This window comes from Agromyces sp. Root81 (assembly GCF_001429165.1).
In the GTDB taxonomy this organism is placed as follows: Bacteria; Actinomycetota; Actinomycetes; order Actinomycetales; family Microbacteriaceae; genus Agromyces.
The window spans coordinates 387,080-444,750 of record NZ_LMIR01000002.1; the positions used below are offsets into that span (position 1 = coordinate 387,080).

General features: G+C 71.3%; 48 protein-coding genes (1 of these 48 cut by a window edge). 22 read left to right on the forward strand and 26 right to left on the reverse strand.

What is annotated here, in order from left to right; translation table 11 throughout:
* Positions 1–106: 106 nt before the first annotated feature.
* Both ASE14_RS06765 and ASE14_RS06770 read right to left on the reverse strand, forming a co-directional pair.
* On the reverse strand, positions 107–1,039 hold the full coding sequence (locus tag ASE14_RS06765) for an aldose 1-epimerase family protein (protein ID WP_056652657.1): 933 nt from the start codon (positions 1,037–1,039) through the stop codon (positions 107–109).
* A complete protein-coding gene (locus tag ASE14_RS06770; RefSeq protein ID WP_056652659.1) occupies positions 1,036–1,881 on the reverse strand; it encodes a DeoR/GlpR family DNA-binding transcription regulator in 846 nt (281 codons plus the stop codon). The genes ASE14_RS06765 and ASE14_RS06770 overlap by 4 nt, the downstream gene beginning before the upstream one ends.
* Before the next feature lie 140 nt (positions 1,882–2,021).
* On the opposite strand from ASE14_RS06770, the gene galT reads away from it, so the two are divergent.
* Positions 2,022–3,128 carry a galactose-1-phosphate uridylyltransferase gene (gene galT / locus ASE14_RS06775; protein WP_056655937.1) on the forward strand — a complete coding sequence of 369 codons (1,107 nt, stop codon included), beginning with the start codon at positions 2,022–2,024 and terminating at the stop codon, positions 3,126–3,128.
* Positions 3,125–4,312 carry a galactokinase gene (galK, locus tag ASE14_RS06780; RefSeq protein ID WP_056652662.1) on the forward strand — a complete coding sequence of 396 codons (1,188 nt, stop codon included), beginning with the start codon at positions 3,125–3,127 and terminating at the stop codon, positions 4,310–4,312. Before galT ends, galK begins: the two co-directional genes overlap by 4 nt.
* A 12-nt stretch (positions 4,313–4,324) precedes the next feature.
* Here galK and ASE14_RS06785 read toward each other — a convergent pair whose 3' ends face one another.
* A complete protein-coding gene (locus ASE14_RS06785; protein WP_056652665.1) occupies positions 4,325–4,816 on the reverse strand; it encodes a YbaK/EbsC family protein in 492 nt (163 codons plus the stop codon).
* Between the two features lie 128 nt (positions 4,817–4,944).
* Here ASE14_RS06785 and ASE14_RS06790 point away from each other — a divergent pair, with 128 nt between their 5' ends.
* The 3 genes from ASE14_RS06790 (at position 4,945) to ASE14_RS06800 (ending at position 7,377) form a co-directional block, all read left to right on the forward strand.
* Positions 4,945–5,448 (forward strand): hypothetical protein, encoded by a 504-nt coding sequence (locus tag ASE14_RS06790; protein ID WP_056652668.1) that lies wholly within the window; start codon positions 4,945–4,947, stop codon positions 5,446–5,448.
* 69 nt (positions 5,449–5,517) lie between these two features.
* Positions 5,518–6,831, forward strand: coding sequence for an APC family permease (locus tag ASE14_RS06795; RefSeq protein ID WP_056652671.1), 1,314 nt, complete (start codon positions 5,518–5,520; stop codon positions 6,829–6,831).
* A 9-nt stretch (positions 6,832–6,840) separates the two neighbouring features.
* Positions 6,841–7,377 carry a gamma carbonic anhydrase family protein gene (locus tag ASE14_RS06800; RefSeq protein ID WP_056652674.1) on the forward strand — a complete coding sequence of 179 codons (537 nt, stop codon included), beginning with the start codon at positions 6,841–6,843 and terminating at the stop codon, positions 7,375–7,377.
* Positions 7,378–7,385: 8 nt separating this feature from the next.
* Here the strand turns inward: ASE14_RS06800 and ASE14_RS06805 are convergent, their stop codons facing one another.
* From ASE14_RS06805 to ASE14_RS06830, 6 genes are all read right to left on the reverse strand, one after another.
* Positions 7,386–8,738, reverse strand: a complete 1,353-nt coding sequence (locus ASE14_RS06805) for a DUF6716 putative glycosyltransferase (protein WP_056652676.1) — start codon at positions 8,736–8,738, stop codon at positions 7,386–7,388.
* Positions 8,735–9,610, reverse strand: a complete 876-nt coding sequence (locus ASE14_RS20915) for an N-acetylneuraminate synthase family protein (protein ID WP_056652679.1) — start codon at positions 9,608–9,610, stop codon at positions 8,735–8,737. Before ASE14_RS20915 ends, ASE14_RS06805 begins: the two co-directional genes overlap by 4 nt.
* 15 nt (positions 9,611–9,625) lie before the next feature.
* Positions 9,626–11,038 (reverse strand): acylneuraminate cytidylyltransferase, encoded by a 1,413-nt coding sequence (locus ASE14_RS20920; protein ID WP_200953288.1) that lies wholly within the window; start codon positions 11,036–11,038, stop codon positions 9,626–9,628.
* A 71-nt stretch (positions 11,039–11,109) separates the two neighbouring features.
* On the reverse strand, positions 11,110–11,994 hold the full coding sequence (locus ASE14_RS06820) for a bifunctional methylenetetrahydrofolate dehydrogenase/methenyltetrahydrofolate cyclohydrolase (RefSeq protein ID WP_056652682.1): 885 nt from the start codon (positions 11,992–11,994) through the stop codon (positions 11,110–11,112).
* Positions 11,995–12,109: 115 nt separating this feature from the next.
* Entirely contained in the window at positions 12,110–13,384 is a 1,275-nt protein-coding gene (gene glyA, locus ASE14_RS06825) for a serine hydroxymethyltransferase (RefSeq protein WP_304439304.1), read from the reverse strand.
* Positions 13,385–13,577: 193 nt separating this feature from the next.
* Positions 13,578–14,780, reverse strand: a complete 1,203-nt coding sequence (locus tag ASE14_RS06830) for a hypothetical protein (RefSeq protein ID WP_056652688.1) — start codon at positions 14,778–14,780, stop codon at positions 13,578–13,580.
* An 82-nt stretch (positions 14,781–14,862) separates the two neighbouring features.
* On the opposite strand from ASE14_RS06830, the gene ASE14_RS06835 reads away from it, so the two are divergent.
* Positions 14,863–16,509: a beta-N-acetylhexosaminidase gene (locus tag ASE14_RS06835; protein ID WP_235511133.1), complete on the forward strand. Its 1,647-nt coding sequence runs from the start codon at positions 14,863–14,865 to the stop codon at positions 16,507–16,509.
* Between the two features lie 98 nt (positions 16,510–16,607).
* Positions 16,608–16,997 (forward strand): VOC family protein, encoded by a 390-nt coding sequence (locus ASE14_RS06840; RefSeq protein WP_056652691.1) that lies wholly within the window; start codon positions 16,608–16,610, stop codon positions 16,995–16,997.
* 214 nt (positions 16,998–17,211) lie between these two features.
* Here ASE14_RS06840 and ASE14_RS06845 read toward each other — a convergent pair whose 3' ends face one another.
* The 3 genes from ASE14_RS06845 to ASE14_RS06855 all read right to left on the reverse strand — a co-directional run bounded on the left by ASE14_RS06845 (position 17,212) and on the right by ASE14_RS06855 (position 20,415).
* Positions 17,212–18,120 (reverse strand): carbohydrate ABC transporter permease, encoded by a 909-nt coding sequence (locus ASE14_RS06845; protein ID WP_235511134.1) that lies wholly within the window; start codon positions 18,118–18,120, stop codon positions 17,212–17,214.
* 2 nt (positions 18,121–18,122) lie between these two features.
* A complete protein-coding gene (locus ASE14_RS06850; protein ID WP_082600279.1) occupies positions 18,123–19,109 on the reverse strand; it encodes a carbohydrate ABC transporter permease in 987 nt (328 codons plus the stop codon).
* Between the two features lie 61 nt (positions 19,110–19,170).
* The gene (locus ASE14_RS06855; RefSeq protein WP_056652694.1) at positions 19,171–20,415 is read right to left on the reverse strand and encodes an extracellular solute-binding protein; all 1,245 of its coding nucleotides are present in this window, start codon (positions 20,413–20,415) and stop codon (positions 19,171–19,173) included.
* Between the two features lie 433 nt (positions 20,416–20,848).
* On the opposite strand from ASE14_RS06855, the gene ASE14_RS06860 reads away from it, so the two are divergent.
* From ASE14_RS06860 to ASE14_RS06900, 9 genes are all read left to right on the forward strand, one after another.
* A complete protein-coding gene (locus ASE14_RS06860; RefSeq protein ID WP_056655951.1) occupies positions 20,849–21,718 on the forward strand; it encodes an SIS domain-containing protein in 870 nt (289 codons plus the stop codon).
* On the forward strand, positions 21,718–22,692 hold the full coding sequence (locus tag ASE14_RS06865; RefSeq protein WP_056652697.1) for an ROK family protein: 975 nt from the start codon (positions 21,718–21,720) through the stop codon (positions 22,690–22,692). Before ASE14_RS06860 ends, ASE14_RS06865 begins: the two co-directional genes overlap by 1 nt.
* A complete protein-coding gene (locus tag ASE14_RS06870) occupies positions 22,689–23,681 on the forward strand; it encodes a hexose kinase (RefSeq protein WP_056652700.1) in 993 nt (330 codons plus the stop codon). Before ASE14_RS06865 ends, ASE14_RS06870 begins: the two co-directional genes overlap by 4 nt.
* Positions 23,678–24,526 carry a class II fructose-bisphosphate aldolase gene (locus tag ASE14_RS06875; protein WP_056652705.1) on the forward strand — a complete coding sequence of 283 codons (849 nt, stop codon included), beginning with the start codon at positions 23,678–23,680 and terminating at the stop codon, positions 24,524–24,526. Before ASE14_RS06870 ends, ASE14_RS06875 begins: the two co-directional genes overlap by 4 nt.
* Positions 24,523–25,308, forward strand: a complete 786-nt coding sequence (locus ASE14_RS06880; RefSeq protein ID WP_056652707.1) for a DeoR/GlpR family DNA-binding transcription regulator — start codon at positions 24,523–24,525, stop codon at positions 25,306–25,308. The genes ASE14_RS06875 and ASE14_RS06880 overlap by 4 nt, the downstream gene beginning before the upstream one ends.
* Positions 25,309–26,469, forward strand: a complete 1,161-nt coding sequence (gene nagA / locus ASE14_RS06885; RefSeq protein WP_056652710.1) for an N-acetylglucosamine-6-phosphate deacetylase — start codon at positions 25,309–25,311, stop codon at positions 26,467–26,469. It begins immediately after the preceding gene.
* A 414-nt stretch (positions 26,470–26,883) separates the two neighbouring features.
* Complete coding sequence (locus ASE14_RS06890) at positions 26,884–28,815, forward strand: sigma-70 family RNA polymerase sigma factor (protein WP_157372857.1); 1,932 nt, start codon at positions 26,884–26,886, stop codon at positions 28,813–28,815.
* Positions 28,812–29,693 carry a formyltetrahydrofolate deformylase gene (purU, locus tag ASE14_RS06895; protein WP_056652713.1) on the forward strand — a complete coding sequence of 294 codons (882 nt, stop codon included), beginning with the start codon at positions 28,812–28,814 and terminating at the stop codon, positions 29,691–29,693. The genes ASE14_RS06890 and purU overlap by 4 nt, the downstream gene beginning before the upstream one ends.
* 23 nt (positions 29,694–29,716) lie before the next feature.
* Positions 29,717–30,085 (forward strand): YrdB family protein, encoded by a 369-nt coding sequence (locus ASE14_RS06900; RefSeq protein WP_056652715.1) that lies wholly within the window; start codon positions 29,717–29,719, stop codon positions 30,083–30,085.
* Positions 30,086–30,107: 22 nt separating this feature from the next.
* On the opposite strand, the gene ASE14_RS06905 is transcribed toward ASE14_RS06900, so the two are convergent.
* Positions 30,108–31,163, reverse strand: a complete 1,056-nt coding sequence (locus ASE14_RS06905) for a hypothetical protein (RefSeq protein ID WP_056652718.1) — start codon at positions 31,161–31,163, stop codon at positions 30,108–30,110.
* 103 nt (positions 31,164–31,266) lie between these two features.
* Here ASE14_RS06905 and ASE14_RS06910 point away from each other — a divergent pair, with 103 nt between their 5' ends.
* Positions 31,267–31,857, forward strand: a complete 591-nt coding sequence (locus ASE14_RS06910) for a TetR/AcrR family transcriptional regulator (RefSeq protein WP_056652721.1) — start codon at positions 31,267–31,269, stop codon at positions 31,855–31,857.
* A 57-nt stretch (positions 31,858–31,914) separates the two neighbouring features.
* Here ASE14_RS06910 and ASE14_RS06915 read toward each other — a convergent pair whose 3' ends face one another.
* The 9 genes from ASE14_RS06915 to ASE14_RS06955 form a co-directional block, all read right to left on the reverse strand.
* The gene (locus ASE14_RS06915) at positions 31,915–32,700 is read right to left on the reverse strand and encodes a glucosamine-6-phosphate deaminase (RefSeq protein ID WP_056652724.1); all 786 of its coding nucleotides are present in this window, start codon (positions 32,698–32,700) and stop codon (positions 31,915–31,917) included.
* Complete coding sequence (locus ASE14_RS06920) at positions 32,679–33,608, reverse strand: ROK family protein (RefSeq protein ID WP_056652727.1); 930 nt, start codon at positions 33,606–33,608, stop codon at positions 32,679–32,681. The genes ASE14_RS06915 and ASE14_RS06920 overlap by 22 nt, the downstream gene beginning before the upstream one ends.
* Positions 33,605–35,140, reverse strand: coding sequence for a glycoside hydrolase family 3 protein (locus tag ASE14_RS06925; protein WP_056652729.1), 1,536 nt, complete (start codon positions 35,138–35,140; stop codon positions 33,605–33,607). The genes ASE14_RS06920 and ASE14_RS06925 overlap by 4 nt, the downstream gene beginning before the upstream one ends.
* Positions 35,137–36,069, reverse strand: coding sequence for a carbohydrate ABC transporter permease (locus ASE14_RS06930; protein ID WP_056652732.1), 933 nt, complete (start codon positions 36,067–36,069; stop codon positions 35,137–35,139). Before ASE14_RS06930 ends, ASE14_RS06925 begins: the two co-directional genes overlap by 4 nt.
* Positions 36,066–37,025 (reverse strand): carbohydrate ABC transporter permease, encoded by a 960-nt coding sequence (locus ASE14_RS06935; RefSeq protein ID WP_235511135.1) that lies wholly within the window; start codon positions 37,023–37,025, stop codon positions 36,066–36,068. The genes ASE14_RS06930 and ASE14_RS06935 overlap by 4 nt, the downstream gene beginning before the upstream one ends.
* Positions 37,026–37,147: 122 nt before the next feature.
* Positions 37,148–38,443 (reverse strand): extracellular solute-binding protein, encoded by a 1,296-nt coding sequence (locus ASE14_RS06940; RefSeq protein WP_056652738.1) that lies wholly within the window; start codon positions 38,441–38,443, stop codon positions 37,148–37,150.
* Positions 38,444–38,520: 77 nt separating this feature from the next.
* Entirely contained in the window at positions 38,521–39,693 is a 1,173-nt protein-coding gene (locus tag ASE14_RS06945) for an ROK family transcriptional regulator (protein ID WP_200953339.1), read from the reverse strand.
* A 218-nt stretch (positions 39,694–39,911) separates the two neighbouring features.
* Positions 39,912–41,798 carry a heavy metal translocating P-type ATPase gene (locus ASE14_RS06950; RefSeq protein ID WP_056652741.1) on the reverse strand — a complete coding sequence of 629 codons (1,887 nt, stop codon included), beginning with the start codon at positions 41,796–41,798 and terminating at the stop codon, positions 39,912–39,914.
* Positions 41,799–41,938: 140 nt separating this feature from the next.
* The gene (locus ASE14_RS06955; RefSeq protein WP_056652744.1) at positions 41,939–43,156 is read right to left on the reverse strand and encodes an NADP-dependent isocitrate dehydrogenase; all 1,218 of its coding nucleotides are present in this window, start codon (positions 43,154–43,156) and stop codon (positions 41,939–41,941) included.
* 216 nt (positions 43,157–43,372) lie between these two features.
* Between ASE14_RS06955 and ASE14_RS06960 the strand changes: the two genes are divergently transcribed.
* Together ASE14_RS06960 and ASE14_RS06965 are read left to right on the forward strand one after the other, a co-directional pair.
* Positions 43,373–43,825, forward strand: coding sequence for a GNAT family N-acetyltransferase (locus tag ASE14_RS06960; RefSeq protein WP_056652747.1), 453 nt, complete (start codon positions 43,373–43,375; stop codon positions 43,823–43,825).
* Between the two features lie 28 nt (positions 43,826–43,853).
* Positions 43,854–44,195: an MGMT family protein gene (locus ASE14_RS06965; protein WP_056652750.1), complete on the forward strand. Its 342-nt coding sequence runs from the start codon at positions 43,854–43,856 to the stop codon at positions 44,193–44,195.
* Between the two features lie 18 nt (positions 44,196–44,213).
* Here the strand turns inward: ASE14_RS06965 and ASE14_RS06970 are convergent, their stop codons facing one another.
* From ASE14_RS06970 to ASE14_RS06985, 4 genes are all read right to left on the reverse strand, one after another.
* Positions 44,214–45,992, reverse strand: coding sequence for a sensor histidine kinase (locus ASE14_RS06970; protein WP_056652753.1), 1,779 nt, complete (start codon positions 45,990–45,992; stop codon positions 44,214–44,216).
* Entirely contained in the window at positions 45,992–46,657 is a 666-nt protein-coding gene (locus ASE14_RS06975; RefSeq protein ID WP_056652755.1) for a response regulator transcription factor, read from the reverse strand. Before ASE14_RS06975 ends, ASE14_RS06970 begins: the two co-directional genes overlap by 1 nt.
* A gap of 202 nt (positions 46,658–46,859) precedes the next feature.
* Positions 46,860–48,665 (reverse strand): ABC transporter ATP-binding protein, encoded by a 1,806-nt coding sequence (locus ASE14_RS06980; protein WP_056652759.1) that lies wholly within the window; start codon positions 48,663–48,665, stop codon positions 46,860–46,862.
* Complete coding sequence (locus tag ASE14_RS06985) at positions 48,662–50,446, reverse strand: ABC transporter ATP-binding protein (protein WP_082600284.1); 1,785 nt, start codon at positions 50,444–50,446, stop codon at positions 48,662–48,664. The genes ASE14_RS06980 and ASE14_RS06985 overlap by 4 nt, the downstream gene beginning before the upstream one ends.
* 573 nt (positions 50,447–51,019) lie before the next feature.
* Here ASE14_RS06985 and ASE14_RS06990 point away from each other — a divergent pair.
* The 3 genes in view from ASE14_RS06990 to ASE14_RS07000 are tightly spaced (each overlapping or abutting the next) and all read left to right on the forward strand, a layout consistent with a single transcriptional unit that may run on beyond the window.
* Positions 51,020–54,067 (forward strand): hypothetical protein, encoded by a 3,048-nt coding sequence (locus ASE14_RS06990; RefSeq protein WP_056652762.1) that lies wholly within the window; start codon positions 51,020–51,022, stop codon positions 54,065–54,067.
* A complete protein-coding gene (locus ASE14_RS06995) occupies positions 54,064–56,811 on the forward strand; it encodes an FtsX-like permease family protein (RefSeq protein ID WP_056652763.1) in 2,748 nt (915 codons plus the stop codon). The genes ASE14_RS06990 and ASE14_RS06995 overlap by 4 nt, the downstream gene beginning before the upstream one ends.
* Positions 56,808–57,671 carry the 5' portion of an ABC transporter ATP-binding protein gene (locus ASE14_RS07000; protein ID WP_082600287.1) on the forward strand. 228 nt of this gene lie beyond the right edge of the window, so 864 of the gene's 1,092 nt are visible here — the first part of the coding sequence; its start codon is at positions 56,808–56,810; its stop codon lies off the right edge, out of view. Before ASE14_RS06995 ends, ASE14_RS07000 begins: the two co-directional genes overlap by 4 nt.

Sequence of the window (57,671 nt, forward strand, 5' to 3'; positions counted from 1 at the left end):
TCCGCCGCGAAGCCCTCGAAGCGGATGATCGCCCTCAGGAGCTCAGCTCTGCTACTCCGCCGCGAAGCCCTCGAAGCGGATGATCGCCCTCRGGAGYTCAGCKCTGCTACTCCGCCGCGAAGCCCTCGAAGCGGATGCCCCATGAGATCTGCCACTCTTCGCCCGGGTCGAGCCAGCGCAGGCCGCGGCCCGAGTTGAACGCCTCGGCCGGTGCGGTCATGGGTTCGATCGCGATCGCGACGTCGCCGTCTTCGCCGGGGAACCGGTGCGAGGTGTAGACCTGCACGTACTCGAACGCGTCGTCGGCCCAGACCGAGACGCTGCGCCCGTCGGGCGCGGTGAGCGTGTGCAGCACCTGGCCGTCTTCGCTCGCGATCTCGCCGAACGCGTCGTCGAGGGAGACGTCGCCGACCCGCCGACCCTCTCGGAAGTCCCATTCGGTGCCGTCGACCGGCACCTCGCCCGTCGGCAGCAGCCGGTCGTCGACCTCGATGTGGCTCGCGGCGTCGAGGCGCAGCTCGAGGTCGGCCGTCGGAACGCCGCCGATCTTCAGGTACGGGTGCGTGCCGATCGCGACCGGGGCCGGGTCGGCGCCGAGGTTCTCGACGTAGTGCGTGACCTTCAGCCCGTCGGAGACGAGCTCGTAGTGCACGGCGGTGCCGAGCAGGAACGGGTAGCCGAGCTGCGGGTACACCGTCGCCGAGAGCGTCACCGAGTCGCGCTCGCGCGCGATCGGCCGGTACTCGGTGTTGCGGAGCAGCCCGTGGATGGCGTTGTTCTTCGCAGGCTCGGAGATGACGAGCTGGTGGTCGACGCCGTCGTGGCTCCACCGGCCGTCGCGGATGCGGTTGGGCCATGGCACGAGCACGATGCCCGCCCCCATCGGCGGCGTCTGGTCTTCGGCGAACGGCGGCACGAGGTCGATGCCGTTGATGCTGAGCGTGCGGATGCCTGCTGCGACGGCGGTGATCGTGGCGCGGATGTCGCCACTCGACGTCGACGTCTCGAGGGCGAACTGCTCGCCCGTGGGAAGGGTCATGGATCCACTCTAGAGTCTCGTGCGACGTGCACTGCGAGCCCGGCGTCGAGGAGTTCGGCGACGATCGGCGGGGGCGCCGCGGCATCCGTGACGAGTCCGTCGAAGGCGTCGATCGGGGCGATGCGGCCGAGGTGCACCTCGCCGAGCTTGGTCGCGTCCGCGACGACGATGGAGCGGGCCGCCGCCCGCATCATGAGCGACTTGACCGATGCCTCCGGGAGGTTGGCATTCGTGACCCCGTGCGCGGCGTCCACCCCGTTGCAGCCGATGAACGCGAGGTCGACGTGCACCTCCTCGAGCATCGAACCGGCGAGCGGATGCACCAGGGAGTGCTGTTTCGGCCGCAGCGTGCCGCCGGTGACGACGACGGTGAAGCGCGGGATCTCTGCTTCGAGTTCGAGGGCGATCGAGAGGCCGTTCGTGAACACCACGAGGTCGTCGAGGTCGGTGCGTGCCCGCAGCGCTCTGGCGACCTGCAGGGTCGTGGTGCCGACGTCGAGGATGATGCTCTGGCCGCTCCGTACGAGCGCTGCCGCCTGCTCGCCGATGAGTCGTTTCGGTTCGACGGATGCCTCGAGCGCCTCTTCGAAGCTCGGTTCGCGTTCGGGGCGCTCGGCGGCGAGCGGAGAGGAGAGCGGCACGGCGCCGCCGTGGACGCGTCGGATGCCGCCCTGCCGCTCGAGGGCGTCGAGGTCGGCGCGCGCCGTGACGGTCGTCACTCCGAATGCCCGCGAGAGTTCGGCGACGCGCACGAACCCGCGCTCGGCGACGAGCGCGAGCGCGAGTTCGCGTCGACGCGGGGCGTCGAGCGGTGCACTCGCGGCTGCGGCGTCGATGGTCATACCGGAATCATCCGCGCTCACCGCCGACTTTGCAATACGAAATGGGTTTGTTTGCAAAACGAAAGGCGCGTATGGTGTGGCGCGTGACCGACTCGAACGACGTCGCCGGCGCGGCATCCGCTGCCCCCGTCGACCCGCGCATCACCGTGACCTCGACCCTGCTGGCCGACGGCCGGGAGCTCATCTACTTCGACGACGCCGACTCGGCGCTGCCCGCCGAGCGTGCGGTCGACGAGCGGGTGCTCGACCCGCGACCGGCGAACGCCGAGATGCGCCAGGACCCGCTGACCGGCGAATGGATCTCGATCGCCGCGGCGCGCCAGAACCGCGTCTTCCTGCCGCCGGCCGACCTCGATCCGCTCGCCCCGCAGCGGCCCGGCAACCCCTCCGAGATCCCGAGCATCTACGACGTGGCCGTCTTCGAGAACCGCTCGCCGTCGTTCGGCCCTGCGCTCGGCGAACCGGATGTCTCGAACGCCGATGCCCTCGCGGCGCTCCGCCGGGTCGGCCTCGAACGCACGCACCCGTCGATCGGCCGGTGCGAGGTCGTGTGCTTCAGCCCCGAGCACGAGGGATCGTTCGGCACCCAGACCGTCTCGCGTGCGCGCACCGTCATCGAGGCGTGGGCGCAGCGCACCGCCGCCCTGTCCGCGATGCCGGGCGTGCAGCAGGTCTTCCCGTTCGAGAACCGGGGCGAGGCGATCGGCGTGACCCTCGGCCACCCGCACGGCCAGATCTACTCCTACCCGTACGTGACGCCCCGCACCGAGCGGTTGCTCGACTCGATCGACGCCTATGGGCCGACGCTCTTCGCCGACCTGCTCGAGCGCGAACGCGGCGGGCCGCGTGTCGTGCTCGCCGGCGAGCACTGGACGGCCTTCGTGCCGTTCGCGGCGCGCTGGCCGATCGAGGTGCACCTGCTCCCCCACCGTCACGTGCCCGACCTCGCCGAGACGACGCTCGCGGAGCGCGACGAGCTCGCCGGCCTCTACCTGCGCCTCCTGCGCGGCATCGACCGGCTCTACGACACCCCAACGCCGTACATCGCGGCCTGGCACCAGGCGCCGGTGCACGAGCGGCGCGACGAGGTGCGGCTCATGCTGCAGCTCACGAGCCCGCGTCGGGCCGCCGACAAGCTGAAGTTCCTCGCCGGCTCGGAGGCCGCGATGGGAGCATGGATCGGCGACGTCACCCCCGAATCCCAGGCAGAGGCGCTGCGCGCCGCGATCGGAAAGGCCGAAGCATGAGCGAGACGACAGGCGGCCCCGCCGGGTCGGGTATCACCGCGACGGCGGAGCACGGCTTCGCCGAGTGGTTCGGCCGGCGCCCCGCCGGCGTGTGGTCGGCGCCCGGTCGCGTCAACCTGATCGGCGAGCACACCGACTACAACGACGGCTTCGTCTTCCCCTTCGCGATCGATCGCCGCACCGCCGTCGCCCTCGGCGACCGCGACGACCGCGTCATCCGCGTCGCCTCGGCGTTCTCGCCCGAGGCCGTCACCATCCACCTCGACGAGCTCGCGCCCGACGCCGTGAGCGGCTGGGCCGCGTACCCGCTCGGCGTGGCATGGGCGCTCGGCGAGTTCGGCGCCGACCTCGCCGGCGTTCGCGGCGTCGACCTCTACGTCGCCTCCGAGGTGCCGATCGGCGCCGGCCTCTCCTCGTCGGCCGCGATCGAGTGCGCCGTCGCGCTCGCCCTCGACGAGCACTGGGGCCTCGGCCTCGACCGGCCGACCCTCGCCAAGGTCGGGCGCCTCGCCGAGAACCGCGCCGTAGGCGCCCCGACCGGCATCATGGACCAGTCGGCCTCGCTCCTCGGCGAAGCCGACGCCGGCGTCTTCCTCGACTGCCGCAGCCTCGATGCCGATGTGATCCCGCTCGGGTTCCGGGCCGACGGCCTCTCGGTGCTCGTGATCGACACCCGCGTCGAGCACGCCCACGCCTCCGGCGGATACGCGGCACGCCGTGCCTCCTGCGAAGCCGGCGCCGCTGCGCTCGGGGCCGAGTCCCTCCGCGACATCCGCGTCGACGACCTCGACCGGGCGGCCGAGCTGCTCGACGACGAGACGTTCCGCCGGGTGCGCCACGTGGTCACCGAGAACCAGCGCGTGCTCGACACCGTGCGGACACTGCGCGAACACGGACCGGGCGCGATCGGGCCGTTCCTCGACGCCTCGCACGTCTCGATGCGCGACGACTTCGAGATCTCGGTGCCCGAGCTCGACCTCGCCGTCGAGACCGCCCAGGCGACCGGCGCGATCGGCGCCCGTATGACGGGCGGCGGCTTCGGCGGCGCGGCGATCGCGCTCATGGTCGACGCACTCGTGCCCGTCGTGACGCGGGAGGTGCTCGCGGCGTTCGCCGAGCGCGGCCACCGCGAACCGACGATCTTCACCGTGCAGGCCGACGCGGGCGCGCGCCGCGACGCCTGACGGCCCGGCCGGCTACGCGACGGCCGTCTGCGGCTCGACCGCGCTCGGCGTGCCGCCCGTGATGCGCACGAGCTCGTCGAACGAGGTCGGGAACACCGACTTCGCGTGGCCGGCGGCGGCCCAGACGACCGGGTAGTCGGCGAGCTGCACGTCGACGATCGTGCGCACCGGAGCGGGGTGGCCGAGCGGCGCGACGCCGCCGATCACCTGGCCGGTCGTCTCCTTCACCGTCTCCTTCGACGCACGACGGATGGCGCCGCCGAGCTGCTGCCCGAGCCACTCCGTGTCGACTCGGTGCGAGCCCGACGTCAGCACCAGGATCGGCTCCTCGTCGATCGTGAAGACGAGGGAGTTCGCGATCTGGCCGACCTCCACTCCGAGCGCCTCGGCGGCGAGCGGGGCGGTCGTGACGGCGTCGTCGAACCAGACGATCTCGGGGGTGAGCCCGTGACCGGCGAGGGCGGTCGCGACACGGTCGACGGCGGGGTGCGAAGGCGATGACATGCCGAAGATCCTAGCGACCGGCGCAGTCAGGGCACCCGCCCGGCGATGAAAGCCGGATGAAACCCGCGTGCGGGACGCTCGCTCCGGCGGCGGCGATGGCCACGCCGAGCGATCGGAGGGGGCACGGGATGCGGATCGGCATGCAGGGGGCGGCTGCGGTCGTCACGGGAATGATGGCGCTCGGCGCGACGCCGATGCCGATGCCCGACCGGCACCAGTTCGACGACCCGTGCGAGTCCACGGGCATGGACACCTGCACGATGCAGGCACTCGACGCCGCCGCGCAGCCGCGGGAGCGCGCCCGGGCGGCCTCGCGCGTCGGGGAGGGCGCCTTCGACGTCGCGGCCGAGATCAGCGGCACCCGTGCGAACGACGGCGTCGCCTACATGGCGGGGATCGTCGCCGGTGGCGACCTGCTCGTCATCGACGACCGTTCGGACGACGGGCATGCCGCGCGCGCCGAAGTCGTCGTCGACGGGCCGCACGACGTCCGATTCCTCAGCCCGGCGAGCGCGGGCGCGCTCACGATCGAACTCGGCGACGCCACTGGGCTCCTCGACGGGCGCGCCGTCGCGCTCCGCGTCTGCATCGAGCACCACGCGTGCTCCCCGTGGGCGCGCGGCACCATGTGATGCGCCGCCGCGCCCTGCGAATCACCGCGATGCTCCCCGCTCGTCACCCGCGTGCCCTAAAGTGCGACCGTGGACCAGCCCGCCCTCGCCCGCCGCCTCGGCCTCCGACAAGCCGTCGCGATCGGCCTCGCCGCGATGATCGGGGCCGGTGTCTTCGCGGTCTTCGCCCCGGCGGCGCAGTCGGCGGGAGCCGGCCTCATGCTCGGACTCGCGATCGCCGCGTTCGTCGCCTTCGCGAATGCGAGTTCGACGGCGCAGCTCGCCGCGCGCTACCCCGAGTCGGGCGGCGCCTACCGCTACGGCCGTGAACGGCTCGGCGAGTGGCCGGGCTTCTTCGCCGGCTGGAGCTTCGTCATCGGCAAGACGGCGAGCTGCGCGGCCATGGCCATGACGTTCGCCGCCTACCTCGCCCCGCCCGAGTGGCAGCGGCCGCTCGCAGTGGTCGCCGTGGTCGCGATCACCGGCGTCGACCTGCGCGGCATCACCCGCACCGCTCGGGTCGCCACGGTCATCGTCATCGGCGTGCTCGGCGTGCTCGCGCTCGTGGTCGCCGCCGGTGCGACGGCATGGTTCGGCGGCGCTTCCGCCGAAGGCTCATCGAGCGGAGCCGTGCCGCTGCTCGACTCGACGCTGCTCGACCACGGCTGGCTCGGCATCCTGCAGTCGGCCGGCCTGCTGTTCTTCGCCTTCGCCGGCTACGCGCGCGTCGCGACGCTCGGCGAGGAGGTCCGCGATCCCTCGCGGACGATCCCCCGCGCGATCGGCATCGCGCTCGGCGTCGCGGTGCTCGTCTACGTCGCCGTCGGCGCCACGGCACTCGGCGCGCTCGGGCCCGATCGCCTCGCGGCATCCGTCGCCCCCCTCGTCGACGTGGTCGAGGCCGCCGGGTGGCACTGGGCTGCGCCGGTCGTGAGCATCGGGGCCGCCGTCGCAGCCCTCGGGGCGCTGCTCGCACTCATCGCCGGCATCGGGCGCACGGCCCTCGCGATGGCGCGCGACGACGAACTGCCCGCCCGGCTCGCGCGAGTGCACCCGCGTTTCCAGGTGCCGCACATCGCGGAGATCGCCGTCGCCCTCGCCGTCATCGCGCTCGTCGTGACCGTCGACCTGCGCGGGGCGATCGGCTTCTCCTCGTTCGGCGTGCTGCTCTACTACCTCGTCGCGAACGCCGCGGCGATGAGCCAGCCGCGACCGGAACGACGCGTCCCCCGTGCACTCTCGGCGGCCGGGGCGATCGGATGCCTCGTGCTCGTCGCGACCCTTCCGCTCCCGTCGATCGTCGCCGGCGTGGTCGTGCTCGCCGTCGGAGCGGCCTACCGCCTCATCTCCAGGGCGGTGCGAGCACGTCGTGCGCAGCATCGTCCGCCCGACGGGCGCGCGTAGGCTGGCCCCATGTCTGCAGACCCCTCGGCTCGCATCCTGACCATCGCCGGCATCGCGGCGCCCGTGCTCGACGAGACGGCCTTCGTCGCGGCCGGCGCGGTGATCGTCGGCGACGTGACCCTCGCCGCGGGGTCGAGCGTCTGGTACAACGCGGTGCTCCGTGCCGAGGCCGAGGCCATCACCATCGGCGAGGGCTCGAACCTGCAGGACACCGTCGTCTGCCACGTCGACGCGGGCTACCCGCTCAGCGTCGGCCGCGGGGTCTCGGTGGGGCACGGCGCGGTGCTGCACGGCTGCACGGTCGAAGACCACTGCCTCATCGGCATGGGCGCGACCGTGCTGAACGGCGCCGTGATCGGCGCCGGCTCACTCGTCGCTGCGGGAGCCGTGGTGCTCGAGGGCACGGTCGTGCCGCCCGGGTCGCTCGTCGCCGGGGTTCCCGCGAAGGTGCGGCGCGAGCTGAGCGACATCGAACGGGCGGGCATCCAGCGCAATGCGGCGGCCTACCTCCTGCACGTCGAGGAGCACTCGGCCCCCGTCGACTGACGCGCGGCTCAGGCCTCGACGACTCCCCCGCGAAGGGCGACGACGCGCTTCCGAACCCGTCGGGCGCGGCGCAGGACCCACCGCGCGGGAATCGCCACGGCCATCGAGGCGGCGCCCGCGAACGATCGGTCGTGCGCCCCGAGCATCCGCTTGCGCTCGAACGCGCGTCGCAGCGCCCCGCCGGTGAGGTTGTGCGCCCGTTCGCGCACGCCGAGCGGTTCCGCTGCGCGCTGTGCGAGCAGCCGGGCGAGCAGGTCGCCCCAGTCGTCGTGCTCGCGGCCGTGGAAGTAGTCGGCGGCGAGCCAATCGGCGTTCGGGTGCCGGAGCTCCCAGCCGGCGAGCGCGTCGGCCCCGCCGAACAGGCCGCTGCCCTCGAAGACCGTGTTGATGAGCTTCGGCGTCACCCCGAACTCGTCGACGAGCAGCACCGGGAGCCCGGCGGCGACGGCCTCGAGCACGGCGGTCGAGCTCACGGTCACGAGACCGGCCGCCCGGTCGAGGTGCGCGGCCATCGGCCCGTCCTCGACGACGAGGTTCGGCGGCAGCGTTCCGCCGAGTTCGCGACGGACCTCGGGGTCGTCGAGCAGCTCGGCGTAGTCGAAGGCCTCCGCGTGAGTCTGCGCCTCGCCGCGCCGGGCGCGCACCTTCACGACGACCCGCCGTCTCGGGTGCCGACGGGCCGCGGCGGCGAGCCATCCGAGCAGGCGCACGCGATCCTCGCGCTCGGCGGGCACCTTGGCCTGCGCCGCGAAGACGAGGTCGGTGCGCTGCGGGTCGGCCGCGACATCCGTCACCGCCTCGTCGGGCAGGAACGGGAGGGTCGCGAGGCCGAACTCGATGGCCACGCCGAGCTGCTCGGCGTTGGCGCGGAACTCGCGCACCTCGCGGCGGCTGTGCAGCACGATGAGGTCGACCTGCTCGCGGTAGACGATCGCCTTGGGCTCGGCGGGGATGGTCAGGCCCGGGAACCCGCTGACGAGCACCGGCCGGTCCGGCCCGCGACCCACGATGGGTGCGACGACGCGCGCGAGCGGGCCGCGCAGGGCGAGCAGCACGACGTCGGGTCGGGTGCGCGCGAGCCGCTCCCCCAGCTCGTCGAGCTCGACGGTCGCGACCGACTCGGCAGTGAACCCCGAACCGGCGAGCGCGGCGCGGAGTTGCCGCGGGCTCGGTTGCACGGGCGTCTGCAGCACGACGAGCTCGATGCGCCACGATTCCGGGAACCCTCGGGCGAACGCCGCCCCCCACTTCACGTACGAGTCGGAGTCGGCGACCACGAGCAGGCGCCCGCTGAGGCCGAGCCCGTCGGGCGCGCTCGGCGAACCCGGTACGCGCCCGGGCCGATGACTCGCGTCGCTCACAGCGCGGGAACGCGGCGGAGCTTCGCCCGCGGCGCCTCCTCGCCGGGGAACACGCGCTTCACGCCGTCGCCCATGGCCTCGCCGATGACCCGGATGTCGCGCACGAGGTGCTCGAACCCCGTCGGCTCGAGCGAGGCGGCCTGGTCGGAGCCCCACATCGCCCGGTCGAGCGTGATGTGGCGTTCGACGGCAACGGCGCCGAGGGTCACGGCGGCGAGCGAGATCTGCAGGCCGCGCTCGTGACCCGAGTAGCCGATCGGCACGCCGAGGTACCGGCTGCGCAGCGTCCCGATCGTGCGCAGGTTCGCCTCCTCGGGCGGCATCGGGTAGCTCGAGGTCGCGTGCAGCATCACGAGGCGCTCGGTGCCGAGCACTTCGACGGCGCGGTCGATCTCCTCGAGCGTCGACATGCCCGTCGAGAGGATGACCGGCTTGCCCGTGCGCGCGATGGCGTCGAGCAGGGCGAGGTCGGTGACCGACGCCGAGGCGACCTTGTGCGCGACGACGTCGAGTTCCTCGAGGAACTCGACGGACGGCACGTCCCACGGCGAGGCGAACCAGTCGATGCCCGCCCGCATCGCGTAGGACGCGATCTCGAGGTACTCGGCCTCGCCGAACTCGACGCGGCGCCGGTAGTCGAGGTAGCTCATAGTGCCCCACGGCGTCTCACGCGGCACGTCGCGCATGTGCTCGGGGGTCGCGATCTCCGGGGTGCGCTTCTGGAACTTCACGGCCTGCGCGCCCGCCTCGACTGCGACGTCGATGAGGCGCTTGGCGATCTCGACGTCGCCGTTGTGGTTCAGCCCGATCTCGCCGATGACGTAGACGGGGTACTCGCTGCCGACGACCGTTCGGCCGATGCGCACGGACATGTGATGCTCCCTCATTCAGGATCGCGCTGTCGTGCGGGATCGGGGTTCGCGCGCCGCACCGGAGTCGCGTGCGGCGAGGATCAGGTCGGCGAGTTCGCGCACGGCGCCGTGGCCGCCGGGATGCTCGAGCACGTGCCGGGCGGCGGCGAGCGCCTCGGGCGCGGCATCCGGCACGGCGATGGGCCAGCCGACGAGCTCGAGCGCCGGCAGGTCGCCGCGGTCGTTGCCGAGGTAGGCGATGCGGTCGAGACGGATGCTGCGGGCCTCCGCCCAGTCGCGCAGCACCGCGCCCTTCTCCCCGACGCCCTGCGCGCACTCGACGCCGAGCTTCTCGGCCCGGCGCCCGACGACCGGGTTCTCCTCCGCCGAGAGGATGAGCACGGGGACGCCCGCGGCGCGGAGCCGCGCGATGCCGTGCCCGTCGCTGCGGCTGACCCGCACCGACTCCCGGCCGAGCTGGTCGACCATGACGGTGTCATCGGTGTGCACGCCGTCGAAGTCGGTGACGAGGGCGTCGACGTCGATGAGCGGCAGGCGCGGGTCGACCGTCGTGACCGGGCGACCGGATGCCGCGAGCGCTCGATCGACGTGCGCCGCGAGTGCCCTCGCCCGCTCGAGGTCGGCGAGGTCGTCGATCTCGATGGCGTGGTCGGGGTCGACCGGCTGGATGCCGATGCGCCCGAAGAATCGGTGGCCGGCCTCACGGAACCGCTCAGTGCCGAAGACGTAGAACGCACCCGTCTCGCGGTACTCGGGATCGCGATCCTGACGGCGGGGACGCAGTGCGGCGTCGTGGTTCACTCCGACCGCAATGCCCGATGCGTCGTCGCGCCAGAGGAAGACGTGGCTCGGCACGGCCGCGAAGACGACGTCGCGTTCGCCGGAGGCGACGCGCGCGATCGCCGCGTCGAGGTCGGCCGGGTCGATGAAGGGCGAGGTGGCCTGGATGAAGACGGTGACCGGGTGCGCTTCGCCCGATCGGCTGCCGTCGTCGACGGCGCCCCGCTCGGGAGCGAGCGGACCGAGTGCGCCCTGCAGCTCGAGCGCGTCGAGCGCGTGCAGCACGGCCGTCTCGCTCGAGGCGGCGGGGCCGGCGAGGTCTGCGGGCCGGTCGACGATCTCGGCCCCGGCGGCACGGGCGGCGTCCGCGATCTCGGCGTCGTCGGTCGAGACGACGACGCGGTCGATGCGCTCGGCGGCGAGCGCCGCGCGCACCGCGCGCTCGATGAGCGGCACGCCGCCGACGCGCGCGACGTTCTTGCCCGGCAGGCCGGTCGAACCGCCACGGGCCGGGATGATCGCGGTGGCGCGTGCGGCCGCGGCATCCGCTCGCCCGGCGCCGGCCGCACGACCGGCGGGGCGCGTCGCCGACGCGAGTGCGGGTGAGACCGCTGGGTGCGGTGCTTCGACGAGTTCGACGCGAGCCATGGCGCGAAGCTACGCGCGCAAGGCGGCCGCCCGGTGCACGAGTGGTGAACACCGGGCGACCGGCAGGTCGACTAGCGGTGGAGGCGCTGCTCCGCGGCCTTGACGACGTTCGCGAGCAGCATCGCGCGGGTCATCGGGCCCACGCCGCCGGGGTTCGGCGAGAGGTGCCCGGCGACCTCGGCGACCGCTGGGTCGATGTCGCCCGTGAGCGTGCCCTTGCCCGTGTCCTCGTCCTGCACGCGCGTGATGCCGACGTCGAGCACGGCCGCGCCGGGCTTGATCCAGTCGGCCTGCACGAGGTGCGGCACGCCGACGGCGGCCACGACGATGTCGGCACGGCGCACTTCGGCGGCCAGGTCCTGCGTGCGCGAATGCGTGAGCGTGACCGTGGCGTCGAGGCCCTTGCGGGTGAACAGGAGACCGAGCGGACGCCCGACCGTGAGGCCGCGGCCGATCACCGTGACGTGCTGACCGCGGATCGGCACGTCGTAGCGCCGCAGCATCTCGACGATGCCGGCGGGCGTGCAGGGCAGCGGCGAGTGCAGCTCCCCCTCGATGCCGAGCACGAGCCGGCCGAGGTTGGTCGGGTGCAGCCCGTCGGCGTCCTTGTCGGGGTCGATGAGCTCGAGCATCGCGTTCTCGTCGTGCCCGGCGGGCAGCGGCAGCTGCACGATGTAGCCCGTGACCTCGTGCGCCGAGTTGAGGTCGTGGATCGCGGCGTGCACGTCGGCCGTGGTGGCCGAGGCGGGCAGGTCGACGCGGATGGACTCGATGCCGACCTCGGCGCAGTCGCGGTGCTTGCCCGCGACGTACGAGCGCGAGGCCGGGTCGTCGCCGACGAGGAGCGTGCCGAGCCCAGGCACGACGCCGTGGGCCTTCAGCAGCTGGATGCGCGACGCGAGTTCGGTCTTGACGGCCGTCGCGGTGGCGACGCCGTCGAGGGTGATGGCGGTCATGTGGTTCCCTTCGTCAGCCGTGGAGCGAGCACGGATGCGGACGTCAGCGACGACGCACCGTGGACGAACCAGTCGCCTCGGCGTGTCCCGCGGATCGTCCGCATCCGTGTGATCCCTACTGCTGGAGGCCCGGGTACAGCGGGAACGCCGCCGTGAGGGTCTCCACACGGGAGCGGAGCGCCGCGACATCCGCTTCGCCCTGGAGCGCCAGCGCGATGATGTCGGCGACCTCGGTGAACTCGGCGTCGCCGAAGCCGCGGGTCGCGAGCGCGGGCGTGCCGATGCGCAGGCCCGAGGTGACCATCGGCGGGCGCGGGTCGAACGGCACCGAGTTGCGGTTCACGGTGATGAGCGCCGCGTGCAGGAGGTCTTCGGCCTGCTGGCCGTCGATCTTCGAGTTGCGGAGGTCCGCGAGCACGAGGTGCACGTCGGTGCCGCCGGTCAGCACGTCGACGCCCGCTGCGCGCGAGTCGTCGGCGGTGAGGCGGGCTGCGAGGATCTGCGCACCGCGGATGGTGCGCTCCTGGCGGTTCTTGAACTCCTCGGATGCCGCGATCTTGAACGCCGTGGCCTTCGCCGCGATCACGTGCATGAGCGGGCCGCCCTGCTGACCGGGGAAGACGTTGGAGTTGAGCTTCTTCGCGAGCTCCATGTCGCGCGACAGGATGAAGCCCGAGCGGGGGCCGCCGATCGTCTTGTGCACGGTCGAGGAGACGACGTCGGCGAAGGGCACCGGGTTCGGGTGCAGGCCCGCGGCGACGAGGCCGGCGAAGTGCGCCATGTCGACCCAGAGCTTCGCGCCGACCTCGTCGGCGATGGCGCGGAACGCGGCGAAGTCGAGGTGGCGGGGGTAGGCCGACCAGCCGGCGATGATGACCTGCGGCTTGTGCTCGAGGGCCTTCTCGCGCACGACGTTCATGTCGACGAGGAAGGTCTCGGGGTCGACGCCGTACGAGACGGCATTGTAGAGCTTGCCCGAGAAATTGAGCCGCATGCCGTGCGTGAGGTGGCCGCCGTGCGCGAGCTCGAGGCCGAGGATCGTGTCGCCCGGGGTGGCGATCGCGGAGAGCACGGCCGCGTTCGCGGTCGCACCCGAGTGGGGCTGCACGTTGGCGTACTCTGCACCGAAGAGCGACTTCGCCCGCTCGATCGCGAGCGACTCGGCGACGTCGACGTACTCGCAGCCGCCGTAGTAGCGGCGGCCGGGGTAGCCCTCGGCGTACTTGTTCGTGAGCACGCTGCCCTGCGACTGCAGGACGGAGACGGGAACGAAGTTCTCGCTCGCGATCATCTCGAGGTAGTCGCGCTGGCGACCGAGTTCGAGCTCGAGAACTTCAGCGATCTCGGGGTCGACTTCGGAAAGCGGCGCATTGAAAACGGACTCGGCCAAGACTGGCTCCTTCATGACGAACGGACCTACGTGGGGTGCTGCCTCGCGCGCGCCAGCGCCGAGGTCTGCGTACCGGCCCAGGCGTGCGGTCGGTCCGTGCCAGTCGCTCCCCGATGGTAACCATCTCAACGCCAGTCGCGACCCTCGAAGCTTAGCAACGGATGCGACTCGGTGACGACGGGTCCGTGCGCGATCAGCGTCCGGTCAGCCAGTTCGCGACGATCCACCAGGCGATCACGCCGACGACACCCGCGACGCTCGCCCATCGGATGCCGCCGCGCAGGCGCTGCCCGCCGGGTGCGATCGTCGGCTCGACCGGGCGTGGCGGCGTCGCCTGACCGAGGAATGCAGCGGATGCCGCGGGCGCGCCGGCTGCGTCTGATGAAACGGGCGCCACGGATGCCTCGAATGAACCGGGGATTTCGGACGAGCCGCCGCCCGCTCGCTCGTCGGCGTACCGCTGCGTTCGGGAGATCACCCGCGACCCGACCAGGTCGGCGGCGCGGAACACCCGGCGCCACGCTTCGACGTCGAGGGAGTCGATGGGATCGGGGGCGTAGAAGAAGAGCCAGCGGTCGACGAGCTCGACGTCCCACCCCGCGGCCTCGTCGATCAGGAGCGCCATGAGGTCGGGCGTGAAGACGTAGAGGGCGTCGCGCTCGTACTCGCGCGGCGTGTACAGCCTGAAGTACCGGTCGAAGTCGCCCTCGAGGCTGAGCACCTGTCTCCGATCGAATGCCACCGGCAGGCTGCTGAACGCGCCGTCGTTGGCACGGGCGTCGAGGAGCATGTGCGGCACCGGCCGGTCGAGGGCGACGGCGATGTAGCCCCACGACGAGACGCGCTCGTCGTCGCCGCTCCCGGTCGTGTACCGGTACGAGCCGAGCTCGACGAGACGGCCGCTCGTCGACTTCAGCCGCTCGTAGCTCGTGCGGTTCCTCCCGAGACCGAACACAGTACCCGGGTAGGCCGGATCCGGCGACGTCACCGCGAAGTCGAACCCGTTCGCCGCCGCGAACCGGTCGAGGCGGTACCAGCGCTGCCAGTCGCTGCCCCGCCGCACCCGCCGCACGATCGCGACGACGACGAGCACGACGGCAGCGAGCACGATCAGCGGGAAGACGAGCAGCACGAGCGGTAGGTCGCTGACCGCGCTCCCGAACGAGGAGAGGAACAGGCTGACGAAGACGGTGCCGACGATCGCGAAGACGAAGAACACGATCGCCACCACCATCACGCCGAAGACCATGGTGGCCACCTGAACGCCCGTCTTCCCACCCTGCGAGCCGGACGCCTTCGTCGCCTGCCGGAACGCCCGCACTTCGGCAGTTTCGACGGGTGCGCGCAGCGCGGAGAAGTCCACTCGGTCGTGCGGCACGGGAAGCGCGGTCGTCATTCGCACGAGCGTACTGCCGCCCGGCGACGATTCGTGCGACGATACGAGTTAGGACTCCTTACTTCCGAACGAGCGAGGACGCATGCGACGTCGCATCCGAACCACCTTCAGCACCGTCGGCATCATCGGCGCCGGCCTCATGGGCGCGGTGCTCGCACTCGGCGGCTGCACCGCCGCCCCAGAGAACGGAGACGCCGTGACCGGCATCATCCCGGCCCCCGTCGAATTCGACCTCACAGACGGCGCACCGTTCACGATCACCACTGAGACCCGCATCATCGCGAATGGCGACGCCGCCCGTGTCGCGGAGACCTTCGCCGCCCAGGCGCGCATCGCCACCGGATTCGACCTGCCCGTGGTCGCTGATGCGGTAGCGGCATCCGACATCGTGCTCGTCATCGACGCGGATGCCGGAACCGGGGAGGAGGCGTACACGCTCGAGACCGGCGCCGACGGCGTCCGCATCGCCGCGCCCGCCGCCGCAGGGCTGTTCTGGGGCACGCAGACGCTGCGGCAGCTGCTGCCGGCCGAGATCGAGCGAACGGATGCCTCGACACCGCCCACCGGCGGCTGGGTCGCGCCCGCGGCATCCGTCGCCGATGCCCCCCGATTCGCCTACCGCGGCTCGATGCTCGACGTCGCCCGCCACTTCCTCCCGGTGGAGGACGTGCTCGACCACATCGACCGCATCGCCCTGCTGAAGCTCAACGTGCTGCACCTCCACCTCACCGACGACCAGGGGTGGCGGCTGGCGATCGACGCGTGGCCCGAGCTCACCGGCATCGGCGCATCGACCTCGACCGGCGGCGACGGCGGCGGCTTCTACACGAAGGACGACTATCGGCGCATCGTCGAGTACGCCGCGGAGCGGTTCGTGACCGTCGTGCCCGAGATCGACCTGCCGGGCCACACGAACGCCGCGCTCAGCGCGTACCCCGAGCTGAACTGCGACGGGATCGCACCGAAGCCGTACGAGGGCATCGAGGTCGGATTCTCCTCGCTCTGCGCCTCCCCCGAGCGCGCCGAGGCGACCGACCGCTTCCTCGCCGACGTGATGACCGAGGTCGCCGAGATGACGCCGGGCCCGTGGCTGCACGTCGGCGGCGACGAATCGCTCGCCACGTCGGAGGCGGACTACCTCGACCTCGTGCGGCGCATCACGGCTGCCGGCGCCGCGACCGGCAAGACCGTCATCGGCTGGCACGAGATGGGTGCGTCTCACGAGCTGCCGGCCGGAACGGTCGGGCAGTACTGGGACTTCACCACCCCGCGCGATCGGTCCGCCGAGCTCACGACCTCGTTCGTCGAGCAGGGCGGAAGCGTCGTCCTCTCCCCCGCCGACGTCGCCTACCTCGACATGAAGTACCCCGACGACCCCGACGGCCCGCTCGGTGGCAAGGTCGGACAGCTGTGGGCCGACGGCCCGACCACCCTCGAAGAGGCATACGCCTGGGAGCCGACGTCGATCGTGCCCGGCCTCGCCGAAGCCGACATCCTCGGCGTCGAGGCACCGGTCTGGACCGAGACCATCGCGACGGCGGCCGAGCTCGAGTTCATGGTGTTCCCGCGCATCGCGGCGATCGCCGAGATCGCATGGTCGCCGATTCCCGACGGCGGCGCCGCGCGCGACGCGTCCGACTTCCACGTCCGTCTCGCCTCGCTCGGCACGCACCTCGACGCGCTCGGGATCTCGTACCGCAAGGTCGACGGGGTGCCCTGGGTCGAGTGATCCGGGCAGCCCGTCCCTCCACCACTGTCGGCGTCGGTAGCCCGGGTCTATGCTCCCGTGAGGCACGGTCGTGCCGTGCCCCGACGAAGGAGGCGGAGATGCCAGGCATCGTGCATTTCGAGATTCCAGCCGACGACCAGGATCGTGCAAGCGCGTTCTATCGTGCGGCGTTCGACTGGACCCTCGACCCAGTCCCGGGCATGGACTACACGAACGTCGTCACCACGCCGGTCGATGATGCCACCCAGCAGCCGCTCGCCCCGGGGGCGATCAACGGCGGGATGTTCCAGCGTGCCGACCGGCTCACAACCCCGATCCTCACGGTCGACGTCGAGGACATCGACGGCTCGCTCAAGCGCATCACCGAGATCGGCGGTTCCGTCGTGTCCCCCCGGGCCCCGGTGCCCGGCATGGGCTGGTTCGCGTACTTCGAGGACTCGGAGGGCAACATCCTTGGGCTCTGGACCACGGACCCCAGCGCCTCCTGATCAATTCGGCGGTTCGAACGGAAATCTGCGGATCAGAGGACAAGTTCTCGCCGATCGCTCCTCGGAATCGTCGATCTCCTCGGAATCAGCTGGTCTCCTCCCACCGCTGCACGACACCCGCGCGGCGGCGCCACGGGGCGAGCGGATGCCGCGGGGCAGGCGGCACCCGCGGCATCCGCTCGGTTCAGGGGGTTACTGGGCGCTGCTCGAGCGGTTACTTGACGCTGCCGGCGGTGAGGCCGCCGACGAGGCGCTTCTCGATGATCATGAAGAGGATGACCACCGGCACGATCGCGACGATCGAGACGCCGAACACGTACTGCCACGAGGTCTCGTACTGCCCGACGAACTTCGTGAGGGCCACGGAGAGCGGCTGGTTGCCCGCGGTCGAGAGGATCACGAGGGAGGCGGCGAACTCGTTCCAGCACGCCACGAAGGTGAACACGATCGCGGTCACGATGCCCGGCCAGACGAGGGGCAGGCTGATCGTGAAGAGCACCCTGAGCCGGCCCGCGCCGTCGATCTGGGCGGCCTCGTCGACCTCCTTCGGAATGCCGGCGAAGAAGGAGTGCATGATCCACACGGCGAACGAGAGGTTGAACGCGGCGTTGATGAAGATCATCGCCGCCCATGTGTCGATCATGTCGAACGCGAGGAACTGGCGGAACAGGCCCGAGGTCAGCACCGCGGGCTGGAGCATCTGCGTGACGATCACGAGGAAGAGGAAGACCATGCGGCCCGGGAACTTGAACCGCGCCGTGTAGTAGGCCGCGGGCATCGCGACGAGCAGCACGAGCAGGGTCGCGAAGACCGAGATCACGATCGTCGAGATGAGGTTCTGCGGCAGCGGCGTCTCGGGCGTGGACCACATGTCGATGTAGTTCTCCCAGTGCCACTCCTGGGGGAAGTAGGTGGGGTCGACCGAGCGGATCTGCGCCTTCGTCTTCACCGAGCCGAAGAACATGATGATGTACGGGAGGATGAAGATCGCGAGCACGATGAACCCGGCGAGCATGCGGATCAGCACCGTGCCGAGGGGCACCTGGTCTTCGGTGTAGCGGCGTCTGCGAGCGGATGCCGCGGGCGGGGCGATCGTCTCGAACGCTGGTGCGGTGACGGCCACGGTCAGACCTCCTTCATGGGCTTGACCACGCGCACGTAAACGGCGACGATCACGATGACGATGATGAAGGCGACGACGGAGAGCGCGCTGGCGACGTCGACCTTGTGCTGGTTCTGGATGTACTTGAAGATCATCGTCATGATCGTGTCGGCGTCGTAGCCGGGGATGGACCCGGTCATCACCTTCAGGATCGGCAGCGAGTTGAAGACGTTGATGATGTTGATGAGCACGGCGACGGCGAGGGCGCTGCGCAGCTGCGGCAGCACGACCCCCCAGTAGGTGCGGATCGGCCCGGCGCCGTCCATCTTGGCGGCCTCGAGCACTTCGCCCGGCACCGTCTGCAGGCCGGCGAGGATCGTGTACGTCGTGAACGGCAGGGAGACGAAGATCGCCACGACGATCGACCATGCGAACGCGGTCGCGGGGTTGCGGGTCCACCCGTATCCCTCGGGTGTATCGACGAGGCCGATGTCGACGAGGAACTTGTTGATGATGCCGAAGTACGGCTCGAGGCCGTAGTAGACGACCATCGTCGTCATCACGACCGACGCCGCCCACGGGACGATCACCGCGAGGCGCACGATGCGCCGCCCGGGGAAGGCCTTGTTCAGGATCTGCGCGAGCCCGAGCGAGATCACGACGGTCGCCGCGACGACCACGACGACCCACACGATCGTGCGGCCGAAGATCGGCCAGAAGTAGGGGAACGAGAAGACCTCGATGTAGTTGTCCAGGCCGACCGAGCCCTTGTCGACACCCGAGATCGAGATGTCGCGCGTCGAGTTGTAGAACATGACGACGGCCGGGAACAGCACGACGCCGAAGATGAGGATCAGGGCGGGGCCGATCCACGGCAGCGAGGCGAGCAGGTCGCGCCCGCCGGGACGCGCGCCGCCGGCGCCGCCCTTGGGTTCGGTTCCGCGCCCGGGGCGGGGGCGGCTCTCGGCCGCCCCCGCCTGGATCGGTGACGCATCGGATGTGGTGCTCATGGTTCGGTGGTCACCGATCCCTCCGGGTGTTGCGAACGGACTACTGGTCGGACGGGCCGGATCAGCCCGCGTCGGCCTGCGCCTGGATCTCCGTCAGGACCTCCTGCGCCGGCTTCGTCTGCAGCTGTCCGAAGAGCGCCTTGAACGCGGCATCCGTCGCCTGCCACTTCGGGTTGGTGCTCGGGTAGAACTGGGCGTCGGGCAGCACCTCGAGGAACGGCGCGAGCGCGGGCTCGGAGGAGAGCGCCTCGGCACCCGACTTCGTGACCGGGAGGAAGCCCTCGGCCTGCACCCACGGCACGTACACGTCGGGCGAGTAGTAGTAGTCGAAGAACTTCGTGATCGCGTCCTGCTTGTCGCCGTCGTTCTGGAAGGCCATCAGCTGGTCCATGACGCCGACGGTCATGGGGCTGCCGTCCTGCGTGGGGATCGGGACGATCGAGTAGTCGAGCTCGGGGTTGTTCTCCTCGATCTGGCCGACGGTCGGCGGGAGGCCGACCTGCATGCCGATCTTGCCCTGGATGAAGATGTCCATGAGCGGCGAACGGTCGGTCGAGCCCGGGTCGGCCTGGGTGGCGCCCGCGTCGATCATCTTCTTGATCTGGTCGGCGCCGGGCAGGTTCGCCGGGTCGTCGACCGTGATCTCGGTCGCGTCGCCGAACGTGCCGCCGCCGCCCCAGAGCCAGACGGCCGCTTCGGCCTGCGCCTCTTCGGAGCCGAGGGGCATGCCGTAGCCGGCGATGCCGCCGCCGAGGGCGGAGACCTTCGTCGCCGCGTCGAGCAGCTCGTCCCAGTTGGTGGGCGGCGCTGCGACACCGGCCTGCTCGAGCAGCGCGTTGTTGACGAACAGCGCACGAGCCGAGGCGATCAGCGGCAGGGCGTACGCCGTGCCGTCGACCTCGGCGTTGGCGATGAACGAGTCCTGGAAGTCACTGAAGACCTCGGGCGAGGTGACGTCCTCGGCCTGGTAGAGCAGCTCATCGGCCGCGAACCCGGCGAAGGGGCCGCCGTTGTAGATGTCGGGAGCCTCACCGCCCTGGATCTTCGTGGCGATGAGGGTCTCGAGGTTGTCCCACGACGCCACCTCGAGCTTGACGTCGATGTCGGTGTTCTCGGCTTCGAACCCCTTGATGACGTCCTCCCAGAGACCCTGGGTGTTGTCGGAGTAACTGGGCACGAGCAGGTCGAGGGTGGTCTTGCCACCGGCTTCCTCACCCGACCCGCCACCGAAGCCGCAGGATGCGAGCGTGAGCGACGCCGTGGCGGCGAGCGCGACGGCCGCGCCGAGGCGCAGAGACTTCTTCATTGGATGCTTCCTCACTGTGGTTGATGGTGCACCAGCGCCCGTTTGGAGAGCCTCGCGCGACGGTGCGTGTGTTCTGGAACAGGCACACGACGACCATGTCGGAGTGCTGTTTCCTGAACGTTTCGACGAGAAAACGATCATGTTCGTTCATTCGACGGTCGAAATCTATGTCGGATGCCAATCGGCCGTCAAGACGCGCAACGGATTCGTTATGAGATTTTGTTCAGATCCCTCACAAACTCGGCACGGTCGCCCAAATGATCAATTCGATCGTCGATATGATCGTTGGACATCGATTGCAGTCATCTGCAATCATGAGATGTCATCTCGGCGCCGATCACCTGCGCCGGTCGCCGATCACCCGTCTGGAGCCGTCTTGACCGAGCAGTCGACCACCGAACACACACCCGCCGAACACACACCCGCCGAACACATGTCGGCCGAGCTCTCGTCGCAGCCCGAGACCTGGGCGAGGGCCGAGGCCCTCCGCGCCGAGCAGGCACTGCTCCCGGCTCGCGGCGCGCGCATCGCAGTGGTCGGCTGCGGCACGTCCTGGTTCATCGCGCAGTCCTACGCCTGGCTCCGAGAGGCGGGCGGGCACGGCGAGACCGACGCCTTCGCGGCATCCGAGGCCTTCGTCGACCGCGGATACGACACCGTCGTGGCCCTGACCCGCTCGGGCACGACGACCGAGGTGCTCCAGCTCGTCGAGAACCTGCGCGGCCGCGTGCGCACCGTCGGCGTCATCGGCGACGCCGCCTCGCCGCTCGTCGGCCTCGTGGACGAGGCCGTGCTGCTGCCGTTCGCCGACGAGCAGTCGGTCGTGCAGACCCGGTTCGCGACGACCGCGCTCGCCCTGTTCCGCGCTTCGCTCGGCGAAGACCTGAGCGGTGCGATCGCCGACGCGGAGCGAGCCGTCGCCGAGGAGCTCGCGCCCGAGCTGACCGACGCCGAGCAGTACACCTTCCTCGGCCGGGGCTGGTCGGTCGGGCTCGCGCACGAGGCGGCGCTGAAGATGCGCGAGGCCTCGCAATCGTGGACCGAGTCCTACCCGTCGATGGAGTACCGCCACGGTCCGATCGCCATCGCAGCCCCCGGCCGGGTGACCTGGCAGTTCGGTGCGGCACCCGAGGGTCTCGCTGGCGATGTCGCCGCAACCGGAGCCCGCTTCGAGGCCGGCGCGCTCGATCCGATGGCCGAGCTCGTGCGCGCCCAGCGGGTCGCACTCGCCCGCGCCCGCGCCAAGGGCCTCGACCCCGACGCACCGCGCAACCTCACCCGCTCCGTCATCCTCGACGCGTGATGACCGAGCACCCCGTTTCCGACGCGACCCGGCTCGGCCCGGGCGACGCAGTGCTCGCCTTCGATGTCGGCGGCACCGACACGAAGTCGGCGCTCGTCGACGCGACAGGGCGGGTGCTCGGGCTGCGCCGCACGCCGACGCCGCTGGACTCCGCCGACCCCGCCGCGACGATCGTCGCCTCGCTCGCCGTGCTCGCCCGCGAGCACCTCGCGGCAGCACCGGGCGTCGTCCCCGTGGCAGCAGGAGTCAGCGTGCCCGGTCTCGTCGACGAGGTCGGCGGCATCGGCATGTTCGCCTCGAACCTCGGCTGGCGGGACGCTCCCATCCGTTCCCTCGCCGCGACCGCCCTCGGCCTGCCGGTCGCGTTCGGCCACGATGTGCGTGCCGCCGGCGACGCCGAGCACCGGCTCGGCGCAGCGCGCGGCTACGGCGACGTCGTCGTGCTCGCGATCGGCACGGGCATCGCGAGCGCGCTCCTGCTCGGCGGGCATCCGTACGCGGGCGGCGGCTACGCGGGCGAGATCGGTCATTCGCTGGCCGACCCGCTCGGCGAGCGGTGCCCCTGCGGCGCCATCGGATGCCTCGAGACCATCGCCTCGGCGGGCGCGATCGCGCGCCGCTACTCCGCGGCGTCCGGCACTCCCGTCGGCGGCGCGCGCGAGGTGCTCGACGCGGCGAACGTGGGCGACCCGCTCGCCCGCCGCGTCTGGGACGACGCCGTCGAGGCGCTGGCCGAGGCGATCGCCCGGCTCGTCGCGAACCTCGCCCCCGAGGCCGTCGTGATCGGCGGCGGCCTGGCGCAGGCCGGCTCCGCCCTCTTCGGGCCGCTCGAGGCCCGCATCGACGCGCTGCTCAGCTTCCACCGCCGCCCCGCGCTCGTCCACGCCCAGCTCGGCGACGACGCGGGCCTCCTCGGCACGGCGCTCGCCGCGCGCGATCTCGCCGCGGCACGGCACGAGGGCGGTGCGCCGTGATCGTGACCGTGACGCCGAACCCGGCGCTCGACCTGACCTGGCACGTCGCCAGGCTGCAGCCGGGCGAGACGCATCGGGTCGATGCCGGCGCAGCACGCGCGGGAGGCAAGGGGCTGAACGTCGCTCGGGTGCTGCACGCCGAACAGCACGAGGTCGTCGCCGTCACCACGACCGGCGGCGCGGTCGGTGCCGAATTCGCCGCAGAGCTCGCCTCGAGCGGCATCCGCCATCGTCTGGTGCCGGTCGCGGGCACGACCCGGCGCAGCATCGCCGTCGTCGACGAGGCGAGCGGCGACACGAGCGTGCTGAACGAACACGGCGCCGCACTCTCGCCCGCCGAGGCCGCGGCGCTCGGCGTGACCGCGCTCGAGCTCGGCCGCAGCGCGAGCGTGGTCGCGATCTGCGGCAGCCTGCCACCCGGCTTCGGCGCCGACGAACTCGGCGAGCTGGTGCGTGCGCTCGCCGCCGCGGCGGTTCCCGTGATCGTCGACACGAGCGGCCCGTGCCTCCTCGCCGCCGCCCGCGCCGGCGCCGCTGCGCTGAAGCCGAACGCCGAAGAGCTCCGCGCAGCGACCGGCCTCGACGACCCCGAGGCCGGCGCCCGCCTCCTGCTCGGACTCGGCGCCCGTCTCGTCGTCGCCTCGCTCGGTGCCGAGGGCCTCATGATCGTGTCGGCGGATGTCCCCGGCGTCATCCGCGCCCGGCTGCCGGGCATGCTGCACGGCAACGCGACCGGCGCGGGCGATGCGGCGGTCGCCGCGATCGCAGCGGCGCTCGCCGAGACGCCCGACCTCGGTGCCGACACCCCGTCTGCGGCCGACGCACGCGCTCGACTGGCACGCCGCGCCACCGCCTGGTCGGCCTCCGCCGTGCTCATGCCGCTCGCCGGCGATCTCTCCCCCGAACACCCCGCCCTCGAGCTCGAGGTCGTCGTGACCACGCCCGGCACCGGCAGCGCCGGGCCCTCCGACCCGGAAGCGATCGCATGACACTCACTCCCACCCGCGCCATCCTCACCGACGCCGTCGCCGCCGGCCGCGGGGTCGGCGCGTTCAACGTGCTGCACCTCGAGACGGCCGAGGCGCTCGTGCGGGCGGCCGAAATGACCGGGCTGCCCGTGATCCTGCAGATCTCCGAGAACGCGATCCGCTACCACGGCGGATTCGAACCGATCGCCCGGGCGACGCTCGCCGTCGCCGAGGCGTCGAGCGCCGTCGTCGCGGTGCACCTCGATCACGCCGAAGACCCCGAGCTCGCACTGCTCGCCATCGACCACGGCTTCGGCTCGGTCATGTACGACGGCGCGAAGCTCGACTTCGCCGACAACGTCGAGACGACCCGCCGCGTCGTCGACCACGCGGCGTCGACGGGCGTGCTCGTCGAAGCCGAGCTCGGCGAGATCGGCGGCAAGGACGGCGCCCACGCGCCGGGCGTGCGCACGGATCCCGCCGAGGCGGCCCGGTTCGTCGCCGAGACCGGTGTCGAGGCCCTCGCCGTCGCCGTCGGCTCCTCGCACGCGATGACCGAGCGCGTCGCGCCGCTCGACCTCGAGCTCATCTCGCGATTGCGGGCTGCCGTGCCGGTTCCGCTCGTGCTGCACGGGTCGTCGGGCGTGCCCGACGAGACGATCGTCGCCGGCATCCGCGCCGGCCTCACGAAGATCAACGTCTCGACCCACTTGAACGCGCAGTTCACCGGTGCGATCCGTCGATTCCTCGACGAGCATCCGACGGTCGTAGACTCGCGCAAGTACCTCGCCGCCGGCCGCGATGCCGTCGAAGGCGAAGCCGCGCGTCTGCTCGACCTCTTCGCCGGGAAGGACACCCACGGATGAATCGTGCTGAACGATTGAGCGCCGTGCTCGACCTCCTCGCCGAGGGCGGGCAGGTCGACGTCGACCAGATCGTCGAACGCCTCGAGGTGTCGCCCGCGACGGCTCGGCGCGACCTCGACGCCCTCGCCCGCCAACAGCTGCTCACCCGCACCCGCGGCGGCGCCGTCGCGCACTCGGTCGCCTACGACCTGCCGATCCGGTACAAGAACCAGCAGAACCCGAACGCGAAGGCCGCCATCGCACTGGCGGCGAGCGCGCTCGTGCCTCGCGGCGCCGTCATCGGCCTCTGCGGCGGCACCACGGCGACCGCGATCGCCGACGCGCTGATGTCGCGCGCCGACATCATGGAGCCGGCGCCCGACCCGAGCCTGACCGTCGTCACGAATGCGATCAACATCGCCATGCAGCTCGCGATGCGTCCGCAGATCAAGACCGTCGTGACCGGCGGCGTCGTGCACGCCCGCTCCTACGAGCTTGTCGGCGCGTACACCGACGCGGTGCTCGGCAGCATCACGCTCGACATCGCCTTCATCGGCGTCAACGGCATCGACCCGGTCGTCGGTCCGACCTCGCACGACGAACGCGAGGCCTCGGTCAACGCCCTCATGGCGACGCGGGCGACGCAAGCGGTGCTCGTGGCCGACTCCTCGAAGATCGACAAGCGGGCGTTCGCGGCGATCGGGCCCCGGCGGCTCTTCTCGACGGTCATCACCGACGCCGGAGTCACGCTCGATCAGCGTGAGCGCCTGTCCGACGCGGGCTACGACGTTATCGTTGCTTAGGTGAGCACCGCACCCGTCGTCATCCACTCCGCGCGCATCGTGAGCGGTGCCGACACCGTCACCGACGCGTGGGTGCGCTTCGATGGCGAGCAGGTGACCGCGCGCGGTATCGGTGACGGATGGCGCGACGGGCTCACGGTCGACTCGGCGACGGTGACGGATGCCGCAGGGCGGTTCCTGACTCCCGGATTCATCGACATCCACTGCCACGGAGCCGGCGGCGCGGCCGTCGACGAGGGCGAGGCGGCGATCGAGACCGTGCTGGCGGTGCACAACGCGCACGGCACGACCCGATCGGTGCTCTCGCTCGTCACCTCCTCCGTCGATCGCCTCGCTCGAGACCTGGCGACGATCGCCCGCTTCGCCGAGCGCGATCCGCGGGTGCTCGGCGCGCACCTCGAAGGACCGTTCCTCGATCGCGAGTTCCGCGGGGCGCACGACCCGGGTCTGCTGCGGGGTGCCGACGAGGCATCCGTCGACCTGCTGCTCGAGGCCGCGGCCGGCACGCTGCGGCAGATCACGATCGCCCCCGAGCACGAAGGGGCGATCGAGGCGATCGCGCGGTTCGTCGAGTCCGACGTCAAGGTGGCCGTCGGCCACACGGGCGCCGACTTCGAGACCGCTCTGGCCGCGTTCGACGCGGGCGCCTCGATCCTCACCCATGCCTTCAACGGCATGCGAGGCATCCACCATCGCGCTCCCGGTCCGGTGACGGCGGCGATGCGCGCCGACCACGTCACCCTCGAGGTCATCAACGACGGCGTGCACGTGCACCCCGATGTCGTGAGGCTCGCCTTCGCCGGTGCGCCCGGCCGCGTCGCGCTCATCACCGACGCGATGGCCGCGACGGGCTCGGCCGACGGCGTCTACGAACTGGGGTCGCTCGAGGTCGTCGTGACCGACGGCGTCGCACGCCTGCGCGAGGGCGGCTCGATCGCCGGTTCGACGCTCACGCAGGACGACGCGCTCCGTCGGGCGGTCTTCGAGTGCGGCATCCCGCTCGACGAGGCGGTCGGCGCGCTGACTGTGACTCCGGCCGCGGCGATCGGTCGCGCGGGCGACCTCGGCCGGCTCGACCGCGGATTCGCCGCCGACGCGGTGCTCCTCGACGCGGAGCTCGGCGTGCAGGCGGTCTGGGGCGCCGGAGTCCGACTGGCCTGATCCGCGGCGAGCGCGGTCATCCGGGCACCGGCGTTCGAGCTTCGGATGCCGCGATCGAGACGGGGCCCGGAGGCGTGTTCCCCTTCGCCTCCGAGACCCTCGCCCGTTCGAACGGAGGCATCGTTTCCCCCGATGCCACCGCCCTGCCGCCGGCGATGCCGGCATCCGTCTCGGGAATCGGGTCGCCTGAGACGGCGGTTGGTCGGAAGGCGGTTGAATGCCTTCCACCTGAGAGACGGCGGATCGGCGGATCTATGACGCGAAATCCGGAGAATATTTTCCGCACCCGTTTCTCAGGGATTTCTGCTGGAATAGGGGCACCGAATCACCGCGTCACGAATCCCGTCTCGGCGCGTCTCTCCGGTGGAACCGTTCGCGCCTCGCGCGCCCACCTGCTACCCGAAGGAGTCCGTCGTGCCGCCGCTGCGCACCGACCGATCGGCCGACGCCGCGCTCATCGAGCGCACGCGCGATGGCGACGGCTCGGCGTATGCCGAGCTGTGGCAACGTCACGCCGCCTCGGCACGCACCGTGGCACGGTCATACAGCTCGCTCGACCCCGACGACCTCGTCGCCGAGTCGTTCACGAAGATCTACAGCGCGATCCTGGCGGGCGGCGGGCCCACGGGCGCGTTCCGCCCCTACCTCTTCACGACGATCCGCAACACCGCCGCCGGCTGGGGCCGCGCGCGGCACGAGACGACGCTCGAGACGCTCGAGTCGTTCGAAGACCCGGCCACGAGCGAATCCGCGACGCTCGACGCCCTCGACCGCAGCGCCACCGCGCAGGCGTTCCGCGCGCTGCCCACCCGGTGGCAGGAGGTGCTCTGGTACTCGGAGGTCGAGAACATGACCCCGCAGCAGATCGCCCCCCTCCTCGGCATGAGCGCCAACAGCACGGCGGCGCTCGCATACCGGGCACGCGAGGGCCTGCGCCAGTCGTGGATCCGCGTGCACCTGCGCAACCCCGCCAACTCGCCGGAGTGCCAGTGGAGCATCGATCGACTCGGCACCTACACCCGCGGCAAGCTCCGCGCTCGTGAGACGACGCGCCTCGAGGCGCACCTCGACGACTGCGCCCGCTGCACGATCGTCGCCGCCGAGGCGCGGGAGGTCGGCTCCCGGCTCGCACTCGTGCTGCTGCCGCTCACCGCGGGCATCGGCGGCGCGACGGCGTATTCCGCCTGGCTCTCGCAGGGCGCGCCGGTCGCGGAGGTCGCGATGGGCGCGGCCGCGATGCCCGCCGTCATCATCGGCCACGCCACCGGCAGCGGCACCGCCGGTGCTGCCGGCGCCGGCTCCACCGCGGGTGCGAGCTCCACCGCGGGCGCCGGCGGCGCAGGTGCGGGCGGCACGGGTGCGGCAGGCGGCGCGGCTTCCGCAAGCGGCCTCGGCGTCCTCGGTGGCAGCGGCGTGGTGATCGGCGTCGGTGCCGGGGCTCTCGTCGCCGCCGCGGCCGTCGCCGCCGTGATCATCGTGCCCGGCATCGTGGCCCCGGCCGAACCCGCGCCGCAGGCCGTCGCGGCCGCCGCGCCATCCGATTCCGAGTCGACGGACCCGGTCGACGAGGCCCCGGCGGCGATCCAGCCCGACCCGGCACCGCCGGCCCCCGTGCTCGAGCCCGCCCCCGACCCCGCGGAGGAGCAGGGGGAGCCCGAACCTCCGGCGGTCGAGCCGAGCCCGGCACCGCCCGCGCCTTCGCCGACGCCGACCCCGAAGCCCGAACCGGTCGACACCGAGGCGCTCCCCCCCGTGGTGAATCCTGCCGACACCGCGAACGGCCTCGTCGACCCGGTACTCTCGGGAACGGCCGAGCCCGGTGCGAGCATCTTCGTGACCGTGCAGTCGGAGGCAGCAGCGCCGTTCGCGGCATCCGTCGACGTGCAGCCCGATGCGATCGCCGATGACGACGGCGACTGGACACTCACATACACGGGCCTGCCCGCTGGGAAGCACGTCCTCGCCGTCACGCAGACCGACCGGGCCGGCAACCCCTCTGCGCCGAGTGCGCCGGTCACGGTCACCTTGTCGAGCCCGACCATGATCCTCGAACCCGTTCGGTGGGACGACTGGCGGATCATCTGGCAGATCAGGTTCACCGGCGAGCCGAATGCAACAGTCCAGATTCGCGACGGCGACGCTGAGGAGCGGCAGATCGTGCTCGATCGGAGCGGACGCCACAATCTCCCCGGCCAGTACACGGTCGACGACGACGACGTCCTCACCGCACGGTACTCGGTGGGCGGCCGGTTCGGCCCGTCCTCTCCCGCCGTGTACGACTGGCGGGGCGCCGCGGCCGCACCGGCCGCCGGCCAGGTGGCCGACCCCGATAGTCTGGCGGGATGACCGAGCCCGTCCCCGGCGCATCCTCCGAACACCTCCACCACTGGGTCGTCACGCTCAGCTGCACCGACGGCCCCGGCATCGTGCACGCGGTGAGCGGCGCGATCGTCGCAGCACGCGGCAACATCACCGAGAGTCAGCAGTTCGCGAGCCTCGACACCGGCCACTTCTTCATGCGCCTGCAGGTCGAGTCCTCGGCCGATCGCGACGAGTTCGAGGCCGCCCTCGCCCCCGTGACCGAGCGGTGGAGCATGCAGTGGCACCTCGACGAGGTCGGCCGGCCGCTGCGCACCCTCGTGCTCGCCTCGACCGCCGGGCACTGCGTCAACGACCTGCTGTTCCGCCAGCGCGCCGGCCAACTGCCCGTCGAGATCCCGCTCGTGCTCTCCAACCACGGCACGCTGCGCGACCTCGTCGACTTCTACGGCGTGCCATTCGAGTCCCTCGCGGTGACGGATGCCGCGTCGAAGGCCGAGTTCGAACGACGCGTGCTCGCCGCGGTCGACCACTACGACATCGAGCTCGTCGTGCTGGCGCGGTACATGCAGATCCTCTCCCCCGAGCTCTGCGCCGCGCTCGAGGGCCGCTGCATCAACATCCATCACTCCTTCCTGCCCGGCTTCAAGGGCGCGAACCCGTACCGTCAGGCGCACGCCCGCGGTGTGAAGCTCATCGGCGCGACCGCGCACTTCGTGACGAGCGATCTCGATGAGGGACCGATCATCGAACAGAACGTCGTGCGCGTCGACCACTCCCGCAGCCCGGGCGAACTCGTCGCGATCGGTCAGGACGAGGAGAGCCGCACGCTCAGCCAGGCGGTCAAGTGGTTCGCCGAGCGACGGGTGCTCGTCGACGGCGTGCGCACGATCATCTTCCGCTGAGGTCGCGGGTAGGCTAGACGGTTGTGAGCGACCCGCGACAGCACGACCAGCAGCCGAAGATCGGACCGAACGACATCCTCCGGTTCCTCCTCGAACTCTTCGCGTTCGTCTCGCTCGGAATCTGGGGCTTCCTGGCCTTCCCGCTGCCGTGGCCGGGCGTGCTCGTCGGCATCGGCGCGCCGCTCCTCGCGATCTTCGCGTGGGCGCTCTTCGTCTCGCCGAAGGCGGTCTTCCGCGTCGACGCGTTCGGCAAGGCCATCGTCGAGATCGCCGTCTTCTCCGCCGCGGCGATCGGATGGTGGACCCTCGGCCAGCCCATCGTGGCGGTCGTCTTCGCGGTCGTCGCCGCAGTCAGCGGCATCCTGCACGGTCGCAAGGAACTCGCGGGCTGACGCCCGGAGCACCCGCGGCCGATCAGACGGCGACGGTCGCCTCGGCATCGGGCTCGGCCCCGCCGGCCGTGCGGAAGTGGCCGATGACCGATAGCAGCAGCCCTCCGACCGCCCATGCGGCGAGCACGAGCCAGGGGAAGGTCATGTCGGCCGCCGGGAAGTACGAGAGCTCGCGCACGAGTGTCGCGGCAGCCCCCGGCGGGAACCACTGGCCGATGTCGCCCCACGGCGCCGGATAGAACTCCTTCGGCACCGCGGCGCCCGAGATGGGGTTCGCGAACAGCAGCATGACGACGGGGCCGACGGCGATGCCGGCACGCCCGATGAGCGCCACGAAACCGGTGATGGGCGCGGCGATGGCGGCGAGCGCGAGACCGATGGCGGCCGCGTTCAGCAGGTAGTCGCCCTGCAGCGCGCCGAACCAGCCCTGCAGGATGCCGGCGAGCGCGAGGCCGCCCGCCACGGAGTAGAGCAGCACGGCGAACACCCGGCGCATAGCGCCGATGACGGCGAGCGAGATGGCGATGCCGCCGAGCATGCCGCCGAGCACGAGCGGGAAGAGCGCCGCCGTGAGGCCGGTGCCACGCGGGTCGGTGTCGGCGAGGGGCACCACGTCGGTGACGGCGACCTCGATGTGCGGCGGCGCAGTGGGGGCGCCTGCCGCCTCGGCGGCCGCGGCGGCCTGCGCGTTGACGCCCTCTTCGAGGCCGCTCGCGACGCCGGTCAGCAACTGGGCGACCACGAGGCTCGATGCCGAGGAGGTGAGCACCTCGGGTTCCGGCCCGAGCACGATGGCCCCGTACACCTCACGGGATTCGATCGCGGCGACGGCGGCATCGCGATCGTCGACCGTGTCGAACGCGATGGCGCCCGGCGACTGCTCATCGACGGTGGCCTCGACCGCGGCGACCGCCTCGGCGGGGCCGGAGATCGCGATCGGCAGGTTCTTCGCGTCGGCGGTCACGGATGGCCAGGAGAACGCCAGCACGATCACGGCGACGACCGCGGCGAGGGCGAGCGCGATGCCGATGACGCGGCCGATGGGCGTGTGCCGGTTCGCGGCATCCGAGTGGGCCATGATCTCCTCCGCTGGAAAACGAATGTTCGTTCTTTATTATCTTCGGCGCGCCGCCTAAGCTTGTCAAGAACGATCGACCGCTCATCGACGGGGAAGACGACGCATGCCGAAGGTCACCGCCGCCTACCGCGAGGCGCGCAGAGACGAGATCATCGACGCCGCATTGCGCGCCTTCTCCGCGAAGGGCTTCCAGGGCACGTCGATGGCCGATGTCATCGCGGAGACGGGGCTGTCGGCCGGCGCGATCTACGGGCACTTCGCCGGCAAGAAGGAGCTGTTCGCCGCGGTCGCCGCACGCACGTTGCAGAGTCGGCGCCTCGAAGTCGAGGCTCAGCAGACCCGCGGCCGCGTGCTCACCCCCGGCGAGGTCGTCGCGACGATCCTGCGCGGCATGCGCGACTCCTTCGACACGCGCCTGCTCGTGCAGCTCTGGGCCGATGCCGCCGCCGACCCTGCGATCCTCGAGAGCATCGGGGCGCCGCTCGCCTTCGTGCCCGAGGCATTCGGCGCATCCGTCCGCCCGTGGTTCGAGGCGCACCCCGAGCGGGCCGGTGACGACATCGATGCCACGATCGCCCGGCTCGTGCCGATCATGCTCGCGCTCGGGCAGGGCTTCATGATCCAGCGGCAGATCTTCCCCGACTTCGACGACGAGGCCTACCTCGCCAGCGTCAGGGAGATCCTCCCCCACTGACGCCGATGGGGCGACCGGATGCAGCGGCATCCGCTCGCCCCATCGGCGACGTTTCGCTCAGATGCCCTGCCAGGCGGGCTTGTTCGCCCACGCGTGCCGGTAGTAGTCGAGGTTCTCGAGCTCCGCAGCTGCCGCCTCGTCGACGATGACCGTGGTGTGCGGGTGCAACTGGATCGCCGAGCCCGGCTGGCTCGCCGAGACGGGCCCCTCGACGGCGGCCGCGACGGCGTGGGCCTTCGCCGCGCCGAACGCGAGCAGTACGAGGTGACGGGCGCGCAGGATCGTGCCGATGCCCTGCGTGATGCAGTGCATGGGCACGTCGTCGGGCGCGTCGAAGAAGCGGGCGTTGTCGAGGCGGGTCGCCTCGGTGAGGGTCTTGACCCTGGTGTGCGAGGCGAGCGACGAGCCCGGCTCGTTGAAGCCGATGTGGCCGGTGCGCCCGATTCCGAGGATCTGCAGGTCGACGCCGCCGGCGGCCGTGATCGCCGCCTCGTAGTCGGCACCGGCGTGCTCGATCGACGCTGGGTCGCCGTTCGGCACGCGCACGAGCTCTGGGGTCAGGCCGAGTGGTTCGACGACCTCGCGCGAGATGACCGCCCGGTAGCTCTCGGGGTGGCCGGGCGGCAGCCCCACGTACTCGTCGAGCGCGAATCCGCGCACGCCCCGCACGTCGATCGCGTCGTCGGCGATGCGACGCGCGAGCGCACGGTAGCTCGCCAGCGGCGTCGAGCCGGTCGCGAGGCCGAGCACGACATCGGGCTTCGAACGGATGAGCGAGACGATCGTGTCGGCCACGAGTGCGCCTGCAGCGTCTTCGTTCTCTACGATGACGACTTCAGCCATGGGTCTTCTCCTACGAGGGCGGCTCCGACGGCGGCCGCTGGGAATCCGGGTGGGATGACCTGCACGCGATTCGCGAGGTCGATCGATGCGAGGAAGGCCGACTCGGCCGCCCACCGATTCAGGATACGGCGTGTGCCGACGAGGAGCGGGCCACCGAGGGCGGCGAGCCCGCCGCCGATCACCACCGCGTCGACGTCGACGGTCAGCACGAGCAGGCGGACCGCCGCTGCGACGCCCGCGAGGAACTGCTCGCGCACCGCGATCGCGCGCGCGTCGCCGGCTTCCGCGGCATCGAAGAGTTCACGTGCCGGATGCTCCGAGTTCGACGGCCACGTCCGGGCGATCGCGAGACCAGAAGCGACAGTCTCGAGGCATCCGCGCTGCCCGCACCCGCACAGCACCCGCGCCGGATCGATCGGGATGTGGCCGATCTCGCCCGCGACGCCATGGCCGCCTCGCAGCAGTCGCCCGTCGAGCACCACGCCGGCCGCGAGGCCCGTGCCGAGGTTCAGGTACGCCATCGACGTCGCCCGGATGCCGTCGGCGATGCCGAGCAGGTGATGGGCGCCGACCGCGGCCGCCTTCACGTCGTTCTCGACGCGGACATCGACGCCGAGGCGATCGGCGAGGCGCGGCCCGAGGTCGAGCCCCTCGAGCCCGAGGTTCACGGCGTGCTCGACGCGTCCGGTCGCACTGTCGACGGCACCGGGGATGCCGATGCCGATCGAGGTGAACGACGACGTGCCGCCGGCGAGTTCGGTCATCCGCTCGACCGTGCGGAGCGCCGTCGCCACGACGGCCTCGGCGCCGAACCCCGTCGGCATCCGGATCTGGTCGCTCAGCTCTCCATCGGCACCGATCGCCACCGCGGCCGTCTTGGTGCCGCCGATGTCGATGCCGAGCCTCACGGTGCGGCCACCGCGGCCGTGAGCGCGTCGTCGACGAACTCGATGACCGCTTCGCCGAGGAGACGGGATGCCCCGAAGGTCGAGACGTCGGCGTAGGCGCGATCGTGCGACGGCCAGCCCATGTCGATCGTCACGACATCGTCGCGCACAGCGCGCAGCGCGTCGATCGCGGCGCGCGCGAACGGATGCCGGTGGAGATCCTTGCCCACCACGATCACGATGCCCACGAGCCCGGCCGGGTCGGCGAGGCCCTGCTCCTCCGAGACGGAGACCGCGTCGGCGTCGCCCAGCCACGAGGGATGCTCCGCGACGTCCTCCGCGGCGAACGGGCCCCACGGGGCCACGCCGACCGCGATGTTCGCGACGGTGTCGATGCGCACGACCGTGCCGACCCGGGGGGCTCCGGCGAGGCGCGCACGCGCGGCATCCGCGATCTCGAACGCACCGATGATGCGCGCGATCTCGTCGTGGTCGTGCTTCGGTTCGATGGAGGCCGGCAGCGCAGGACCCGCGGGAACCGGGACAGACTCCGCCGCCAGCGCACGCACTCGCGCGGCAGCCTCGCGCACGCGCCCGGCCGGAAGCCGGCCGCCCGCGATCGCGGCCTCGACCGCCGCGACGATCTCCGCCATCTCCTCGGCGGAGTTGTCGCTGCCGATGCAGAGCAGGTCGCATCCGGCGACGAGGGCGCGCACCGCAGCTTCGGGTATGCCGTGCACGCCGCTCGCCCCCTTCATGTCGAGGGCGTCGGTGACGATGACGCCGTCGAACCCCAGCTCCCCGCGGAGCAGGCCATTGAGGATCTGCGGGGAGAGGGTGGCAGGGTTCCGGGGGTCGAGCTCCGGAATCAGGATGTGGGAGGTCATGATCGTGCGGCTGCCGGCGGCGATCGCGGCCCGGAACGGCACGAGCTCGCGCTCGCGGAGCGTCTCGAGCGGCACGTCGACGACCGGCAGGGCGAGGTGCGAGTCCGTCGCCGTGTCGCCGTGACCCGGGAAGTGCTTCGCGCTGGCCGCGACGCCCGTCGACTGCAACGCCATCGTCCACGCGGCCGAGTGCCGCGCCACGAGCTCGGGGTCGGCACCGAAGCTGCGGATGCCGATGACCGGGTTGTCGGGGTTCGCGTTGACGTCGACATCGGGGGCGAAGGTCACGGTGCATCCGGTCGCGACGAGCGCTTCACCGACCGCCCTGGCCACGCGAGCCGTCAGTTCGAGGTCGTCGATGCGACCGAGCACGGCGTTGCCCGGGAACGGCGCACCGCGGTCGTAGAAGAGCCGGGTGACGTCGCCGCCCTCCTCGTCGATGGCGATCACGGCGAGCGGGTTCGCCTCGCGAAGCGCGGCGTTCAGGGCTCGCAGCTGCTCGGGCGTCTCGACGTTCGGGCCGAAGAGGCAGACGCCGCCGAGCCCGCCGCGGAGCAGTTCGAGCACCCACTGCGGAGCGCGCGGCCCGTCGAAGCCGGGCAGCAGCGTCGTGAGGATGTCCCGGCGGAGGGAGGCATCCTCGCCGGTCGGGTTCGCGACGGTCATCCCTTGACCGCTCCGCTCACGAGTCCGCTGGTCATGCGGCCCTGCACGATGAGGAAGAACACGATCACGGGCACCGCGACGAGGGTCGATGCGGCCATCACCTGGCCCCAGTCGGTCTCGCGCGTGGCGCTCGCCTGGATGAATCCCCGCAGCCACAGCGGCAGCGTGTGCATCTGCTCGGCCGGCAGCAGCACGAGCGCGACGGTGAACTCGTTCCACGCCTGCAGGAACGCGAAGACGCCGGATGCAACGAGCCCGGGAGCCAGCAGCGGGAACGTGATCCGCATGAAGGCCTGCGTGCGGCTGAGGCCGTCGACCATCGCCGCCTCCTCGAGGTCGGCGGGGATGCCCGCGACGAAGCCGCGCAGCATCCACACCGTGAACGGCACGACCGCCGCCGTGTAGATGATGCTGACGCCGATCACGGAATTGAGCAGGCCGACGCTCGAGACCATCTTGTACTGCGCGATGAACAGGCCCTCGGCCGGGAGCATCTGGACGATGAGCACCGCGAGCACGAACGCCTTGCGGCCCTTGAACCGGAAGCGGCTGATCGCCACGGCCGCGAGGAACGCGAACAGCAGGCAGAAGAAGACGGCGATGAGGGTGACCGACAGGCTGATGCCGAGCGCGGTGAAGAACGAGCCGTCTTCGAGCACGTTCTCGTAGTTCGCGAACGAGCCCCCGAACGGCAGGAACGTCGGGATGAACGACTGCAGGGTGCGGTTCGAGAGCAGCGAGGAGTTCATCATCCAGTAGACGGGGAACACCCAGGCCAGCGAGACCGCGAAGGCCAGCACCGTGAGCAGGATGCGGCGCGGGCGGACGCGCTGGCTCCAGCGTGTGCGGGTGCGGACGCTGGCGACGGGCACTGCGGATGCCGTGGCCCCGAGCTCCCCGCCGGTCGGGATCGTGACGGAGGTGGTCATGACTGTTCGTCCTCCTTGAGCAGGGCGCGCACGTAGAACCAGCTGATCGCCAGAGTCAACGCGAGCACGAAGATGGAGACCGCCGACGCCATGCCGAAGTCCTGGGATCCGGCTCCGAGCTTGTAGATGTAGGTGCCGAGCAGGTCGAACTCGGAGGCCTTCGAACCGGCGTCCTGCAGCATGGTGATCTGCGTGAAGACCCGGAGATCCCAGATGAGCTGGAGGAGCAGCACGATCATGATGACCGGCCGGATCATCGGCATGATGATGTAGCGCAGGCGCTTGGCGCCGTTCGCCCCGTCGAGCTGGGCGGCCTCGAGGACCTCGTCGGAGACCTGGGTGAGGCCGGCGTACACCGAGAACGCGACGAACGGAACCGACATCCAGATCACGATGATGCTCGCGACGATGAAGAAGGTGAGCGGGTTCGACAGCCACGAGAAGCGGTTCATGTCCACACCCGGGATCATGTCGAGCAGGTAGTTCACGACGCCGCGGCGACGGTCGAAGAGCCAGATCCAGACGGTCATCGCGGCGACGACGGGCATGGCCCAGGCGAGCAGCAACGAGATCTGCAGGGTCAACCGCGCGGTGCGGCCGACCGCGGTCATGAGCACGGCGAGCAGGAGACCGACGACGAGCGTCATGGTGGCGGTGATGAAGCAGAACGCCAGCGAGCGACCGACGACCTGCCACATCGTGGGGTCGGTGGCCAGGTCGATGTAGTTCTGGAGGCCGACGAAGTCCGCCGGCTGCCCGAACTGCTGCTTGATGCCGAATTCCTGCATCGAGGTGATGACCTGCCACACGAGCGGGTAGCCCATGCCGACGAGGAGGATGAGGATGGCGGGGATGAGGAGCAGGTGCGGCACTGAGAGGAAGCGGCGCCGGCCCGCGGGGGTGCGAGGTTTCGCCGGTTCAGTCGCGGCGACATCACGGGTGATGGTCTCTGTCACGGTCTCATCCTCCTTTCGAGTGATGCTGGTGTCACGGGTTTTCATGGGCGGGGCCGCGGGAGAAGTCTCGCCCGCGGCCCCGCTTCGGTGCAGGTGGCGGATGCCGGGGCATCCGCTCCGTGCTAGTTGAGCAGCTCGTTCAGCTTCTCGTCGTACTCGGCCGCGAGCTCGGCGACGTCGCCGCCACCCGAGACCTTGCCGAAGAACTCCTCGAGGATGCCCGCGCCTTCGACGGCTGCCCAGCCGGGTGCGGCGGGGGTCAGCTTCGAGCCGGCGGCCGACTCGATGAGTGCCTTGGCGAACTGGTCGTCACCGAGGCTCGACGCGTAGTCGAGGTTGGCCGGACCGAGGCCGTTCTCGCCGAGCAGGGTCTGGTACTCCTCGGAGAAGATGATCTTCATGAGCTCCTTGGCGCCGGCCTGGTTCTTGCTGGCCGCCGAAACGGCGATGTTGGATCCGCCGGCGAAGACCGGGGCGACGCCGCCGTCGACTCCGGGGAGCACGAAGGTGCCGAACACGTCGTCGTTCCAGGTCGCGACCGTCTTGGTCGAGTCCTTGGGGTCGGGAGTGATGTCGCCGATCGACCAGTGCGCCCATCCGGGAGCGATGATCGTGGCGGCCTCGGGCACGCCCGTGGCGTCGTTGTTGTTGATGTTCACCCACGGGGTGCTGTCGAACTCAGTGACGGGCGCGTTCGAGGCACCCGTGAAGAGGTCCTGGAACTGCTCGAGACCGGCGACCGACTCGTCGGACGACAGTGCGCCGACCCACTCGTCGCCGTCCTTCACCGCGAGCTCGCCGCCGTTGGCGAAGATCCACGAGATGCCGTTGCGCCAGTCGGAGCCGCCGACGTAGAAGCCGGACTGGGCGTCGGTGCGAAGCGACTTGACGGTCTCGCCGAACTCTCCGAGCGTGGTCGGAACCGTCTTGCCCGCGGCGTCCCAGATGTCCTTGCGGTAGAAGTTGTAGCGCGAGCCGAAGTAGTACGGCAGCGCGTACTGCGCGCCGTCGACCTCGCCGACCTCGACGAACGACTTCAGCAGCTTGTCGCCGCCGAGCTCGTCGTACATGTCGGACAGGTCGGTGAAGGCGCCCGCGTTCGTGAACGTCGGCGACCAGGTGTTGCCGATCTCGGTGACGTCGGGGGTGTTCGCGGCGTCGGGAAGCGCGGTCGTGAGCTTCGCGACGGCGTCGCCCCAGCCCTGCTCCTCGATCGTCAGCGTGCCACCGGTGGCGTCCGCGTACTCGGACTTCAGGTAGTCGCGCAGCTCGTCGGGCGTGTCGCCGCCCATCAGCCAGAGCGTGATGTCCTGGCCGTCTGCAGACCCGTCATCGGCGGGCTCGCCGGTCGCGCTGCAACCGGCGAGAACGAGAGCGGCGGCGGTTGCGATCGCCGCGACAGCGTACTTCCTCTTCATTGCGGTTTCCTTCTCTTGGGTGGGGGTGTGGTGCGCCGGAATCGGTTCGGGTGAACGCGTCCGGGTGGGCGGGTCTGCTAGGTGACCCCGAGCTGTCCGGAAAGGACCATGACGGCCGCGCCGCGGAGGACGATGTCCTCCGCCTGCTCGGACATCCGGAGCCTCAGATCACGGTTGAACTCCGCCATCGTCCGCTTCCGGAGCGTGTCGACGGCGGCCTCGTGCAGAGGGCCGTCAAGCAGTTGGGCCGGGCCGCTCAGCACGACCTCGGAGAGGTTCAGCGCGCCGACCACGGGTGCGAGCACGATGCCGAGACGTCGGCCCGCCTCGCGGAGGATGTCATCGCGAGCGGATGCCGCGGCGTCGCCCTGGCCGTCGACCGCGGCGAGCCGGGCCGTGAGCCGCGGCTCGGCGAGCCAGGTCTCGAGGCATCCGTCCTTGCCGCATGCGCAGCGGGGGCCGCCGTCGGTGCCGACGACGACGTGGCCGATCTCGCCTGCCGCGAAGCCGCTGCCGATGACCGGTCGACCGCAGATGATGAGGCCGGCGCCGACACCGTGCCCGATCTTCACGAGCAGCAGGTCGTCGTGGTCGGAGGAGCCGTGCTCGGCGAGCACGCCGACGTTCGCGTCGTTGCCGACGTGCACGGGCAGCGCGAAGCGGGCGGCGACGCGGTCCTGCAGGGCGACGTCGCTCCAGCCGAGGTTCGGCGCGGAGCGCACGACGCCGCGCGGGTCGACGACACCGGGCGAGCCGATGCCGATGCCGAGCACGGGCGTCGAGGTGCGGGCGAGCAGTCGTTCGACGAGCACCTCCGCGAGCAGCACCGCGGCCTCGCCGGTGGCGCCGTCGCGGGCGACCTCGTCGCGGTCGATGATCTGGCCGTCGAGGCCGACGACGGCGCCGCGGAAGACCTCGTGCTCGGAGAGGTCGACGCCGATGATGTGGAACGCGGCTCGGTCGACGTCGATGAGCGTGGCGGGCTTGCCCGGGCGTGCGTCTTCGCGCTGCCCGAGTTCGATGACGAGCCCCTCGGCCATGAGGTCGGCGACGAGGTCGGAGATCGTGACCCTGGTCAGCCCCGTCTCGCGCGCGACATCCGCCCTGCTCTGCGGACCGGCGCTGTAGAGCGTCTGCAGCACGAGCGCCCGGTTGTGGGTGCGGGCGTGCTCGGGCAGGACCTTGCCCGTGGGGCGGAGGGCGCGGGAGCGGCCGAAGATGGCGGTGCCGGTGGTGGATGCGGCGAGCAGCTCCGCCGCCACCGGGGAGGTGGGGGGAATCGGCTCCGTGGTGACCGGGCCTCGTCGCGCATCCGTTGAAGTCACGTTTGTTAGTAAACCTTACGAACAAACTCCGCGCAAGTGTTCACGTGGACTTCTTCCGGGTGTTATCGAGTTGTGATCAGCGGTCGCCCGCACCGACGGATGCCTCGGCCCCGCGCCGCGCCCACGGCGCCGCGTTCGCCGGGTCAGCCGGCGGCGGCGCGTTCGTGAGCGCGCACCGATTCGGCCGCTGACGCCGACTTCGCGTCGAGGCGACCGCCGATCGCACGGAGCGCGGCGAAGATCGTCACGAGGTCGACGACCTCCTGCAGCAGCGCGCCGATCGTCGCCGGGATCACGCCGAACGCGGCGATGAGCATGAGCACGACGCTGACGATGATGCCGAGCCAGATGCTCTGCAGCGCGATGCGCACCGTGTCGCGGCCGATCTCGACCGCCTTCGCCGTGCGCGAGATGTCGTCGACGAGGATGACGGCCGACGCCGACTCGCTCGCCGCCGTCGCTCCCTTCGCCCCCATCGCAATGCCGACGTCGGCGGCCGCGAGCACGGGGGCATCGTTCACGCCGTCGCCGACCATGATGACGGGCCGCTCGGCGATCGCGGCGACCTCCGACACCTTGTCGGCCGGGAGGCAGTCGGCGCGCACCCTGGTGATGCCGAGCTCTGCGGCGATGTGGTCGGCCGTCGCCTTCGCATCGCCGGTGAGCATCATCGTCTCGTGCACGCCGAGTTCGCCCAGCCGGGCGAGCGTCTGCTTCGCATTGCCGCGCACCCGGTCCCTCGCGAGGAGTGCACCCGCGAAGCGACCGTCGACGGCGACGTAGACCGCGAGTTCGCCCGGCGCAATCGCGGTGCGCTCCGCCTCGGGTGCGTGCTCGCGCACGAACGCGAACTTGCCGACGACGACCTCGCGGCCGCCGACCTTCGCGGTCACGCCGTTCGTCGCCGCCTCCCGCGCCCACTCGGCCTCGACGAGCGGAAGGCCGCGATCCTTCGCCGCCTGGATCATCGAGGTCGCGAGCACGTGCGAGGAGTACTGCTCGGCCGAGGCCACCGCGCCGAGCAGTTCGTCGTCGCCGAACCCGGGCTCCGGGCGGATCGCGACGAGCGTCGGCGAGCCGTAGGTGAGTGTGCCGGTCTTGTCGAACACGGCGGTCTTCGCGGCGGCGAGCTGTTCGAGCACTCCCCCGCCCTTCACGATCACCCCGTTCCTCGCACCGCGGCTCATGCCGCCGATGAACGCCACCGGGGCCGCGATGAGCAGCGGGCACGGGGTGGCCAGCACGAGCACCTCGGCGAAGCGCACGGGGTCGCCCGACACCCACCACGCCACCCCGGCGAGCAGGAGCGAGAAGACGGTGAACGGCACGGCGTAGCGATCGGCCAGTCGCACGACCGGGGCCTTCGACTCGGCCGCCGCGGCCACGAGGGCCACGATCTGCTGGTACTGGCTGTCGGCGGCGGATGCCGCGGCGACGACCTCGACCGCTGACTGGCCGTTGACCGAGCCGCTCAGCACGAGCTCGCCCTCGTGCTTCTCGACCGGCACCGACTCGCCCGTGATCGAGGACTCGTCGAAGCTCGCCTCGTGCGAACGCAGCGTCGCGTCGACCGGCACGATCTCGCTCGGCCGCACGAGCAGCACGTCGCCGACCCGCACGTCGCCCGCGAGCACGTCGACGATCGCGTCGCCCTCCATGCGGTGCGCGTGCTGCGGTGATCGCGTCAGGAGCGCGTCGAGCTCCCGCTTGGCGCGGCGGTTGGCGTAGTCCTCGAGCGCAGCCCCGCCCGTGAGCATGAGCACGACGAGGAGCGCGGCGACGTACTCGCCGACGAGCACCGTCGCGACGATCGCGGTCACGGCGAGGATGTCGAGGCCCCAGTGCCCGCGCAGGATGTCGCGCACCATGCCGACGGCCTGCCAGGCCGCCACCCCGAGCGCGTAGACGCTGAAGACCCACTGCACGGCGGCGCCCGCGCCCGTGAGCGCCAGCACGATGCCGAGGAGGCCGATGCCGAGCGTGAGGGTGACGACCCAGTACCTGCGGGCGAGCTTCAGGAGGCGTGCCATGACTCCATCCTCCCCTCGGCGGCATCCGTTCGTGGACGGCCGCGCCAGGCCCGCCCGAAGCCGCTCGCGCCCCCGGACGCGGAAACGCGGACGGGGGCCGGACGCCAGTGGCATCCGGCCCCCGTCGCGAGGCATCTCGACTACGCGGCGATGCGCGCCTTCAGGTTGTCGGCCAGCGTCGCGAGGAACTCCTCGGTGGTCTGGTAGCCCTGCTCGGGGCCGACGAGGAGCGCGAGGTCCTTCGTCATGGCGCCCGACTCGACGGTCGTGATGACGACGTCTTCGAGGGTCGCTGCGAAGTCGATGAGCTCCTGGTTGCCGTCGAGCTTGCCACGGTGCGCGAGGCCGCGCGTCCAGGCGAAGATCGAGGCGATCGGGTTCGTCGAGGTCGGCTTGCCGGCCTGGTGCTGGCGGTAGTGACGGGTCACGGTGCCGTGCGCCGCCTCGGCCTCGACGACCTTGCCGTCGGGAGTGGCGAGCACCGAGGTCATGAGGCCGAGCGAACCGAAGCCCTGCGCGACGGTGTCGGACTGCACGTCGCCGTCGTAGTTCTTGCAGGCCCAGACGTAGCCGCCCTCCCACTTCATGGCCGAGGCGACCATGTCGTCGATGAGGCGGTGCTCGTAGGTGAGGCCGGCGGCGTCGAACTGCGCCTTGAACTCGGTGTCGAAGATCTCCTGGAAGATGTCCTTGAAGCGGCCGTCGTACGCCTTGAGGATCGTGTTCTTCGTGGAGAGGTACACCGGGTAGTTGCGCGAGAGGCCGTAGTTCAGCGAGGCGCGGGCGAAGTCTCGGATCGAGGCGTCGAGGTTGTACTGCACCTGCGCGATGCCGTCGCCCGGGGACTGGTAGACCTCGAACTGCTGCGGCTCGCCGCCGTCCTTCGGGGTGAACGAGACCGAGAGCGTGCCCTCGCCCTTGAAGAGGAAGTCGGTGGCGCGGTACTGGTCGCCGAAGGCGTGGCGGCCGATGATGATCGGCTTGTTCCAGCCCGGCACGAGACGCGGGATGTTCGAGATGATGATCGGCTCGCGGAAGATGACGCCGCCGAGGATGTTGCGGATCGTGCCGTTCGGCGACTTCCACATCTTCTTCAGGCCGAACTCCTCGACGCGCGCCTCGTCGGGCGTGATCGTCGCGCACTTGACGCCGACGCCGTGCTTCTGGATGGCGTGGGCCGCGTCGATCGTGATCTGGTCGTCGGTCTCGTCGCGCTTCTGGATCGAGAGGTCGTAGTACTCGAGGTTCACGTCGAGGTACGGGTGGATGAGCGTGTCTTTGATGGCCTGCCAGATGATGCGCGTCATCTCGTCGCCGTCGAGTTCGACGACGGTGCCTTCAACCTTGATCTTGGACAAGAGGGTCTCTCCTTGGATCTACTGGGGGAAACGGGAAGCATGCGGGGCGGACGGACACGCCGTCTGCCAGCTTACCGCGTCGGCGAGACTGTCTCGACTTCGAGAGAGTTCCGGCCCGATTCCGAGACGGGCGGATGCCGCGGCATCCGCCCGATCCGGATGACCATGTGCCGGCTCGGCTACCGACTCGACGCTCTCACGCGTTAGCCTTGGCGCATGGCTGAGCTGAGACTGGAAGACCTGTCGGCATCGAACATCGTTGCGGCGAACTCGCTGTCGCTCAAGCCCGGCCAGGAGCAGTTCATCGCCCCGGTCACGTACTCCGCCGAGTCATCGGTCGTGAACCCCGCCACCGCGTGGCAGCGCGTCGCACTCCTCGAGGACCGTGTCGTCGGCTTCATCCACGGCAACTTCGACCCCGAGAACGACCACGAGGAGTTCCGGGCCTGCATCTGGCGCATCAACGTCGACGCCGAGGTGCAGGGCAAGGGCGTCGGCCGGTTCCTCGCGACCGCCCTCGCCGAAGAGGCCAAGCGCCGCGGCTTCGACCGCATCACCGTGCTGTGGGAGCCGGGCGAGGAAGGCCCCGAGGCGTTCTTCCACCGCATCGGCTTCACCGACATCGGCGAGACCGCGTACGGCGACGTCATCGGCGCGCTCGAACTCTGACTTGCGCGCGAGCGATCGGGCAGCGCGGATGCCGCAGCAGCACGCCGAGGGCCGCCGTCCTGAGCCTGCCGAAGGGTTCGTCGAGGCGGTGCTCGTGGTCGTCGCCGACATCCCACCCGGGCAGGTCGCGACGTACGGCGACGTGGCGGCCCTGCTCGGCTCTCGCGGCGCGCGCGCCGTGGGCCAGGTGATGGCCCGTTCCGGCGCTGAGGTGGCGTGGTGGCGGGTCGTCCGCGCGGGCGGGCGTCCCCCTGCCGGGCACGCCGAGCGAGCTCGGCAGCACTATCTCGCCGAGGGCACGCCGCTGCGCCCCTCGGCCGATGACGACGGCTACCGCATCGACCTCGCGGCCTGCCGCTGGCGGGCCTGAGCCGCAGCGGATCGTTCCTCAGCCCACCCGGCCGAGCGGGATGCGAACCGTGATCGTCGTGCCTGCGCCCAGCGGACTGTCGATGCGGAACCGACCGCCCACCGCGTCGACGCGGTCGGCGATGCCCAGCATGCCGCTGCCGGTGGCGGATGCCCCGCCGACCCCGTTGTCGCGCACCACGAGCTCGAGCTCGCTGTCGACGAGCACGGCGCGCACCCACCCGCGGGTCGCCTGCGCGTGCTTGGCGAGGTTCGCGAGCGCCTCGGAGACCACGAAGTAGGCGGTCGACTCGACGACCTCGGGCAGTCGGCCCTCGGGCTGCACCTCGATCTCGACCGGCACGGGGCACCGGCCGGCGAGTTCGGGCACGGCGAGCGCCAGCCCGCCCGACGACAGCAGCGACGGGTGGATGCCGTGCGCGAGCTCCCGAAGCTCCTTGAGCGCCTGGTTCAGCATCATGATCGTGCCGTCGAGTTCGACCCCGAGCGGCTCGACCCCGCGGTCTCGCGCCTGGTTCGCCGCGAGGCGCAGGCGCATGCCGAGCGAGACGAGGTGCTGCTGCGCTCCGTCGTGCAGATCCCGCTCGATGCGGCGTCTGCCCTCGTCGCCCGCTTCGACGATGCGGCTGCGCGACTGGCGCACCTGTTCGAGGGTGCGTTCGATCTCCGACCGCAGCCGACCGTTGTCGACCGAGAGCCGGAGTGCGCTCGACACGCCGTCGAGCAGGCGCATGTTGTCGGTGAGCACGCGGTCGTGGCGGATGACGGCGATGGGCATGCCGGTCGGCGAGGAGACGGGCAGCAGGCCGTGGTCGCCGCGGCGGGCGGCGGGACCGGCGTCCAGCGGCTCCCCCGAGGCATCCGCGTACCTGGCCCGCTCCTCGTCCCACCAGTAGACGCGCACGGAGGCGTCGCGCAGGGTGCGGGCGAGCGATTCGGCCCAGAGACCGCGATCGGCGCCCTCGCGGGTGATGCGCATGAGGTCGGCGACGCGGGCGCGCATGTTGCGGGCATGGGAGATGCCGGCGACGAAGCTCACGGGGATGGATGCGATCGCTACCAGCGAGACGGTGTCGAGCACGAGGTCTGCTCCGCCGGAGGCGTAGGCGGCCGCCTGGGTCGCGAGCGTGATCACCCACGCGATGAGGGCGATCGGCATGAGGAAGGCCACTGTGCGGGCGGGCACGCTGCCACGGACCCAGCGCACGAGCAGCCGCACGGCGATGACGATCGCGAGGAGGACGCCGATGAGTCGGTAGCCCACGTCGATCACGGCGAACACCCCCGGCGCGTCCGCCACGAGGTACGGGTTGGCGGTGCAGTCGCAGACCTCGGGCGAGGGCTGTCCGAGCAGCAGCACGCCGATCAGGTAGCCGACCGAGGTGACGAGGGCGATGCCGGCGATCCAGCGGTCGACGCCGTCGGCCAGCCAGCCGCGGGGGTAGACGAGCACGAGGATGCCGGTGAGCACCGCCCACCACAGGTGCACGCCGTAGACGAAGGGCCAGAGCCAGGCGACGTGCTCGATGACGCGCAGGAACGAGAGCGGGATCCAGACGAGCGGGAACGCCACCATGAGCCGCGCCGGCAGCCGCGAGGGGCCGATCGCCCAGGCTACGCCCGCGCACGCCGCGAACACGAGCGGCACGATCGCATGCAGCGTGGTCCACGACACCTCGCGCCGCAGCTCTTCAGGGGTCGCGAGGAATCCCGTGATCTCCATCGTGAGGCTCGCAGCGACGACGAGCGCGATGACGATCGTGCGCTTGATGATCCGGCCTTTGCGGCCGGGGGCCATCACCTCGCGCCGAGGAGCGTCAGTACCGCGAGCACCCGCCGGTGGTGCTCGGGCGACTCCTCGAGGTCGAGCTTCTGGAGGATCGACCGCACGTGCGTCTCGACCGTCTTCAGGCCGAGGAAGAGCGTCTGCGCGATGCCGCCGTTCGAGTAGCCCTGCGCCATGAGTTCGAGCACCGATCGCTCGCGCTCGGTCAGGCGGGAGAGCGGATCGTCGGCGCGCGTGCGCTGCACGAGCTGCTCGACCACCTCGGGGTCGACGACCGAACCGCCCGAAGCGACGGTCTCGACCGCGCGCACGAGGGTCTGCGGTTCGGAGACGCGCTCCTTCAGCAGGTAGCCGGTGCCGCTGCCCGCGCCCATGACGCGCAGGGCGTACTCGGGCGTCGCGTACATCGACAGCAGCAGCACGCCGATCGTGGAGCCCTGCGCACGCATCTCCTCGAGGGCGACGATGCCCTCGTCACGGTGGCTCGGGGGCATGCGGATGTCGAGCACGGCCGCATCGAGTCCGCCGCGGGCCGCGACCTCGAGCAGTTCCGCCCCGGTGCCGACCGAGGCGACGACCTCGATCCCGCCGTCGACGAGCACCTTCGCGATGCCCTCGCGCAGGAGGAGCGCGTCGTCGGCGATCGCGACACGCAGGGGACGGGTCTGCGTCTCCATGGCTCCTCCTTTCAGTGGGCAGGCCTCACCGTACGGTGCACCCCGCCTGTCGTGAGCGTATCGTGTGCGCGGCCGGTGCCGCGCGCCCAGTTCAGGGGGTGCCCCGATGCGAGTCGGTCGCCGAACCGTCAAGCTGGATGATTCGGCTGCCCCGCGCCGAGAGGTCGGCGCGGGGCATCCGCTCGCTCGCGAGCCCGCCTGATCAGACCAGGGAGTCCCGCCAGGCCGCGTGCATCGCCGCGAAGTGGCCGGTGCCGGCGATGAGATCGGCCGGCGCGCCGTCTTCGACGATCCGTCCGTGCTCCATCACGAGCACCCGATCGGCGATCGCGACCGTCGACAGGCGGTGCGCGATGATCACCGCGGTGCGGTCGGCGAGGAGCTTCGTCAGCCCCTCCTGCACGAGACGCTCGCTCGGGATGTCGAGCGATGACGTCGCCTCGTCGAGGATCAGCACCGCGGGGTCCGCGAGGAACGCGCGCGCGAACGAGATGAGCTGGCGCTGGCCGGCGCTCACCCGTCCGCCGCGCTTGTTCACGTCGGTGTCGTACCCGTTGGGCAGGCCCTCGATGAACTCGTGCGCACCCACTGCCATCGCCGCCCGCACGATCTCGTCGGACGAGGCGCCGGGCTTGCCGAGTGCGATGTTGTCGGCCACGGAGCCCGAGAAGAGGTAGGCCTCCTGGGTGACCATGACGATCGCACGCCGCAGGTCCTTCGGGTGCAGGTCGGCGAGGGAGACGCCGTCGAGCGAGACCCTGCCGTCGCTCGGGTCGTAGAAGCGCGCGATGAGCTTGGCGAGCGTCGACTTGCCTGCGCCGGTCGACCCGACGAGGGCGATCGTCTGCCCGGCCGGGATGTCGAGCTCGAAGCGCGGCAGGATGACCCGGTCCGCCGTGTAGGCGAACTCGACGCCGTCGAAACGCACGTGACCCTCTGCGTTCCACAGGTCGACGGGCTTCACCGGGTCGGGCACGCTCGGCTCCTCCTCGAGCACGCCCGAGATCTTCTCGAGCGCCGACGAGGCCGACTGGTACCCGTTGTAGAACATCGCCATGTCCTCCATCGGGTCGAAGAACCGCTTCGTGTAGAGCACGACCGACAGCAGCACACCCACGCCGAGCGCGCCGTCGACGACTCGGAAGCCGCCCAGCACGAGCGTGACCGCCACCGCGGTGTTGCCGATGAGGGCGAGCGCCGGGTTGTAGACCGCGAAGAGGCCGAGCACCTTCGCGTTCACATCGCGGTAGTCCTCGACGAGCCCGCCGAACTCGTCCTCGTTGCGCCGCTGCTTGCGGAACGCCTGCACCGCGCGGATGCCCGTCATGGTCTCGACGAACTGCACGATGAGCTTCGCCGACGCCACGCGCGATCGTCGGAACCGCTGCTGCGAGCGCACCTGGAACCACCGGGTGAGGATGCCGAGCGGGATCAGCGCGACGAGCAGCACGAGCGCCGACGGAGCGTCGACGATCACGAGCATGACGCCGGTGAACACCATGTACATGAGGCCGCGCACGAGGAGCGTGAGCCCCTCGTCCATGAGCTCGCGGATCGCATCGAGGTCGCTCGTCTGCCGCGAGATGATGCGCCCCGAGGTGTAGGACTCGTGGAACTCGAGTGAGAGCTTCTGCGTGTGCAGGAACACCCGGGTGCGCAGGTCGATGAGCACCGCCTGGCTGATACGCGCCGACTGCCGGATGTACACCGAGATGAGGAACGCGCCCGCGAGCCCGGTCAGCAGGTACGCGATGCCCGCGAACGCGACCGGGAACCAGTCCTGCTGCATGAGCGCCGGGATGCCCTGGTCGATGCCATACCCGATGAGCGCGGGGCCCGCGACCTGGGCGGCCGACGAGATGACGATCGCGACCGCGGTCAGCCAGAGCCTCGCCTTCTGCGGGGCGAGGAGCGACCCGAGGAGCCGCCGCGAGCGGGCTCGGATCTGAGCGGACTCCGCCTTCGAGTAGTCCTGGCGTTCTTCGCCCTGCACACCGGTGACGCTCATGATGCCGCCTCCTCTCGGATAGTGGTCTCGACGTCGATGGCATCGACGCCGGTGCTCCTGCGCTCCTCGACTTCGAGGCTCGTGATGACGAAGCGGTAGTGCTCGCTCTCCCGCAGGAGCTCGGAGTGCGTGCCCACGGCCGTGACCCGGCCGTTCTCGAGCAGTGCGACCCGGTCGGCGAGCATGACCGTCGAGGGCCGATGGGCGACGATGAGCGCGGTGGTCGAGGCGAGCACCGCGCGGAGCTCGGCCTCCACCCTCGCCTCGGTCGCGACGTCGAGGGCCGAGAGCGGGTCGTCGAGCACGAGCACGGCCGGCTTGGCCGCGACGGCGCGCGCGAGTGCGAGTCGCTGCCGCTGGCCGCCCGAGAGGCTCATCCCCTCTTCACCGACCTTCGTGTCGAGCCCGTCGGGCAGGTCGTAGGCGAAGCCCGCCTGCGCGATGCGCAGGGCCTCTTCGAGCACACGATCGGCCTCGGCGCGCACGGACGGCTCGTCGCCGGCGAGCTCGGGGCGCCCGAGCAGCACGTTGTCCCTGACCGAGGCGCTGAAGAGCGTGGCATCCTCGAACGCCATGGCGATGTGGGTGCGCAGCTCCTCTCGGCTGAAGGCGCGCACGTCGACGCCGTCGAGCGTGACCGAGCCCGCCGTGACGTCGTAGAGCCGCGTCGTGAGGGCCGTCATCGTGGTCTTGCCGCACCCGGTGAGGCCGACGAGCGCCATCGTCTCCCCCGGCTCCAGCACGAGGTCGACGCCGTCGAGGAGATCCCCGAACCGCGCCGGCGAGTCCTGGTAGCGGAAGTGCACGTCGCTGAACGCGAGCTCGCCCCGCGGACGCTCGAGCGTGCGCGGTTCGGCCGGGTCGACGATCGTGTTCTCGCTGTCGAGGATGTCGAAGAACCGGTCGGTCGCCGTGCGCGCGTCGAGGGCGAACGCGAGCATGAAGCCGATCGACTCGATGGGCCACGCGAGCACGGTCGCGGTCGCGAAGAATGCGACGAGCTCACCGACCGAGAGCTGCCCCTGCGAGGCGAGCCAGACGCCCACCACGAGGCAGATCGACAGTGCGATCGCGGGCACGACCATGATCCACACCCAGATGTTCGCGTCGAGGCGCGCCTTCTCGATCTCGGTGCTGCGCAGCGATTCGGCCTGCGCACGGAAGGTCGAGAGGGCGTGCTTGCCCCGGCCGAAGGCCTTCAGCACGCGGATGCCGTGCACCGACTCCTCGACGGCGGTCGCGAGGTCGCCGGCCTGGTCCTGGCTGAGCCGCGACATCTCGGAGTAGCGCCCCTCGAAGCGCCAGCCCGCCCACCACAACGGCAGCGAGCAGACGAAGAAGATGAGCCCGAGGAACCAGTTCATCGACATCAGGAGGCCGACGCCGACCACGATGATCACGACGTTCGCGCCGGTCAGCACGAGGCCGAACGACAGCCACCGACGGATCAGCCCGAGGTCGCTGACCGCGCGCGAGAGCAGCTGGCCGCTCGGCCAGCGGTCGTGGAAGCTGACCGGCAGGTCCTGCAGCTTCGCGTAGAGGGCGTTGCGCATGCGCGCCTCGACCTTGGTGCCCGGGCCGACGACGAGCCACCGGCGGATCGCGAAGAGGATCGCCTCCACGGCACCGAGCACGAAGACGAGCACGGCGAGCGGGATGACCGCGTCGGCCTCCCGGTTCGCCAGCGGCCCGTCGACGATCTGCTGCAGCACCTGCGGGATCGTGAGCGCGATGAGTTGGGCGAGGAGCGCAGCCGCCATGCTGCCGGCGAAGGCCGGCATCGCGGGCCCCGCGTACTCGCGAAGTCGCCAGAGCGCGCGGACCGTGCCCAGTCGAGGAGGCTGCGACGCGGGTTCGGGCGCGTCGGGTGCGGTCGGCGTTTGCAGGGTTACGGACACAGCCGGTTCCAATCGGATGGGAGCGCCGAACACCCGGTATCGGGCCGGATCGGCGAAAGGTGGTGGGAGTGGGAGTGCCGCGGATCGCGAGAGCGCGTGAAACCGCGGAGCAGGTCGGAGCCTGCGCGAGAAGGCGGGCGGTCTACCCGGCGAATCCGAAGCGGAGGTACGCCGGGCGAGCAGAGCCGGAGACCGCGTTCGTGCGGGCGTCGGTGTCTGTCTGCATGGTGTCCTCCTGCGTCGTCGTCTCGAACCCTCGAGGCCGGTCGGAACTCACTCCTCGGCCAGCCCTACAGACTATGGGCCCGAACCGGTGGCGCGCAAGACCCTCTTCAGCGCTAGGCTGTGCGGATTCGTCGCCTGTCGCGGGCGTCGGCGGTGCCCGCTTCCCCGGCTGACCGTCCGACTCGGCCCCCTACGCCGCCGCGCCAGCGACCCGACCGACGAGGAGCACGCGTGGGAGCGGCACGGACAGCGTTCGCCCGCGCGAACGCCCGCGCCGGCGTGCTCGCCTCGATCGCCGCCGTGGTGTTCCTGGCGTCGGGACTCTCGACCGCGATCGTCGACTCGCTCGCCGGATCCTCGACGAGCGCCCTTCGCAGCGGCCTCGAATCTGCAGAGGGCACGGCGGGCGCCGCACGATGGCAGGTCCGGATCGCGCCCGACGCGGTCGCGCAGGCGGATGCCGCGGCGGCCGTGCTCGATCGCACCATCGCCCCGCACGGGGCGTCGTGGAGCCGTTCGGTCGAGACGGCGCCGGTCGAGGCGGCTGGCGGCGAGGCGGCGGGCGGCGGCGGGTTCGGCGCCGTCCTCCTCGTCGACCCCGACGCTGCCGATCGTTCGGAGCTCGTCGAAGGCGATTGGCCCGACTCCCCCGCTGCGATCGCAGCGGCGAGCGACGACGCCGCCGCGCCGGCGGCGCTGCACGCCGCGGCCGCGGAAGCGCTCGGTCTCGCGATCGGCGACCTCGTCCGGCTCGACGGCGATCCGGCCCGACACCTCCTCGTCGTCGGCACCTGGTTGCCGAACGACGCCAACGACCCGGCCTGGTTCGGCGAAGGCATCGTCGCCACAGGCACGACCGTCGACGGTGCGGGCCCGTTCCTGGTCGCCGAGGAGACGACCCTCGACCTGCCCGTCGCGATCGAGGCGCGCTGGACCGCGATCGCCGGCACGGCAGCGGCCACGCCGGAATCCGCGCGCGCCCTCTCCGCCGTGCTGCCCGATGTCGAGCCGCTGCTCCGAGCAGACCCTGCGATCGCCACCGACGGGGTGACCTCGCTCGGCGGCCTCGAAGCCACCCTGGCCCGGTTGCTCGCCGGCCTCGGCGCAGTGCGGGCGATCGCTCCGCTGCCACTCCTGCTGCTCGCCTTCGGAGGTCTGGCGGCCCTCACCCGGCTCGCGACTCTGCTCGGCGCCGCCCGCCGCAGCGAGACGGTGCTGCTCCGCGCCCGGGGCGCCTCGTCGGGCAGGCTCACCCGCGATACGGCGATGGAACTGCTCGTGCTCGGCGCGCCGGCCGCGATCGCCGGCGCGGCAGCGGCCGAAGCCGTCCTGACGATCGCCCGCCCCGGTGAGCCGCGCGACTGGGGTACCGCGGCGCTCGTGGCATCCGTCACCCTCGTCGCAGCCCTCCTCGTCGTCGGTCAGCGCGCCTGGTCGGATGCCCGGCGTCCGGTGGTGCGCGGGGCAGGCGACGAGGTCGGCCGCGTGCAGCGGGGACTCGTCACCGGCGGCGTCGTGCTGCTCGCGGCGCTCGCGGTCGTCTCCCTCTGGCAGTTCCGCCTGTACGGTTCGCCGCTCGTGGCGAGTGCCACGGGTTCGCTCGAGGTGGATCCGGTCGCCGTGCTGGCGCCGGTGCTGGTGCTCATCGCGCTCTCGCTCGCCGCCCTCGGACTCTCCCGACCGATCGACGGCGTGCTGGAACGCCTCGCCGCTGCACGCCCCGGACTCGTGCCAGCACTGCCGATGCGCCAGCTCGCGCGTCGGGGCGCCCTCTACGCCGCCGCCTCACTCGTCACGATGCTCGCCGTCGCCGGACTCACGCTCACGGCCGCCTTCGCCGGTTCGTGGCAGAGCATCGATCGAACGACCACCGCACTCGCCACCGGCGGCGAGGTGCGGGCCGTCTACACCGGGCGCGACCTCGTTCTGGGTCCCGACTCGCTCGCGCTCGACGACGGACTCGCCGGGCTCGAGGGCGTCTCCGCCGAGGCCCCGGTGTTCCGCGGTGAGATCCGGATCGGATCCGACCCTGCCTCGCTCGTGGCGCTCGACAGCACCGGCCTCGCTCACGTCGCGCGGGGCACCGGAACCCCGGCCGCTGCACCGGCGCTCGCCGATTCCGCGGCATCCGCCGGCGTCGAGGTACCGCCCGAGGCGACCGCACTCGATCTCGCCGTCGGCGTCGACGCGCCGGCCGGCACGATCGGCAGCGTCGCGGTGACGGCCTGGTTCCTGACCGGATCGGGTGCGGCCACGCCGACGCTCCCGGCTTCGGTCGGCCTCGCCTCCGGAGGCGGCCAGGTGCGCCTCGACGTTCCGGATGCCCCCGGCCTCCGCTTCATCGGACTCGGCGCGTCGCTCTCGGGCGCACCCGACTCCGACGTCTCCGTCTCGTTCGGTGCGATCTCGCTCGACGGCGAAGGCACGGCGACCGGATTCGACACGGTCAGGGAGCTCGCCCTCTCCTCGAAGTCGCCGACGGCGCGCGCCCCGCTGACCTCGACGGGCAGCGACCCGCTGCCCGTCGTGCTGGGCGCCGGGCTCGCCGAGCAGATCGCCGCAGAGGTCGGCGACGAGTTCGCGTTCCGGGTCGACGCCGGCGGCGCCGAGGTCGACGCGATCGTGGCCGGGGTCATCCCCGTGGTGCCGACGGCGGGCGCGGGCGGCGTTCTGGTCGACCTCGGCGCGCTCGAGCGGTACGCCTTCGACGACGGAGCCGGGGTGCCCGCGTTCGGGGAGCGCTGGATCGCCGCCTCCGACCCCGAGCGGGTCGCCGCCGAACTGAGCGCCGGCGGTTCGTCCGTCATGGCCGACGCCCGCTCGGCCGCCTCGTCGACGCCGTTCATCACCCCCGCGGTCGCCGCCCTCTGGACCGGCGCCATCGGCGCGCTCCTCTTCGCCCTCATCTCGGTCGTGGCGCTCGTGGCGGCGCTGCGCGACGCTCGACTCGGCGAGGTCGTCGTGCTGCGCGCGCTGGGCGTGCCGGCACGCACGCAGGCCGGGGCCCGATTCGCCGAGCTCGCGGTGACCCTCGGGACGGCCATCGCGATCGGAGTCGCGATCGGAGTCGCCACAGCCCTGCTCACCGCTCGCGAACTCGCGAGGGCGGCCGTCGCGGGCGTGCCCGACGTCGTCCCGGTCCCGTTCGGCCTCGACCTCGTGCCGTGGCTCGTGGGCGTCACCGCGTTCATCGTGCTCGCCGCGGCGATCTCGGCCGCCGCCGCGGCATCCGTTCGGCGCATGGCATCGCGCCCGGGACTCAGGCAGGAGGAAGGATGACCGTCCGCCATCACTCGCGCCTCGGCGCCCTCGGCCTGATCCGACGCCAGTTCTCCGCCGCCCCGACCGCCTCGATCCTGCTCGCACTCCTCGTGTTCGCAGGCGCCCTGCTCGCCACCTCGGTGCCACGCGCGATCGCGGCGATGCACACGTCGGCGCTCGGAGCGGACCTCGGGCTGTACTCCGCCCGCGATCTCGACGTGCTCACGTCGACCCGGAACCTGCCCGACCTCGGCGCCTCGAGTGGCGGCTCGACGCTCCCAGCCGACGTCGATGCGGTCTGGGGCGCGCAGGAGCAGCACCTCACCGACATCCGTGCAGGGATGCCGGAACTGCTCCGGCACGTCACCGGCGAGCCGCTCAGCGTCCTCGTGGCCGGCCCGAACACCGCGGTGCCGTCAGGCAGCACACCCGACCCGATCACCTACCAACTCTTCACGGGCTTCGACCCGCGCCTCCGCGAGCACATCACCCTGACGGACGGCGAGTGGCCCGCCCCGCTGACCGGCACCGTGCCGAACGCCGCTCCACTCGATGTCGTGCTCGCCGACGCCGTCGCCGAGGCGATGAACTGGGCGGTCGGCGAAGTGCGGCGCATCACCCAGGGCACCGATTCGTTCGACGCGCGGCTCGTCGGCACCTTCGCGGCGACGGACCCCGACGACGGCTTCTGGACGCACGTCCCTGTGGCCCTCGAGCCGTCGATCGGCTACACGGCGGACGACCGTCTCGAGGTCACCGGCCTCGGCTTCGCCGACCCGGTCTCGTGGGCGGCGCTGGAGCGATCCACTCTGCCGATCACGATGGACGCGTGGTTCCCGACGCACGGCGACCGCATCCTGGCGGAGGATGCCACTGGCCTCCTGACGCAGCTCGACGAGTTCACCAGCCAGTCGTTCGAACTCGGCGACGGGTCGTGGGAATCCGCGTTCGCCACGGTCGGCGACGTCGCGTTCACGAGCGGCCTCGACGAGGCGCTCGAGGAGGAGCTCGTCGCGGTGAGCGCGAGCTCCGCCGTGCTCGCGACGATCGTGTCCGGGCCGATCGGGGTGATGGTCGCGGTGCTGGTGCTCGGCGCGCGAGTGGTCTTCGAGCGGCGGCGCACCGGGCTCGAGCTCGCGGCTGCCCGCGGCGGTTCGATCGGCCAGCTCCGCGTCGTCCTCGCGCTCGAGGGACTCGCCATCGGCGTGCCGGCCGCCGTCGTCGGCGGTGCCGTCGGCACACTGCTCATCGACGCCGACGCCGGCGCAGGCGGCTGGGCCGTCGCGGCGCTCTTCGCGCTCACGCCCGTGGCACTGCTCATCGCCGCGGCGCCGGCGCTCAGCCCCCTACGTCGGGTTCGCACCGACCTCGGCCGCCCGGGCTCCGGGCGCTTCCGGTGGATCGCGGAGGTGCTCGTCGCCGTGCTCGCCGTCACGGCCGGCGTGCTGCTGTTCCGCCGCGGCCTCTCCACCTCTGCCGCGTCGACCGGGGTCGATCCGCTGCTCGCCGCGGTTCCACTCCTGTGCTCGCTCCTCGCCTGCCTCATCGTGCTCCGGGTGTATCCGATTCCGCTCTCGGCGCTGGTGCGCCGCACGTCACGCCGAGCCGACCTCGTGCCGTTCCTCGGATCGGCTCGGGCGTTGCGCGACCCGTCGGCCGGCCTCGTCCCCGTCCTCGCGCTCGTCGTCGGGGTCTCGGTCGCGATGTTCTCGTCAGTGCTGCTCGGCACCGTGCAGGCGGGAGTGGAACGCGCCGCGCACGCGCAGGTCGGAGCGGACGCTTCCGTGAGCGGCCCGCCCTTCACCGAGGCGCAACTCGACGAACTCGCCGCGGTGCCCGGCGTCGAGGCGATCGCACCCGTGTACTCGACGAGCCCGTCGAAGATCGACGCGGACGGACGCACCCGTTCGACGACGCTCATCGTCATCGACGCCGAGCAGATGCGACGGGTGCAGGCCGGCCGATCCGGATCGACACCGCTCCCCGCCGGCCTCGAGTCGAGCGATGACGCCGTGCCCGTCGTGGTCTCGAAGCCGATCGCCGACCTCGTCGGCGACGCCGACTCCGCCGAGCTCGACGGCGATGCGTTCGAGGTCCTCGCGGTCGTCGACGGACGCACGGCCTACTCGCCCTCGTCGGCCTGGATCCTGATGGATCGCTCGAACGCCGAGCCGTTCACGTCGACACTCGTCCCGCACACGGTCCTGGTGCGCTTCGAGCCGGGAGCCGACGCCGGCGCGGCCGTCACGGCGCTCGCCGAGATCGCCGGCCCGACGTCCGTCGTGTCGACGCCCGACGACCTGCTCGCCGAATTCCGCGCGAAGCCCTTCACGCAGGGCCTCGTGATCTCGCTCATCGTGGCGATCGTGCTGGCGAGCCTCCTCACCGCGCTCGCGATCGTGCTGACCCTCGTCGTCGGACGACCGGCCCGCGATCGGCTGCTGCCGCTACTGTCGACGCTCGGCCTGAGCCGTCGCGGCGGGCGGGCGCTCGTCGTCTGGGAGGTCGGACCGGTCGCCCTCGTCGCGCTCGTCGCGGGGGCGCTGCTCGGCGCAGGGCTGCCGTTCATCGTGCTGTCGGGCATCGACCTGCGGGCGTTCACGAACGGCGACGCGGCACCGGCCGTGACCTTCGACCCGTGGCTCATCTCCGCGGTGCTCGTGGGCAGTGTGTTCGTGACGGTCGTCGCGGCCGTCGTCGCCTCCCGCATCGGCGGCGGCATCGACGCGGCTCGCGCGATCCGCAAGGAAGAGGAAGGATGACCTCCGTGACTCCCGTGCCCCCCGCACTCCCGGGCGAACCGCACATCGTGTGCACCGACCTCGTGCGCATCTTCAGTTCCGACGGCATCGAGGTGCAGGCCCTCCAGGGCCTGAACCTCAGGATCGAGCCCGGGGAGATGGTCGCCCTCGTCGGCGCGTCCGGTTCGGGGAAGTCGACCCTGCTGACGATCCTGTCGGGCCTCGACACCGCCACAGCGGGTGTCGCCAGGGTCGCCGGGCACGACCTGCTCACGATGGGCGGGCGCGAGCGCGTCGCGTACCAGCGGCACACCGTCGGCTTCGTCTGGCAGCAGACCTCGCGCAATCTCCTGCCCTACCTCACCTCGGCCGAGAACATCGCCCTCGCGATGAACGTCGCAGGCACGCTGCGCGGCGACGCGCGGGCCGCCCGGGTCGACGAGCTGCTCGATCTGCTCGACGTCGGCGCGGTACGCGACCGCCGTCCCGGCGAGATCTCGGGCGGACAGCAGCAGCGCGTCGCCATCGCCGTCGCCCTCGCGAACTCGCCGCAGGTGCTGCTGGCCGACGAGCCGACCGGCGAGCTCGACGAGACGACCTCCGCAGCAGTGCTCGAGGCGATGCGCGGCGTCAACGACGAGCTCGGCGTCACCACCCTCATCGTCACCCACGACCCCACCGTCTCCGACCACGTACGACGTACGGTGAAGATCCGCGACGGACGCACCTCGACCGAGGTGCTGCGATCGACCCGCGTCGACGAGCACGGCGAGGAGCAGCACGTCGCCGAGGAGTTCGCGGTGCTCGACCGCGTGGGCCGACTTCAACTGCCGCACGACTTCATGCAGAGCCTCGAGCTGCGTGATCGCGTGCGACTCGCG

What these genes read in the sequence shown, in the direction of transcription:
- ASE14_RS06765 (WP_056652657.1), bottom strand. Translation starts at nt 1,039, where the DNA reads ATGACCCTTCCCACGGGCGAGCAGTTCGCCCTCGAGACGTCGACGTCG.
- ASE14_RS06770 (WP_056652659.1), bottom strand. Translation starts at nt 1,881, where the DNA reads ATGACCATCGACGCCGCAGCCGCGAGTGCACCGCTCGACGCCCCGCGT.
- galK (WP_056652662.1), top strand. Translation starts at nt 3,125, where the DNA reads ATGAGCGAGACGACAGGCGGCCCCGCCGGGTCGGGTATCACCGCGACG.
- ASE14_RS06785 (WP_056652665.1), bottom strand. Translation starts at nt 4,816, where the DNA reads ATGTCATCGCCTTCGCACCCCGCCGTCGACCGTGTCGCGACCGCCCTC.
- ASE14_RS06790 (WP_056652668.1), top strand. Translation starts at nt 4,945, where the DNA reads ATGCGGATCGGCATGCAGGGGGCGGCTGCGGTCGTCACGGGAATGATG.
- ASE14_RS06800 (WP_056652674.1), top strand. Translation starts at nt 6,841, where the DNA reads ATGTCTGCAGACCCCTCGGCTCGCATCCTGACCATCGCCGGCATCGCG.
- ASE14_RS20915 (WP_056652679.1), bottom strand. Translation starts at nt 9,610, where the DNA reads ATGTCCGTGCGCATCGGCCGAACGGTCGTCGGCAGCGAGTACCCCGTC.
- ASE14_RS20920 (WP_200953288.1), bottom strand. Translation starts at nt 11,038, where the DNA reads ATGGCTCGCGTCGAACTCGTCGAAGCACCGCACCCAGCGGTCTCACCC.
- ASE14_RS06820 (WP_056652682.1), bottom strand. Translation starts at nt 11,994, where the DNA reads ATGACCGCCATCACCCTCGACGGCGTCGCCACCGCGACGGCCGTCAAG.
- ASE14_RS06830 (WP_056652688.1), bottom strand. Translation starts at nt 14,780, where the DNA reads ATGACGACCGCGCTTCCCGTGCCGCACGACCGAGTGGACTTCTCCGCG.
- ASE14_RS06835 (WP_235511133.1), top strand. Translation starts at nt 14,863, where the DNA reads ATGCGACGTCGCATCCGAACCACCTTCAGCACCGTCGGCATCATCGGC.
- ASE14_RS06840 (WP_056652691.1), top strand. Translation starts at nt 16,608, where the DNA reads ATGCCAGGCATCGTGCATTTCGAGATTCCAGCCGACGACCAGGATCGT.
- ASE14_RS06850 (WP_082600279.1), bottom strand. Translation starts at nt 19,109, where the DNA reads ATGAGCACCACATCCGATGCGTCACCGATCCAGGCGGGGGCGGCCGAG.
- ASE14_RS06855 (WP_056652694.1), bottom strand. Translation starts at nt 20,415, where the DNA reads ATGAAGAAGTCTCTGCGCCTCGGCGCGGCCGTCGCGCTCGCCGCCACG.
- ASE14_RS06860 (WP_056655951.1), top strand. Translation starts at nt 20,849, where the DNA reads ATGTCGGCCGAGCTCTCGTCGCAGCCCGAGACCTGGGCGAGGGCCGAG.
- ASE14_RS06865 (WP_056652697.1), top strand. Translation starts at nt 21,718, where the DNA reads ATGACCGAGCACCCCGTTTCCGACGCGACCCGGCTCGGCCCGGGCGAC.
- ASE14_RS06875 (WP_056652705.1), top strand. Translation starts at nt 23,678, where the DNA reads ATGACACTCACTCCCACCCGCGCCATCCTCACCGACGCCGTCGCCGCC.
- ASE14_RS06880 (WP_056652707.1), top strand. Translation starts at nt 24,523, where the DNA reads ATGAATCGTGCTGAACGATTGAGCGCCGTGCTCGACCTCCTCGCCGAG.
- purU (WP_056652713.1), top strand. Translation starts at nt 28,812, where the DNA reads ATGACCGAGCCCGTCCCCGGCGCATCCTCCGAACACCTCCACCACTGG.
- ASE14_RS06905 (WP_056652718.1), bottom strand. Translation starts at nt 31,163, where the DNA reads ATGGCCCACTCGGATGCCGCGAACCGGCACACGCCCATCGGCCGCGTC.
- ASE14_RS06910 (WP_056652721.1), top strand. Translation starts at nt 31,267, where the DNA reads ATGCCGAAGGTCACCGCCGCCTACCGCGAGGCGCGCAGAGACGAGATC.
- ASE14_RS06915 (WP_056652724.1), bottom strand. Translation starts at nt 32,700, where the DNA reads ATGGCTGAAGTCGTCATCGTAGAGAACGAAGACGCTGCAGGCGCACTC.
- ASE14_RS06925 (WP_056652729.1), bottom strand. Translation starts at nt 35,140, where the DNA reads ATGACCGTCGCGAACCCGACCGGCGAGGATGCCTCCCTCCGCCGGGAC.
- ASE14_RS06930 (WP_056652732.1), bottom strand. Translation starts at nt 36,069, where the DNA reads ATGACCACCTCCGTCACGATCCCGACCGGCGGGGAGCTCGGGGCCACG.
- ASE14_RS06940 (WP_056652738.1), bottom strand. Translation starts at nt 38,443, where the DNA reads ATGAAGAGGAAGTACGCTGTCGCGGCGATCGCAACCGCCGCCGCTCTC.
- ASE14_RS06950 (WP_056652741.1), bottom strand. Translation starts at nt 41,798, where the DNA reads ATGGCACGCCTCCTGAAGCTCGCCCGCAGGTACTGGGTCGTCACCCTC.
- ASE14_RS06960 (WP_056652747.1), top strand. Translation starts at nt 43,373, where the DNA reads ATGGCTGAGCTGAGACTGGAAGACCTGTCGGCATCGAACATCGTTGCG.
- ASE14_RS06965 (WP_056652750.1), top strand. Translation starts at nt 43,854, where the DNA reads ATGCCGCAGCAGCACGCCGAGGGCCGCCGTCCTGAGCCTGCCGAAGGG.
- ASE14_RS06970 (WP_056652753.1), bottom strand. Translation starts at nt 45,992, where the DNA reads ATGGCCCCCGGCCGCAAAGGCCGGATCATCAAGCGCACGATCGTCATC.
- ASE14_RS06975 (WP_056652755.1), bottom strand. Translation starts at nt 46,657, where the DNA reads ATGGAGACGCAGACCCGTCCCCTGCGTGTCGCGATCGCCGACGACGCG.
- ASE14_RS06980 (WP_056652759.1), bottom strand. Translation starts at nt 48,665, where the DNA reads ATGAGCGTCACCGGTGTGCAGGGCGAAGAACGCCAGGACTACTCGAAG.
- ASE14_RS06985 (WP_082600284.1), bottom strand. Translation starts at nt 50,446, where the DNA reads ATGCCGGCCTTCGCCGGCAGCATGGCGGCTGCGCTCCTCGCCCAACTC.
- ASE14_RS06995 (WP_056652763.1), top strand. Translation starts at nt 54,064, where the DNA reads ATGACCGTCCGCCATCACTCGCGCCTCGGCGCCCTCGGCCTGATCCGA.